The following is a 57036-nucleotide window of genomic DNA, read 5'->3' as shown; positions in this document are numbered from 1 at the left end:
GATTCTGGCGATTACGCCGTACAACTACCCCCTCGCCACGACCGCGCTGGAGGTCGCCCCGGCGCTCGCGGCGGGTAACTGCGTCATCCTCAAACCCGCCAGCAAGACGCCGGTGAGCGCGGCGATTCTCGCCGACGTAATCGCTGACGTCGGACTGCCGAAGGGCGCGTTCAACTTCACGCCGGGACGCGGAAGCGAAATCGGCGACCTGCTCGTCGGTGACAACCGCATCAACATGATCACGATGACCGGCAGCAGCGCGGCCGGGAAGCACGTCGCGCGCAAGAGCGGGATGGTCAACTTGCACATGGAACTCGGCGGCAACGCGCCCGCCGTCATCTTCCCCGACGCCGACCTCTCCGAAGTTGCCGGTGCCTGCACGAAAGGGTCGTTCAAGTACGCCGGACAGCGATGTTCCGCCGTCAGCAGGGTGCTCGCCCACGAAAGCGTCCACGACGAGGTGGTCGATCGGATAGACGCGGCGATGGACGAGTGGGTCGTCGGCGACCTCTTCGACGAGGACACCCAGATGGGACCGCTCATCAGCGAGAGCCAAGCCGAGTGGGTCGAGGAACTCGTCGAGGACGCGGTGGAGAAAGGCGCCGACCTGGTTCGCGGCGGCGACCGCGACGGGCAGTTCTTCGAACCGACGCTGCTGGCGAACGTGCCGCACGACGCGCGGATTATCCACGAGGAACAGTTCGGCCCTGTCGCGGCCGTCACGACCTTCGAAACCGAGGAGGAAGCCCTCGAAATCTCGAACGGCGGCGACCTCGCGCTCGACGCCGCCGTGTTCACGGACGATTACGACCGCGCACGCCGGATGGCCGATAAACTCGACGCCGGAGCCGTGCGCATCAACGGCGCACCCAGCCACGGACTCGGCGACATCCCGTTCGGCGGGAACAAAGGGTCCGGAATCGGTCGGCAGGGACTCCACCTGACCATCGAGGAGATGGTCCAACAGAAGAGCATCATCCTCTGAAGCGAGTCGTTCGTTTCCGTTTCGACGACGGAACAGCACGTGGGGTGTAATTCCCGTCGCTGGGGCATTGCTATGCCGTTGGCGAGGTCCACGGTCGAATTCACATCGTTCCGTGTACCGCTTGGAGTTACATCGTTCCGTGTACTCTTTCGATTCCCGTTACATCCAGTTATCCAGTCACACGTGAACACGCCAACGAACCCCATCGTTCCGCTGTGTCTGACGGGTCGAACTGACAGATCGATTTCACCGTTTCGCAATTTTTGTATAAGCGAGATATGGTTTTTTACGGCTCGATTCGCCATTTTGTACGACTTTCGATGTTCCGGCCGGTCGAAGCTCCCACGGGACGAACCCCGTCGTTCCGCTGTTTTTTAGCCCGTCGAACCCACGTCGTTACCCCCACCGCCGTTCCGCTGTTTATTCTTATTTTTTAGAAATGGGCGTAGTTTGTAATGGAACGTTAAGTTATAGAGTCGTGCACGGTCGAGAGCGGGTGATGGCCCGTGGTCGAGTCTATCGCTGTAGTCGGCGTGCTGCCAGATAGCTCGAAAGTCGGACCCTCGAACCCTCGCCGCTCGACGTTCGCCTACCGAAACGTCATAGAAGAGATGGTTCGAACGCCATCGGTCCATCGAACCCCATCGTTCCGCTGTTTTCGTCTTCTGTCGTTCCACCGTTCTCGTCTTCCGCCGTTTCACTGTTTTCCGCTATCCGTCATTCTCGGCTACGCGTCCTCCCAATTGAGAGTCATCCACTCGCCGCCCACGACTCGCGAGGGGAGGTTGCCACGGGCGGGATGGGTGGAAATCACGAGGAGTGGACACCACAAGAGTTGCTCATCACCGAAGGTTGGATACCACCGAAAGTCGTCGTTGGACACCCCACCGTTCCGCTGTTTTTTCGTGAATTCGGTCGGCAAACGAGCAAGAAGACAACTTTGCACCCGCATCAGGTTTGTTTCACCACCCCATCGTTCCGCTGTAATTATGCTCGCTGTCGATACGTCCGGTCGAACGAACCGCGGCAAAACGAATCGCCATCTTCAGTCGATAGCTCCCGACTCATCAGCCGTTCAACCGGGTGGTACTATCTCGGCTTGTTCACTATCGGTCACGGCCACTGTCTCGGTTGGTTCCCTCTCCTTCGACTCACCGTCGCTACCCCTGACCGAGATGATCGGGATAGTTCAAGTCTACGGGAGTGTTTGACACAGCTCATACACCGTCGTTCCGCTGTCTTTCGTCCGGAGCTGTTTGCTAGTTCCGGTCGTTACCCACTCGAACAGTAGTTCTCAACCACCCCATCGTTCCGTTGTTCTCTATAGTCGTGCAGAGTTCGCGGTGGAACCGCGCCGACCGCTGTTTCCGTTGTCACGTTTGGCTTATAATGACCCCCACCCCTCTATTCCGCTGTATTTGCGCTCGGAGGTGGGGCGGAGCAATCGCGGAGCGTTGGTAAGAGAGCGAAGGGGAACGAAAAGAGAATAATTCAGAGACTATTTCGACGAAATAGTCTTTTTCGTCTAGTTTGCGGATATTGTTGTGATGGTCATGACTTGAACGTTTCCGTTCTAGAAAGGCCTCCCTCACCCCCACCCACCCTTTCCGATCAACTCAGCGGAATCGAGGGGTGGGGGTGGTTTTTAAACAAACGGGACAAAAGAAACAACGGAATCATAGGAACGGCCGGTTCTACGGTCAGTTCGTCTCGTTCGAATCCACGGCTACGGCGTGAAATCCTCTGTTTCGAGCACTCTCTCCCGAAGTCGGGTGATACAGATGAAACTCAGGAATCACAGGAACGGGTGGTTCGGAAGCGTTATAGTACTCCTCCGTTTGCGAAAATACAATGGGTTCATTCGAGTTCGTTCGCGAACATTCTCCGTACAAAAATCGTGAAGCATTACTGGACGATTATACGCCCGACACGCTGGTGGGCCGTGATTCCGAGTTGGAGGAGTACCACGGGGCGCTACAACCCGCAATCTATGGCGAACAGCCGGACAACATCTTTCTCTACGGCAAGGCCGGTGTGGGGAAAACCGCCGCGACGCGATTTCTACTCGATAAGCTCGAAAACAACGCCGACGACTACGACGACCTCGACATTTTCACCGAACTGGTCAACTGCGACGGACTCAACTCCAGTTATCGCGTGGCGAGCCATCTGGTGAACACGCTTCGTGATCCCGCGAACCGAATCAGCGAAACCGGCTACTCTCGGTCACAGGTGTACGAGTTGATGTGGGACGAACTCGATACTCACGGCGGCATCATCCTGCTCGTACTGGACGAAATCGACCATCTCAAGGACGACAGTATTCTCTATCAGCTTTCTCGCGCACGCGAAAACGGAAACTTGACCGAGGCCCGAATCGGCCTCATCGGTATCAGCAACGACCTCACGTTCCGCGACGGCCTCTCGCCGAAGGTTCGCTCCTCGCTGTGTGAACGCTCCATCTCCTTTTCGACCTACGACGCAAACGAGCTTCGGGCCGTCCTCGACCAACGTCGAGAGGTCGCGTTCAAGGACGACGTGTTGACCGAGGACGTGATTCCGCTGTGTGCGGCGTTCGGCGCGCAGGAGTCGGGCGACGCGCGAAAAGCGCTCGACTTGCTGCTCAAGGCGGGCGACCTCGCGCGCGAGGAGAACGCGGAACGGGTGTCCGAGGAACACGTCCGGCGGGGCCGCGACCTGCTCGAACGCGAGCAGGTCGCTCGTGGCATCGCCGACCTGAACGACCACGAACGACTGGTCGTCTACGCCCTCGCAACGTTGGAGGCGGAAGGCGAAACGCCCGCCCGGTCGCGCGAAATCTACTCCCGGTACAAGGCGCTCTCGGTGACGGCCCAGCGCGAGGCTCTGACTGCCCGCTGGCTTCGAGAACATCTCGACGACCTCGCCATGCTCGGCATTCTTTCGGTGTCCGAAATCAACGAAGGGTCGGCCGGTGGTAAGTATCGAGAATACGCGCTCCAGCAGGACCTCGCCGTCGTGCTGGACGCGCTCGAAGAAACCCTCGAAGCGATGGGGGTTCACACGAGCGTCAAAGGGTACGTCTGACTCATCTGTCCGACCTCTTGGAGTCAACCGTCTGACCCCTCGACTTATCCGTCTGTCCCATCGGATACCCGACGGTCACGATATCAGACGCTCACGATTTTACGCCGGTCACACGATATCTTCGAGTTCCGACTCCACCGACGAGACGCCGTTCTCTATCGACTTTCGTTCGAAATAGAGCAACTCGATGACGACGACGACGACCGCGATGGTTGCGACCGTCCAGAACACCGAGTTCTCGCTCGTATAGAGGTGCCAAAGCAGCGCGGCGATGGTTGCGACCGCTCCGGCGGCACCGATTGCGGGCACGACGCTCGTTTTCAGGTCTCCGCCGCTCCGGTTTCTGAACGCGAGATAGCTCGCGGCCCCGAAGATGGTGATGAACGCGAGCGACGCAAAGGACGAAATCCCGTCCAAACTTCCGAGGGCGGTGAACGCCATCGTCAGCGTTCCCAGAATCACCAGCGCCCGTACCGGTTCCCCGTCGCCGTTGCCGCCGACTTGTGCGGGGAGGTAGTCTTGGGACACCATCTTGTTGAGAAGTCGGGAGGAACTGAACAGCGTCGCGTTGATGGCGCTCCCCGTGGAGAACAGCGCCGCAATCGAGATGAGGACGAATCCAGCTTGACCGAGGAACGGCCTCGCGGCCACCGCCAGCGCTGTCTCGGCGTTCTGTTTGATGACCTGCGGCGGGACGAGGTTCGTGGTCACGACGGCGACGACGATGTACAGGGCGGTCACGCCGACGATGGAGATGTATATCGCCTTTCGTATCGTCTCCGCCGGATTTCTGATACTGTCGCGGTCGAACAACAGGAGTTCCCAGCCTTCGAACGCGACGAACGAGAGCGCGGCCGCGATGACTGGGCCGACGCCGAACTGTGACAGGCCGGAGCTGAGCTTTCCGTTTTTGAACCCGTAGTAGACGCCGCCCAACCCGAAGAGGAGCAGTATCGTCACTTTCAATCCGACCAGCACGTCCTCGGTCCGTCCCGACGCGTGCGCGCCGAGCACGTTGAGGCCGACGAACAGGACGATGACGGCCGCGGAGACGAACGGCCGCGCTGGTAGCCCGGCAATCGTCCTGATACCCACGAGCTCGGTGAAATAGCCGCCGAACGCGTAGGCGTACATCGCCATCGTACCGATGTAGCCGACGACGAACGTCCACCCGGTCATTCCGGCCAGTTTCGTACTCCCGGTGAACCGCTCGATGTAGGTCAGCGGACCGTCGTCATCTTCCTTCGAGAGTTTCCCGAGTCGAACGAACGAGTAGCCCGCGGCCAGCGCGATAACCCCCGCGACGATGAACGCGAGCCACGCGAGCGTGCCCGCGGCTGACGCCACGACGCCGAGAACGGCGAAAATGCCGCCGCCAACCATCCCACCGACCGCCATCGAAACCGACGCGGGTAACCCGATCTTTTCGGACGCCATATATATCCAACTGTGTTCCAGTATATCAATAGTACCGACCATCTGTTAGCATAGGGTCAGAAACGATGCCGAACGAGGGAAACCGACGATGAAGGTGGAGAAGGCTTCATTGTGAGAAAAACACCGTCAGGAAACCGCGTGTCGTCGTGACGTTCAGTATCTCCCCGACGTTCAGTTCCTTCTCGCGCGAACGATGGCCACCGTTTATTGAGTTCCCCGGCGTATCTCTCGTGGCATGAGAAACGACCGACTGACACACGGCGATTCGCGACGGGGGCATTCACGACGGCGATTTCTCGCCGTCACCGGTGGGACGCTGGTCGGGGTGACCGCCCTCGGAAGTGCCCAACGGACGGACGACTCACACGCCGAGACGTTCCGATTCGGCGGGCGCGTCCAAGGATGGCAAGGGAGGGAACCGAACGCTATCGACGGGCAAACGAATCCCACACTTCGATTGCGCACCGGGGAGGTGTATCGGGTAACGTGGACGAATCTGGACGGGCAACCGCACAATTTCGCCCTCCGGAACTCGGACGGACGGAATCTGAAAGTCATCTTCCCGAACGTGCGGACGAACATGAACGGCGGGAATATGGATGACGGAACGATGGATGATGGGAACATGGGTGACGGAGGCGGTGGCAACGCGACGCCGCCGAACGACGCCATCAGACAGACGGAAATCGTCCGAACGAAGGGGGCGACGCAGACGTTCCGGTTCGTCGCCACGGCGGACATCGACCGGTACACATGCACCGTCCATCCGACGACGATGCAGGGGAGCGTGGAGACGAGCAGCGATGGAGGGTCCGGCGGCGAAAGCGGTGACCACGGTAGAAACGGCGGGCACGATGGGGATGGTGACCACATGGGAGGAAATGGTGACCACATGAACGGGAATGATGACCACGGTGGCGACCACATGGGTTCTTCCACCGAGCACGGTCGTGACGACCGAAACGGGGCCAACGGCGCCTAACGACCCGCTGTTTTCGACTCGTCGCTGGCAACTAGAACTAACCGACCGGCGGTCGATTTCGAGGTATGAACCCCGAAACCGGATTCGTCACGCAGGTCGGCATGGAGTACGAGGAGGCGTTCGAGGTCGCGGACGACCTCGGTTTCGACTACGTGGAAGTGATGATGGACGGCGCGAACGAGCGCACCCGCATTGACCCCGAGTCGGTGCGGTCGCGGGCGGACGACTGCGACGTCGGCCTCGCGGTACACCTGCCGTTCTCGTTGGACATCGGGTCCCCGTTCGAGCACGTCCGCGAGGGGGCGGTTCGGGAACTGCAAGCCGCAATCGAGACGGCACGCGAGTTCGGGGCGACGAAGGGCGTCGTCCACGCGAGTTCGAGCGCGTGGAAACCGGCGTGGGACGCGGAGGAAATCGGGTCGAACGTCGTCGAATCGGTGAACGCGCTCGACGAGTTCGCACGCGAACGCGACGTCGAACTCTGCGTCGAGAACATCCCGGACGGGTGGTTCTCCGTTCACGATTTCGACGGACTGTTCGCGGAGACGGACGCGTCGATGACGCTGGATACGGGTCACGCGAGAATGGATGGCTTGGATTCCGGCGACATCGCCGCCTTCGTCGAACGCCACGGCGACCGAATCTCGCACTTCCACCTGAACGACACGCGACGCGCGAAGGACGAACACCTCCCGTTCGGTGCAGGGACGCTCGATTTCCGCGCCATCTTCGACGCCCTCCCCGACGACTGGGAGGGGACGCTCTCGCTCGAAGTGTTCACCCTCGATTACGCCTACATCGAGACCAGCAAAGCGTATCTGGACGAACTGCTGTGAATCCGGAATCCGGAATCCAGAATCCAGAATCCAGAATCCAGAATCCAGAATCCAGAATCCAGAATCGACGTCGAAACCGCCGAAAACGGGGCTACTGGTTCACCGGTTTTTCCTACTGCATAGTCACTCCTAATACTGAATCATACATATTTAACCTATTTTATACTAAATCATACTGACTCCTACTAAAGAAACGGGTGCAGCATCCGGAATCGCGGAGGCAAATCCTTTCCCCTTCGCCCTCTCACGCAACAGCATGACGCTATCGACGCCGCGAATCCTCGTATCGGGCGAGACGCTGATCGATTTCCTGCCGGAACGTCCCGGACCGCTTTCGGAGGTGCCGACGTTCGAACGACGTCCCGGCGGCGCGCCCGCGAACGTCGCCGTGGCGCTCTCCCGGTTGGACGAGACGCCGTGGTTCTGGACGCGAATCGCCCGCGACCCGTTCGGCGACTTCCTCGCCGAGACGCTCGACGCCGAGCTGCCCGACCGGTTCGTCGAACGCGACCCGGACGCGAAGACCACGCTGGCGTTCGTGACCCACGACGAGGCGAACGACCGGGCGTTCACGTTCTACCGGGACGGGACGGCGGACACGCGACTGCAACCCGGCGGGGTCCCGGACGACGCGCTCCGCGAACTCGATTGGGTGTACGTCGGCGGCGTGATGCTGGCGAGCGACCCGGCGCGAACCGCGACGTTCGACCTCGCGGAGCGCGCTCGCGCGGCAGACTGTTCCGTCGTCTTCGACCCGAACGCGCGGCCGGAACTCTGGCCCGAAGACGGGTTCGCCGAAGCGGTGGACGAGATGCTGTCGCTCGCCGACGTGGTGAAGGCGACGCCCGAGGACCTCGACATGGCCGGGTTCGAGGCGGACGACGCGGACCGACTCGCCGCGAGCGTCTGCGAGGCCGGGCCGCACACCTGCTTGCTGACGCTCGGTGGGGAGGGCGCGTACGCGCACGCGACCGACGACGCGCCGTGGGAGTCGGGGGCGGCGACGCACGCGGGCTACGACGTGTCCGTCGTGGACACCACCGGCGCGGGTGACGCCTTCACCGCGGGCGCGTTGGCGGCGCTGGCCGACGGAAAGCCCCTCGACTCGGTTCTCGGCTTCGCCAACGCGGTGGCCGCGCTGACGACGACCGAACCGGGCGCGATGACGGCCCTCCCCGACCGCGATGCAGTCAGGGGGTTACGAGAATCGCAATCGAACTAGCGAAATTCGTAACGCCACTTTTAAGTCTCTCATCGGAAATCGAAGAACGAGTACCACTGAGAACGCATGAGTGACAGCACAGGTGACACGGACGGGGACGCGGCGCTCGAGGAGGCGTCGTTCGTGGAGTACGGTATCGAAGACAAACCACCACTGGGGGAGTCGGTTCTGTTGGGATTCCAGCACTACCTGACGATGATCGGCGCGAACATCGCGGTGCCGCTGGCGCTGGCCGGTGCGATGAAGATGCCACCGGCGCAGACGGCCGAATTCATCGGAACGTTCTTCGTCGTTTCGGGAATCGCAACGCTGGCCCAGACGACGTTCGGAAACCGCTATCCCATCGTACAGGGCGCGACGTTCTCGATGCTCGCGCCGGCGCTGGCCATCATCGGCGTCATCGGTGCGGGGTGGCGCGTGACCCTGCTCGAACTGCAAGGCGCGGTCATCGCGGCCAGCGCCGTCGAAGTGCTGGTCGGCTATCTGGGATTGATGGGCAGGCTGAAAAAACATCTCTCGCCGGTCGTCATCGCGCCGACCATCGCACTCATCGGGCTTTCGCTGTTCAGCGTTCCACAGATTACGGCCGCGAACCAGAACTGGTGGCTCGTCGGACTCACGCTCGGCCTCATCGTTCTCTTCTCGCAGTACCTCGATAATCACCGCGCGTTCCGCCTCTTTCCGGTCCTCCTCGGCGTCGTCACGGCGTGGGCCATCGCGTTCGTGCTCTCCTACACGGGATTCTACACGCCAGCGAATCCCGGTTACGTGGATTACATGAGCGTCGTCAACGCGAACCTCTTCCAACCGGTCATGCCCCTCCAGTGGGGGATGCCCCGGTTCACGCTCCCGTACATCATCGGTATGTTCGCGGGCGTCGTCGCCTCGATGATAGAGAGCTTCGGCGACTATCACGCCGTTGCGCGCCTCTCGGGCGTGGGCGCGCCGAGCAAGAAACGCATCGACCACGGCATCGGGATGGAGGGCATCTCCAGCGTCTTCGCCGGACTCATGGGCACCGGCAACGGTTCGACCTCCTACTCCGAGAACATCGGTGCCATCGGCTTGACGGGCGTCGCCTCGCGCTACGTCGTTCAAATCGGCGCGGTGGTCATGCTCGTCGTCGGGTTCGTCGGCTACTTCGGCCAGCTCGTGGCGACGATTCCGAGCCCCATCGTCGGCGGCTTGTTCATCGCCATGTTCGGACAGATATCCGCCGTCGGGCTGTCGAACCTGAAGTACGTGGATTTGGACTCCTCGCGCAACCTGTTCATCGTCGGACTCGCCACGTTTGCGGGGCTCGCCATTCCGGCGTACATCGGAAACCTCGGTGCCGGTGTGGAGCAAAGCGGTGCCGAACTGTTCCAGCAGGGAATGCACAGCGTGGCCGTCATCGGTCCCGTCCTCGGCACCGACATCGTTTCGAACACGCTGTACGTCGTCCTCGGCACCGGGATGGCGGTCGGCGGTCTCGTGGCGTTCGTTCTCGACAACACCATCGAGGGAACACGCGAGGAGCGCGGCCTCGAAGCGTGGGAGACGATTACGGAGGACGAGAGCGACTTCCAGAGCGCCTTCGAACGCTTCGGGTCGGAGAGCCGTCCGGACCCGACGAAAGCGGACTGACGAGAACTTACACGAAAAACCGCCCACAACCTTTTGTTCCCTGCCGTTGTGTAGAACGATAGCACACCGCATGTGTTGATTCCCCCATGACGACGAATGAATCGGAGTCCACGACGGAATCGTCCCCTCACGAAGCGGTCCCTCGTTCGGAAGTCGAAGCGCTCCGTGAGGAACTCGAAGCGACGAAGGAACGACTACGCATCGCCGAGAAGAATCTCAAGTGGATGGCCCAGCATCAGGCCGTCGAGACCGGAAAGAGCGTCTGTCCCACCTGCAACTCGAACGGGTCGTTGGGCGTCGAACGAACCGCGACCGGGAAGAAGAAGGTCGAGTGTACCAACTGTGGTGAGCGCCTCATTTGACGACGATTCGACGGGTTCGCGGCCCGTCGCAGTCCACGAACAGGATGGACTGCCACGTCCCGAGCGCGAGTTCGCCGTCCTCCACGGGGACGGTAACGTGTTCCCCGAGTAACACCGAACGGAGGTGCGCGTCGGCGTTGCCGTCCAGTTGGTCGTGTGCGTAGTCGTCACCGCGGGGAACGAGCCGCGACAGAAGGGTTTTGAAATCCGAACGTAACCGCCGTTCGTTCTCGTTGACGATGACACCGGCGGTCGTGTGCGGGACGAAGACGGTACACGTGTCGGCGGCCTCGGGGACGTGCTCGGCCACTCGGTCGGTGATGTCCACGATGTCTACGCGCTTCGACGTTGTGACTTCGAACTCCATATCGTCGCTTCGACGGTCACCGACAAAACCGCTCGTAAAATCGAGAGCACACTATCAGAACGCCAAGAAGACTCATTTGTTGAATTTTAATATTTACTAGCAAATTTTACTATCGGTTCTCAGATTTGGTATCTGGACCGAAAATCCTTTGCGTCTTTTGACTATCCTCCTCTATATATGAATGATTACCTATCTAGAAGGAGATATTTACGTCTAGCTGGCGGGTCCCTCTCCGCTAGCAGTGCCCTCGCTGGCTGTCTCGGTGGGAAACTCGATACGAAACCGGTCCAGGTGGGTGCCCTCCTTCCGCTCTCGGCATCTGGGTTTCTCGAAACGGTTGCGAAACACCACCGACGCGCCATCGAACAAGCCGTCACGGACATCAACGACGCCGGGGGTCCGCTCGGACGCGAACTGAAACTCACGGTCGAAGACACCGAACTCGACCCGAAAACAGCGAAGACGGCGTTTGACTCGCTCGTCGATTCGGGCGTCGTCGGACTCGTCGGACCCGTCGTCACCGATATCTCGATGGCGCTGGCCGACAGTTTCGCCGAGGAGGAGGTCATCGCGGTGAGTCCGTCGAGCACGCATCCGGCGCTCGCGTCGGCGGCGGTCACGGACGCGACCAAGTATTTCGCTCGCACCGCCGCGAACGACATTCAGCAGGCGCTCGTGATGGCGAAAATACTCAACAGCGAGCGATTCGTCGGCGCCGAAACCGTCGCTATCGTCCACGTGGACAACAGTTTCGGAGAGGGGTTGGCATCGGTCATCGACGAGAAGATAACGGGGAAAACGGTCGAAACGGTGGCGTTTCCGCCCGGCCGGGAGACGTACTCCGGTCGCGTGAGTCGGGTGGTGCGGTCCGGCGCGGACGCAGTCGCGTTCGTGGCCGAACCGGGGAACGTCACGATTCTTCAGCGGCTCGCGCGGAGTTCCTTCGACGGCGAGTTCGTGCTCAGCGAGGGCATCATTCCGGGCGACGTTCCGTCGTACATGGACGGAATGTACAGCGCGTCGGTGGCGGCCGAGCAGACGACGGGTTCCATCAAACTTCGACAGGAACTCGACGACATCACGCCGCTCGCGCCCTACACGCAACACGCCTACGACGCCACGTTCCTGTTGGGGACCGCGATACAGCAGGCCGGAACCGCGACGGGGACCGCCATCAGCAACAATCTCGTCTCCGTTTCGGGCGGCACGGGCCAGACGGTTTCCGTCGACGAGTTCGGGCGGGCGGTGACGCTCATCGACGCGGACCGCACGGTGAACTATCAGGGGGCGTCGAGTTCGGTGGACTTGAACGAGAACCTCGAACCCCTCAACGCGTACATCATCGAACGCGTCGATGGTGACGGGATGGACGAACTGGAACTGCTTCGAGCGTCCTTCTTCCAAGGGAGGACGGCGTGATGGCCGACTCATCGCTCTCGTTGCGACGACGGGCCAGTGCGCGCCTCGCTCGGTACGTCCCGAGCAGGATACGGCGGAGCTACGCCGCGAAGTTCGGCGCGGTACTGTTCGCCATCCTCGTCCTCATCGCCGCAATCGGCTTTTTCATCCACCTCGACACGAAGCAACTCGTGACGGGGCAGACGAACGACGAACTACAGAGCGCCGCGAAGATGGAGGCCGAATCCCTCCACGAATGGGTGGGCCAGAAACGCTCCACGACGCGGTACCTCTCCTCGTCGCTCGACGGAAACGAATCGAACGCCGAGCGCCAGACGTACCTCGAAGGGCAGTTGATAAACATGCCGAACGACGTGCAGGCAATCCACTACGTCGACCGGCAGAGCGGCATCGTGCTCGCCAGCACGACCGACGAGATGGTCGGGACGACGGCGGACGGCGCGGCGTGGCAGAACGACTCCCTGTCGTTCGCGGCCGACTCGGTTACCATTTCGTCGCCGTACGAAGTGAACGGCGAACCCGTCGCCGCGTTCGCCACCCCGACCGAGGACGCGAATCATCTGGTCGTCGTTACGGCGTCCCTCGCGGAGCACTCCCACGTGTTGTCGTCGCCGACGGCGACCGGTGACGTGACCGTTATCGACGAGCAGGGAACCGTCGTCCTCGACAACCGCAACGTCGGGTTGCTACGCACCTACTCGAACGGAGTGGATTCGACCATCCAGCGGGCACTGACCGGCGAGAGCGACGTGTCCCAGGTGTCCGGGACGGACGGGTCGTCGGTGATGGCCTACACCCCGATCGTCGGAACGGACTGGGTGTTGCTGTACAACGTCCCCCACGAGACCGCGTTCGCCCTGCAGACGAACGTCACGAAGAACATCGGCATTCTCGTGCTGATGGCGGTGCTCTCGCTCGCGGTCGTCGGTCTGACCATCGGTCGCGGCACCGCGAAGTCCCTCTCGTCGGTCTCCGGGACGGCCGACCAGATAGCGGCCGGGCAACTCGACACCGAACTGCCCGAGACGACTCGAGAGGACGAGATGGGCGAACTGTACGGTTCGTTCGAATCCATGCACGGCTACCTGAACACGGTCGCCGACCAAGCGGACGCCCTCGCACAGCAGAACTTCGACGCGCCGGTCTTCGACGAGACGGTTCCGGGCACGTTCGGCGAGACGCTGGAGCAGATGCGCGACGACCTTCGAACGATGGTCGCGGACATAGAGCAGGCCCGCGCCGAAGCGGAGGACGCGCAAGCGGACGCCGAGGCGGCGCAAGTCGAAGCGGAAGCGGCGCAGGCCGAGGCGGAGGAACTCAACGCGGCGCTGGAGCGGAAGGCCGCGGAGTTCAGCGTCGTGATGGAGGAAGCGGCGGACGGCGACCTCACCCAGCGGATGGCGACCGACAGTCCGACCGAGTCCATGACGGAAATCGCACACGGATTCAACGAGATGATCGCCGAACTCGAAGCCACGATACGCGACGTGAGCGAGTTCGCCGAAGATGTCGCCGCCGCGAGTCAGGAGGTCACCGCGAGCACCGCCGAAATCGAGCGGGCGAGCGAGCAGGTAACGGAATCGACGCAAGTGATGTCGTCGGGGACGGTCGAACAGTCGGAACGGCTCGAAGAGACTGCCGGAGAGATGAGCGAACTCTCGGCGACCATCGAGGAAGTCGCCGCCTCCGCGGACCAAGTGGCACAGACGGCCCAGAGCACCGAGGCGCTCGGGCAGGACGGACGGGAAGCGGCCTCGAACGCCATCGACAAGATGGACGCCATCGAGACGGGGACGGACGAAACGGTCGAGCAGATGGAGGACTTGGCCGACGAAATCGGCCGCATCGGCGATGTCGTCGAACTTATCCGCTCCATCGCGGACCAGACAAACATGCTCGCGCTGAACGCCAACATCGAGGCGGCGAGCGCGGACGGCGACACGGAAGGGTTCGAGGTGGTCGCAAACGAGGTGAAGGAACTGGCGAACGAGACGAAGGAAGCGGTCGTGGACATCGAACAGCGCATCGACACCGTGAAAGAGCAGGCGAACGTGACTGTCACGGACGTCCGGGAGACGCACGAAGCGGTCACCGACGGGGCGGAGACGGTACGCGACGCGCAGGAATCGCTCCAAGCCATCATCTCGAACGTCGAGGAGACAACCGGCGGCATCGAGGAAATAAACGACGTGACCGCCGAACAGGCATCGACGACCGAGGAGGTCGTCGCCGCGGTGGACGAGGTGACCCGCATCAGCGACGAAACGGCCGACGAAGCCGAAGACGTGGCCGCGGCGGCGGAGGAACAGACCGCTTCGGTCAGCGAGGTCGCTCGGAGCGCGGATTCGCTCGCCAAACAGGCCGAATCGCTCGCCGCCACCGTGGACGACTTCACGGTTACCTACCGGAGTGATCCGTCGGGCGGACAGTAATCCCGATTCCTTTTCCGTATTGTTACCACCACCATCACCGATTTATTCCGTCGAAGAGAGATGGGGGACATGCACGAACGAGCAGAAGAGTTCGAAACGCGCGCCGCGGAGCGGTACGATTTCGACGCGGACGTTCACGAGTTTCCCGAAGGGACGAAAACCGCCGCGGACGCTGCGGACGCCATCGGCTGTGACGTGGCCCAAATCGCCAGCAGTCTCGTCTTCCGCGCGGACGACGAACTCGTCGTGGTCGTGACCAGCGGGGCGAAGCGCGTGAGCGAGGGCCGACTGGCGGAACTGCGTGACGCCCCCGCGTCGGCGGTCGGCATGGCCGACGCCGACGCGATTCGGGAGTCGGTCGGCTGGTCCATCGGCGGCGTCCCGCCCTTCTGCCACGACAGCGACCTGCCCGTCTATCTGGACGAGACGCTGACCGAGTTCGAGACGGTCTGGGCCGCCGCCGGGACGCCGAAAGCCGTCTTTCCGATTTCACCCGACGACCTGGCGGAGTACGCCGACGCGACGGTCGCGCGCGTGAGCGAGTAATCGGGAGGGCGGAAACCGGTCGGAGGGGAAGGCTGGGGGAGGGCAGAAATCGGTCGGAGGGGAAGTCAGAGCGAGAGCGGAAATCGGTCGGGGAAAGACCGATTACGCGATGTATCTTCCGTTCCGTCATGACTCTCCTCGGAACGGCGCTGTTGGTGATTCTGGACGCGAGTCTCGGGATGTGGCTCGGCGGTATGGTGTTCTTCTCGTTCGTCGGTGCGCCGACGACGTTCGACGTGTTGGGCGACGACGCGGGGCAGGTCGTCAACGCCATCTTCCCCAAGTACTACGAGTTCGGTTCGATACTCGGATTCACCGCGGTCGGCGTGGCCGTCGTCGCGTGGAATCGGGGCGTCCTCGACCCGACGGCCACGCTGTTCATCCAACCGCTCATTCTCATCGCGCTCGCGGCGACTATCTACGCACAGGCTCGGCTCCTCCCGAAGATGGAGACGGCGGGCGACGACGGCTTCGCGCGGTACCACAAGCAGTCGGTCGTCCTGAACGGCGTGGCGATGCTCGCGGTCGCCGGTGCGCTGGTGCTTTCGCACTTCTGAGTTTCTCCCCCGTCAACCGCCGCGCAAACCCCTCTCGCCACCCAACGCTAAGACCGTTCGCGTCGAACTCATCCGAGGACTCATGACGGACAAACTCGACGTTCGCGCGTTCGCGCTCGGTGGCGGCGTGATGTGGTCGCTGTACGTGATGCTGGACGCGTGGATAGCGCGGTTCGGTTGGGGCGACGAAACGGTCGAAACGCTCTCCTCGCTGTACATCGGCTACCGGCCGACGCTCCGGGGGAGCCTCGTCGGCGCGCTCTGGGGATTCATGGACGGCGCGCTCGGAGGTGCCATCGTCGCCACGGTGTACAACGCCGTCGCGCGCGACGAAGAACAATCTTGATTGGCTAGTCGTTCCAACTGTTCGATATGACCCTTCTCGGAACGGGACTCCTCGTCGTCGCGGACGCGGCGCTCGGAATCTGGCTCGGCAGCATCGTGTTCTTCTCGTTCATCGGCGCGCCGACGACGTTCGACGTGTTGGACGACGACGCGGGACAGGTCGTCAACGCCATCTTCCCGAAGTACTACCAGTTCGGACTCGGATTGGGTGTCGTGGCGTTCGGTGCCGCGGTCGTCGGCACCGCGATGGACGCGTTCGACGGCATCGGCGTCGCCGCCCTCGCGCTGGTCGGCGTCGTCTTCACGGGATACGCCCGCTGGGTGCTCATTCCGAAGATGGAGGCGGTGGGCGACGACGCGTTCGCCCAGTATCACAAGCAATCGGTCGTCCTGAACGGTCTGACGATGCTCGCAGTGGCGGGTGGCATCGTGGCCTCGCACCTCTAAGAGATGAAGGGGACGTACACCCTCCTCGTCTCGCTCGCGGCACCCGCGGATATCGAGTTCGGGGCGAAGGGACCCAGAGCACTCGATTCCGGGTGGTACGCCTACACCGGCAGCGCGTTCGGACAGGGTGGATTCTCGCGTATCGACCGCCACGCGCGGGTCGCGTCGGGCGAGAACGGTGCCCGCCATTGGCACGTCGATTACCTGCTCGGTCATCCCGAAACGGACCTCGCGGCCGACGTTCGAACCGAGGCGTCGGACGTGGAGTGCGCCGTCGCCGACCGGCTCGCCGAGGAAATCGAGCCGGTTCCCGGCATCGGCGCGTCGGATTGCGACTGCGGGACGCACCTCCATTTCGCGCCCGAAAGGGACTCCCTCGAAGCGGCGGTTCGGCGGGCGCACGAATCGGCGGGTAATTCTCCGTCGGTGGAAACAGGGCACTAGTTTTAATCCCGCGCTCGTCCAATCTTCGAAACGATGGGTGACACCGTACTCACAGACCTTTTCGCGCCGTCTCGTGTCGCCGTCGTGGGAGCCACGGAGAACGAAGGCTCCATCGGTCGCGCCATCGTGACCAACCTCCGCGACGAGTTCGACGGCGAGACGGTGCCTGTCAATCCGAACTACGACGAGGTGTTCGGACTGGACTGCTATCCCGACCTCGCGTCCGCGCCGGACATCGACCTCGCGGTCGTCGTCGTCCCGCCGCACATCGCGGTGGACGTGGTTCGCGGGGCTGGCGAAGCCGGAATCAAAAACGTCGTCGTCATCACCGCCGGATTCGGCGAGACGGGGAGCGAAGGTGCAGAGCGGGAGCGAGAGTTGCAGGACATCGCGGCGGAGTACGACCTGAACCTCGTCGGCCCCAACAGCCTCGGGATAATGAGCACGCCGGTCGGCATGAACGCGACCTTCGGGCCGGAGAACGCCCTGCCGGGGTCCATGTCGTTCATGAGCCAATCGGGGGCGTTCATCACGGCCGTCCTCGACTGGGCGAACGACGAGGGACTCGGCTTCAAGGACGTGGTGTCGCTCGGGAACAAGGCCGTGTTGGACGAGACGGATTTCGTCCGCGCGTGGGGCGAAGACCCCGACACGGACGTCATCCTGGGCTACCTCGAAGGCGTCGAGGACGGCGGGACGTTCATCGACACGGCCCGCGAGGTAACCGACGATACGCCTATCGTGATGGTAAAATCGGGGCGCACCGACGCCGGGGCGCAGGCCGTCTCCTCGCACACCGGAACCCTCGCGGGGAGCGACCGGGCGTACGAGGCCGGACTCGAACAGGCGGGCGTGTTGCGCGTCGATTCCGTCCAAGAGCTGTTCGATTTCGCCCAGATTCTGGCGGGCCAACCCTTGCCCGAGCGGGACGACGTGGCCATCGTCACGAACGCGGGCGGACCGGGCGTGATGACCACCGACGCGGTGGGCGATTCGACCCTCTCGCTGGCGTCGTTTTCCGACGACACGCTCGCGGAACTGGGAGAGGCCCTGCCCGAGGAGGCCAACATCTACAACCCGATAGACGCCATCGGCGACGCCGACATCGGCCGGTTCCGGGACGCCATCGACATCGCGCTCGGGGACGAAAACGTCGGAACCGCGGTCGTGCTGGCCGCGCCGACGGCCGTCATCGACTACCGCGACCTCGCCGACGTCATCGTCGAACTGCAGGCGAAACACGGGAAACCGGTCGCCGCGGCGTTGATGGGCGGCGAACGAACCGAGGAGGCGGCGGAACTCCTCCGCGAGGGAGGGATTCCGAACTACTTCGACCCGGCCCGCGCGGTGCGAAGTCTGGACGCCCTCACCACGTACCGCGACATCAGCCAGCGCGAGTACGGGAAACCGACCGAATTCGACGTTGACAGGGAACGCGCCGCGGAAATCCTCTCCCGCGCGAAGGAGCGCGGGGACAACCGCCTCGGCGTGGAGGCGATGGGACTGCTCGACGCGTACGGCATTCCGACGCCCGAAGGGACCATCGCGGATTCACCGGAAGACGCGGTGAGCGCCGCACAGGACATCGAGGGGAACGTCGTCATGAAGATAGTCAGCCCCGACATCCTGCACAAATCCGACATCGGCGGCGTGAAAGTCGGCGTCGGAAACGAGGACGTGTACGACGCCTACGAGGACCTCGTGACGCGGGCGCGGAACTACCAACCCGACGCGACGATTCTCGGCGTGCAGGTCCAGGAGATGGTGGACCTCGACTCGGGTACGGAGACCATCATCGGCATGAACCGCGACCCGCAGTTCGGTCCGCTCCTCCTGTTCGGACTGGGCGGCATCTTCGTCGAAATCATCGAGGACACCACCTTCCGCGTCGCGCCGATAAGCGAGCGCGAGGCGAGCGAGATGGTGAACGACATCGAGGCGGCACCCCTGCTCCGCGGGGCGCGGGGCCGCGACCCCGCCGACATCGACGGCGTGGTCGAAAGCCTCCAGCGACTCTCACAACTCGTGACCGACTTCCCCGCGATTCTGGAACTCGACGTGAACCCACTCGTCGCCACTCCGGACGGCGTGCGAGCGATAGACATCCGACTGACCGTGGACACGGACGAACTATGAACACGATACTCGTCACCGCAACCGAAGAAAGCACAGGCAAGACCGCCGTCGCCCTCGCGCTGGCGCGACTCGCACAGCAGCGCGGGCTGTCGGTGGGCTACATGAAACCGAAGGGCACCCGACTCCAGAGCAACGTCGGCAAGACGTTGGACGAGGACCCGATGCTGGCCCGCGAACTGCTCGGCCTCGACGCCGAAATGCACGAACTCGAACCCGTCGTCTACTCGCCGACGTTCATCGAGCAAGCCATCCGAGGCCGCGAGGACCCCGACAAACTCCGCGAGCAGATTCGAACGAGCTTCGAGTCGCTGTCGTCGGGCCACGACCTGATGATAATCGAGGGCGGCGGCAATCTCACGACCGGCGGTATCGTCGACCTCACCGACCCGGAAGTCGCCGAACTGCTCGACGCGGAAGTGCTTCTCCTCTCCGGGTACGAGAAGGGGAGCGACGTGGACGACCTGCTCGCCGCCGTGGACGACATCGGCGACCGTCTGTCCGGTGTGCTGTTCAACGCCGTCTCGAACACGAACTTCGACCCGCTCGATACGGACGTGGTTCCCTTCCTCGAAGGGCGGAAAATCCCCGTTCTCGGCGTCGTCCCGCGCCAGCAGGACCTCGCGGGCGTTACGGTCGGCGACCTCGCGGCGGAACTCAACGCGGAACTGCTCACGAAGGCGGACACGGGCGAGTTCGTCGAGCGGTTCCTCGTCGGCGCGATGAGCGGCGACAAGGCGCTCCGTCACCTCCGTCGGACGCGGGATGCCGCCCTCGTCACCGGCGGCGACCGTCCCGACCTGCACACCGTCGCGCTGGAAGCTCCCGGCGTGAAGTGTCTGATCCTGACGGGCGGGTTCCGCCCGCCGGGTGCCGTCATCGGCAAGGCGGAGGAGAAGGGCGTCCCCGTCCTGCTCGTGCAGGCGGACACGCTGACGACCATCGAACGCGCCGAGGACGTGATTCGAAGCGGTCGAACCCGCGACGAGGAGACGGTCGAGCGGATGGGCGAACTCCTCCACGACCACGCCGACGTGGACGCGCTCCTCGGTGAAGGAGCGGTGGAATCGGACGCGGACGTCGATTCCGACGCCGACGCGGACGAGGAGTAGCGGGGACCAGACATGGCCGACCAGCGCGCGTCCGCGACGACCCGCGAAACGACCGTCGTGGTCGTCGGTGCCGGGCCGGGCGGCTGTGTGATGAGCTACCTCCTCGCCAGAAGCGGCGTCGATACCGTCCTGTTGGAGCGCCACGCCGATCTGGACCGGGAGTTTCGCGGCTACTTCTTCCAACCGCTCGCGGTCAAACTGTTCGCGGAGATGGACGTGCTGGACGATATTCTGGCCCTCGACCACGATGAGGTGCGGCGACCGGAAGTGACGGCGTTCGGGCGGTCCTATCACGCCGTCGATTTCTCCGAACTGCCGAAACCGTACGATTACGGTCTGTTGATGGAACAACCGCCGTTGCTCCGCCTGCTCATCGACCGCGCCGACGAGCTTTCGACCTTCGAGTTCCGTCCGGCGACGAGCGTCACCGACATCGTTCGTGAGGGGGGACGGGTCGTCGGCGTGCGAGCGAACGACCGCGAGCGGGACGAGGACCTCGAACTTCGAAGCCGACTCGTCGTCGGCGCTGACGGCCGCTTTTCGACGGTTCGGAAGGCGGCCGACCTCGACCCCGGCCTGTTCGACTCCGACATCGAACTGCTGTGGTTCAAACTCCCGGCGGACGCCGTTCGGTCGGCCGCACAGGGGCGCATCGAGCGCGACGGCATCCTGCTCTACTTCGGCCTCGGAGAGGAGGACGCACAGGCCGGGTGGTTCATCGAGAAGGGTACCTATCCCGACATCAGACAGCGCGGTATCGAGCGATTTCGGCGAGAAATCGCCGCGGTGGACCCCGCCATCGCCCGGCATCTGGAATCGTTCGACCAGTGTTCGCTCCTCCACATCGAACCCGGACTGACGGAACGATGGGTGGACGACGGCCTGCTCCTGCTCGGCGACGCGGCGCACGTCGCCTCGCCGGTCGGCGGACAGGGGAACGGCCTCGCAATTCAGGACGCCGTGGTCGCCCAAGGGACCATCACGACCGCGCTCGAAATGGGTGATGCGGGCGACACGGGAGACGAACCGATTCCGGCGGAACGCCTTCGGCGGTTCGAGTCGGTTCGCCGACCCGCCGTCGAGGAAGTGCTCCGCCTCCAACGGCGCGGCGAGCGGGTCGTCACGTGGTACGTACAAAACGGCGAGTCGGTTCCCGAGTGGGCTGTTGCTCCGCTCGTTCGGGGTCTGTTTACCGTCGCCCCGAAGCTGCCGTCCGTCCGGCGGACGTGGCGGACCTTCGCCCTCGGACCGACACCGGTGTCGGTCGATACGGCCGCGTTCGAGGAGTCGTAGCGCACGCCGAAAAACCGGCGAGTCGAAAAATCGGTTCTCTGTTTCCGTTCGATTCTCCCCCCGACTTCGGCGAAGCCGTAGGGTCGCGTTTCGTTCGAGAAGTTGCCGATTAATCGGCGTGTTGCGGTGCGCCGTGCCCGTTAGTCCGCGTTTCAGTTTCGGAGTCCGCGGGCGTAGCGAGCGGGTTCGGCGACCGAAGCGCCGCGATGAGACTCCACATGATCCCCGTGAGCAGGGAACCGGCGGCAGAGAGACTCATCCCGAGCGTGAGGAAGGCGGTTCCGTAGACGATGCCGATAACGGCCGATGGAAGGGAGGTCCCGAGCGGGACGTTCGCCATCGAGTCGCGGAGAGTCGGAACGAGAACGAGGAGGGAAAAGACGCTCCCGCAGAGAAATACGATGTCTTGCCACATTATCGCTCACCCTCCCCAGTTGTCGTTTCGTTACTCGTGTCAATCATCACTTCCCGGTAGTTGGTTGACGTTGATAAGGTTTACTCAATACCGAGTAAATATTTCGACAGAGACTAGCATGCCAATCTCTGGCTAGACATCTGTGGTGACTGCTCATTCGACAAAAAGTACCACACACGGGGCGTTTCCGTCACGAAACGGGTCGCCGTCGTTCGAATTCCGAACGCGCTCACCGCGAAACCGAAAGCATCCCTTTCACCGTCTCGGACTCCTTCGCCCGCTCGAACGCCTCGCCGACATCCGGCAGTTCCATTTCGAAATCCACGATACCCGCCACGTCGACCGCGCCGTCGGCCAGCAACTGGACGGCGGCGGGGTACGTGTTCCGGTAGCGAAACGACCCTCGGAGGTCGAGTTCGTTGTCGATGATTTCACTCGTGTCGAGCGGGATTTCCGCGTCCTGTGCGAGTCCGATGAGGACGACGGTCCCGCCCCGTCGAACCGCGTCGATAGTGGTTCGAATCGCGGGGTCCGCTCCGGACGCTTCGATGACCACATCGACGCCCTCGCCGTCTGTGAGGTCGGAGACCGATTCCCCGAGGTCGTCTTCCCGAACGTCGATGGTCGCGTCCGCGCCGCGCTCCTCGGCCAGCGCGAGTTTTTCGGGAACGACGTCGGAGACGAACACCTCCGCCGCTCCGGCGGCGTTCGCGGCTTCCATCGCCAGCAGACCGATGGGACCGCACCCCGTCACGAGGACGGAATCGCCGACGCCGACCTCGCCCCGTCGAGCGGCGTGGATGCCGACGCTCAAGGGTTCACAGAGCGCTCCTTCGCGGGTCGAGACGGAATCCGGTAGCCGATAGGTGAAGTCGGCGGGCCACGCGACGAACTCCGCGAACGCGCCGTCGTCCGGCGGCGTCGCCATGAACGTCACGTCGGGACAGAGGTTGTACTCGCCGCGCTTGCAGTGGTCACAGCGCCGACAGGGGACGCCCGGTTCGAGCGTCACGCGGTCGCCGAAGTCGAAATCGCCTTCGGCGTTTTCGCCGACCGAGACGACTTCGCCCGCGCTCTCGTGCCCGAGGACGAGCGGCGATTCGACCACGTAATCGCCGATGCGGCCGTGTTCGTAGTAGTGAACGTCGGACCCGCAGATGCCGACCTTGCCGATTTCGACGACCACCTCGTCCGGGTCGGGGGCTGGTTTGTCTCGCTCTTCGACGACGAAGGAACCGGGTTCTTCGAGGACTGCGACTCGCATACGCCACGTTCGTGCCGGGTGATGGTGAACGTTGGTGCCGATTTCGCTCGACAAGAATTATTACCTAGTAATATAACTCAGTAATTGATGTCGGAAACACAACTCCAACGCGCTCGTTCCGGCGAACTGACCGCGGCGATGAAACGGGTGGCGGAGCGGGAGAGCAGGGACCCAGAGACGGTTCGACGCGCGGTCGCCGAGGGACGGGCGGTCATCCCGAACAACCACGAACACGACGTGCTCGACCCGATGATAATCGGGCGAGAGTTCGCCACGAAGGTCAACGCGAACATCGGCAACAGCGAGACGACGAGCAACCCCGAGGAGGAACTTCGAAAGCTCCACGCGGCGGTTCACTACGGCGCGGACACCGTGATGGACTTGAGCACCGGTGCGAACCTCGATTCGATTCGTGAGACGAACGTTCAACACGCTCCGGTTCCGGTCGGAACCGTCCCGATTTACGAGGCGGTCACGCGCGTCGACGACGTTGCCGACCTCACGCCCGAGTTACTGCTCGACGTCATCGAGAAACAGGCCCGGCAGGGCGTCGATTACATGACCGTCCATGCGGGCGTGTTGCTGGAACACGTCCCGCTCACCAACGGTCGGAAGACCGGCATCGTCTCGCGCGGCGGGTCGATTCTCGCCAAGTGGATGGAGGAGAACGACGCCCAAAACCCGCTGTACACGCACTTCGAGCGAATTTGTGCGATTTTCGCCGAGTACGACGTGACGTTCAGCCTCGGCGACGGCCTTCGGCCCGGTTGCCTCGCCGACGCGTGCGACGACGCGCAGTTCGCCGAACTGGAGACGCTGGGCGAACTGACCCGAACGGCACGGGACCACGGCGTTCAGGTCATGGTTGAGGGACCGGGACACGTCCCGATGGACGACATCGAAATGAACGTCGAACGCCAGCAGGAGGTCTGCGACGGCGCTCCGTTCTACGTCCTCGGTCCGTTGGTGACCGACATCGCGCCCGGGTACGACCACATCACGAGCGCCATCGGTGCCACCGAGGCCGCTCGGGCCGGGGCGGCCATGCTGTGTTACGTGACGCCGAAAGAGCACCTCGGACTCCCCGAAGAGGAGGACGTTCGGGACGGCCTCGCGGCGTACCGAATCGCGGCCCACGCGGCCGACGTCGCAACCGGCCAACCGGGTGCCCGCGACTGGGACGACGCGCTCTCGGAGGCCCGCTACGAGTTCGACTGGTCACGACAGTTCGAACTCGCCCTCGACCCGGAACGGGCACGAGCGTACCACGACCAGTCCCTCCCCGGCGATAACTACAAGAAAGCGCGCTACTGCTCGATGTGCGGCGTGGAGTTCTGCTCGATGCGCATCGACCAGGACGCGCGGGCCGTCGACGGCGACATGGAATCGATAGACAGCGAAACGGACCTGACGGACTCGCCCGCGGCGGCGGCGAACCTGCCGCCGACGGGGACACACGACATGCGTTCGGTTCCGGACCTGCCGTCGTTCGCGGAGCACGCCAGCGAAGGCCACGGTGACGATTGAAACGAGGAGAAGCGAGAGTTATCGAGTCGGAAGCGTATCCCGACGCTCCACGTCCGACCCGCGGTGTTCCGGCGTTCCGACCGGGCTTACGGTCCGGAAGACGGTTTCGGGGTCGCGTGTCTTCCGCCAGTGCCACCGCGTCTTAGCGAGGAGCACGAGCTTTCGGACGGTCCCCAGCGACGGTTCCTTGGAGAGCACGTCGTACCTCTGCGCTCGAATCACGCGGTGGTACTCCGCGTACAGCACCGCCGCGAGCAAGACCGCGAACTGGCAGTCCTCGGGGAGGTACCGGATTCCGGCGACGCCCTCCCGGTACAGGGCTTCCGCGCGGCGAAGTTCGTCCTGCATGACCTCGGCGAACCCGACCGTGAACTCAAGGCGCTTTATCTGTTCGTCGGTCACGCCGTGCCGCGAGAGCGTCGTTCGAGGAAGGTAGATTCGATTCCGGTCTTCGATGTCCTCGCGCACGTCCCGGAGGAAGTTGGTGAGTTGGAACGCCTCGCCGAGCGACGTCGCGTGCGGTCGCGCTCGCTCGGCGTCGTCCGGGTTCATCACTGACGTCATCATTTGCCCGACGGCGGCGGCCGAACCGCGCATGTACGTCTCCAGTTCCTCGTAGGTTTCGTAGCGCGATTTGTCGATGTCCGTCGCCATCGCGTCGATGAAGACGACGACCTCCTCGTCCGCGATACCGCGTGATTCACAGAGGTCGTGGAACGCCTCCAAAATCGGGTCATCGGGTGGTTCTTTCCCGAGCGCCTGCTTTCGTAGCGACTCCAACCGTTCGGCTTGCTCCTCGGCCGGAACGTCGGCGGCGTCGTCCACCACCTCGTCGCAGATACGGAAGAACCCGTACAGCACGTACGTCGGGTGGCGCACTCGCTCGGGCAACAGCCGAGTGGCGAGATGGAACGTTTTCCCGGTCTGCTGCTGTATCGCCTTCCCCGCCTCTACGTGTGTGTCTTTCATTGGGTGTGCCCCGAGAATAGCAGTTGGTACGCTGTCATTCTGAAAAAAGACGGTGCCAAACCTGTTAGGTATGTTTTCCGTACCGACCGTCGATTCGATTACGCAGTCTATAATTAACAGCGTTCTGTTAATAATAAAATTGATAAAGGGGTAGTTGCTACGGGGCCATAGTAATGAACCGACGTACCTTTCTCGCGGCTAGTTCCGTGGCAGTCGCGGGATTGAGCGGGTGTCTCAATCGAGGCAGTGGCTCGGGGTCTTCGAGTTATCCCATGCCCGAGGACGGCAATGTCGATGGGTATCCGCCGGAGTTCGACGAGAAACCGAAGAAAAAGAGCTTCGACCCGTCCTCGTTCGACACGAAATCCGAGGGCGGCGAGGAGGTCCCTCTCGTCCCGACAGATATCGTCTACAACTGGTACAAGCGCGGGGAAGCGCGGTTCGCCGACGCTCGCGGCACGAAGCAGTACAAGACCTCGCACATCTACGGGGCCGTGTTGAGTCCCGCACCGGGCGTCCGTGGTGCCCCGGAGCGCGACCCCGTGCTGAACTGGCCGAAATCCGACCGCATCGTCTGTTACTGTGGCTGTCCGCACCACCTCTCTTCGATTCGTGCATCCGCACTCATGCAGAAGGGCTACGAGAACGTCTTCGTCATCGACGAGGGGTTCTGGGAGTGGCACGACAGGGACTACCCGATTCGCGGCTCCAACACGTCGTACAATCCGGTGGCGTACATCATCTCGGGCGTCACCGACGCCGCCTTCGCCGGAAAGACGGCGTGGGCGCGACAGCTCGAAACCGGACAGAACGAAGCGACGGACATCCTGACGGACGGGTCGTACACCCTCGAACTCAAGTTCGAGGACGTAACGGCGGACTCGATGGTCCACATCGAGACGCCGGAGTACACCGTGAAGGGAACCATCGGCGACCTCTCCTCGCGGGTCGTAAGCGGCGAATAGACCCCACCGACCGCCACCGGTCGCACCGACGTTTCTCAAGGCTTATATCCCTCGTAGCGAGTGACGACACTCAATGATTCGGTGCAGTCAAGACGAGTGCGGTTGGGTCGCCATCGCGCCGTCGGAGCGAGCCGCGTTGAAGCAGTACGAATCGCATCTCCTCGAAACGCACGTTGAAACGGTCGAAACGGAGATTCCCGACGGACACGTGCAGGTTCGAACCGACGACGGCGAGTGGGAGACGATGACGCGCGAGCAAGCGCGAGAATTCCACGACCGGTAGGCGAACGATTCCTCAGGCGGTCATCTCCCTGTCCATCGGGTCCTCCAACTCCCCGAGGACGGCTTCGAACGCGTCCGTCGCCGTCACCAACCCGATGACGTCCTGCCCGTCCAACACCAGTGCGAGTTCCTGGTTTTGCGCCTGAAACAGGTCGATGGCGTCCGCGACGCTCGTATCGCCCGCGACCGTCATCGGGTCGTGTGCGATGTCGGTCAGCGAGACCTCCCCCGAGGTGAGTTCGTCGTACCGTTCGATGACGGTCGGCGCGTAGACGATTCCCCGAAACTCGTCCAGCGACCCGTCGATGAGCGGAAAGCGGACGAGCGGGTTCTTCTCCATCCGTTCGACGTTCTCCTCGATGGGGTCGTCGGTCGAGAGGGCCACGATGTCCTCCCGCGGAATCACGATGTCACGAACCGGGACGCGCTCGATTTGAAGCGCGGCCAGAATCTCCTCTTCGCGTTCCTCCGGGAGACCCTCGACCGCGCTGAGAACGTCGCCCATCTCGCGGTGGAGGTCAGCGCGGCTGACGATTTTCCGCTCGTCGCCGTCCGATTCCTCGGCTTCCGTCCACGAGCGTTCGATTTCAACGCCGAACAGGGAGAGGAGGCTCTTGGCGGTCTTGTCAGCGAGGATGATGACCGGCGACATCAGTTTCGTCCACCAGTAGAGGATGCCCGACCCGTATCGGGCCGCGAACTTCGTTCGCTCGATGCCCAGGTACGTCGGCGCTTGCTCCCCGACGATGACGTGCAGGAGGTTGATGACGGCGAGTGCGAGAATCGCCGAGAGCGCTTCGGTGGAGCCGCCCCCGAGACCGACGGCTTCGATGACCGGATGGAACACCGCCACCACCGCTGGTTCGGCGACCACACCCAATCCGACGCTGGCGATGGTGATGCCGACTTGGCACCCGGAGAGATAGATTTCGAGGCGGTCGGTCATGTCCCACGCGCGCTGCAATCCCTTCGAATCCTCGAACTCAGACTCGTCGAACTGTCGCACCCGCGTCATGGCGAACTCGGTGACGACGAAGTAGGCGTTCATCAGCAGGAGGAATACGCCACCGAGGAGATGGAGTACGGTGAGCAAATCTACCATCGTCTCTCTCTGTCTCGGGGACGATGGTAACGTTGATGGCGAACTGACGAAAATTCCACTTGTTGTTGTAGATATATAATTCACAAAGCGACACGTCTCGGAGAACCCGTCCCATTCTCGTCCCCGCACGTACTGCCGTCGCCCGAACCGGATTTCGTCCGGCACAAACGCGCGATAGAGTGCCGTACGTGCTCTGATTGGACCGTTTCTTCGTTGTACCGGAAATGTGTTTGTGACTTTATGTCATACTAGAAACCGAAACCTCCATCTTTTTGGTGGGGCTGTCAGTAGTATTCTAACAACAGCTATGGCATTACAGCTACATAGCCGAGGAGGGCGTCCGTGACGCTTCTCGACCGGCTTTTCGAAAACGTAACCAAGCACAGTCGGGCCATCATCGCCGTGCTTCTCGTTGCGACGATTCTCGTCGGGGCGGGCGCGCCGATGATAGAGCAGTCCTCGTCGCTCGACCAGTTCCAGAGCGACAGTCCGGCCGCGAAGAAACTGAACTACATCAACTCGAACTTCACGACGGGGAACGAGAATACGACCACCGTACAGGTAATCCTCAAGGGCGATAACGTCCTGTCGAAGGAAGCGATGGTGAACTCGTTACAGTTCCAACAGCGCCTTCGGGACAATCAAACCATCAACGAGACGCTGGCGGAGGGAACCGCCTCCACCGGCGTCGCGAACGTCATCGCCATCTCCGCGATTCAACAGCAGAAGGTCGCGGAGCTCAAAGCGTCTGGTGCGAAACTCCAACAGCGCAGCCAGCAACTCAACCGGACGGCCGCCGGACTGAGCGACGCACTGAATCAGACGCGCGCGCTGCAGGGAAAATACGACCAGTTGAACGCGTCCCATCAGTCGGGCGATGTGGACAACGAATCGTATCGCCAGCAGTCGGCGAAAATCGAAGCTCAACTCTCACAGGTGCGGGCGACAGCCACCGCGAACCTCTCAGCCGAGCAGTCGGCGACGTTCAACAAGTCCGCACAGCAGGCGCGCGGCTTGCAGGCCAAACTCGACGGCTTGAACGCCTCCTACCGGTCGGGCGACATCAACGAATCGACCTACAAGCAGCAGGCAGGCGAAATCCAGTCGCAGTTCGGCAAGGTGTACAAACTCGGCACCCAAGGCGTGCTGGCGGACGAGTATGAGAAACTCGGCGAGCAGAGCGAGAAACTGCAGCAAAAGCGGAGCGCGCTCGAAAACGGCTCGATGCCGACGCTCGCCGAGCAACTCGACCAGTTGCAGTCGATGAACCAGTCGCAGATCGATTCGCTGACGAAGGCCGTGCTCTCCGACGACGGCGGCAGTTCGGGCGGCATGGCGAGCCAAGCGTTGGCGTTCATGCCGACGTCCTACGACACCGGGTCGACGGAGGCGAACGCGACGATGTTGGTCATCTTCCAGAAACAGGAGAGCCAGTCGTCGATGGAGGGACAGGCCTCCGACGTGCTCGTCTCCACCCAGCAGGGGATGAAGACCATCGCGGACGAGGAGTTCGACCACGAGGCGCTCGTCTTCGGGAGCGGCATCATCAGCGAGGAGATCAACCAGTCGATGGCAGATAGCCTCGCCATCGTCGGGCCGCTGGCGCTGTTGTTCGTCATCCTGACGCTCATCATCGCCTACCGTGACGTCCTCGACATCCTGCTCGGCATCCTCGGCATCGCCTTCGTCCTCGTCTGGACGTTCGGCTTCATGGGCTGGGCAGGCATCACGTTCAACCAGATGTTCATCGCGGTGCCCGTCCTCCTCATCGGACTGGCAATCGACTACGCGATTCACGTCTTCATGCGCCACCGCGAGGAGCGGGAGACGAACCCCGACGAGGACGTTCGCGGGTCGATGCGCGTCGCGCTCGTCAGCGTCGGCGCGGCCCTGACGTGGGTGACCGCGACGACGGTCATCGGCTTCCTCTCGAATCTGGTCAGCCCGCTGCCGCCGATTCAGGACTTCGGTATCGTGAGTTCGGTCGGTATCGTCGCGGCGCTGATTATCTTCGGCGGCTTGATTCCCGCCCTCAAACTGGAACTCGACGGGTTCCTCGAATCGCGCGGCTTCAACCGCAAAAAGCGCGCGTTCGGTACCGGCGGCGGCGCGCTCGGAAGCATCCTGACCGTGGGCGCGACCGCGGCGCGGAAAGCGCCGCTCGTGGTCATCGTCCTCACGCTGCTCGTCAGCGCGGCGGGCGGCTACGGGGCGACGAAAGTGGACACGAGTTTCTCGCAGGAGGACTTCCTCGCCAGTAGCCCGCCACACTGGACGAAACAGCTCCCGGAACCGTTCAAGCCCGGGAACTACTCCGCCAAGCAGAACCTGGACTTCGTGAACGACAACTTCGTCAGGGAGGATTCTCAGGCTCAACTACTCGTCGAGGGCGATATCACCCGTGATGACGCGCTCGAACAAGTCAAGCGGGCGGAGGAGCAGGCGGCGAAGAAGGACGTCACGCTCACCCTCTCGAACGGTGAGCCACAGGTTCAGAGCCCGCTGTCGGTGATGAAGCAAGTCGCCGCACAGAACGAGACGTTCAATCAGACGTTCACCGCGGCGGATACGGACGGTGACGGCGTGCCCGACGAGAACCTGGAGACGGTTTACGACGGGCTATTCGCCGCCGCGCCCGACGACGCCGCTGGCGTCATCTACCGCGAGGACGGCAACTACGAGGCGCTTCGCGTCACCATCTCGCTGAAGGGTGGCGCATCGAGTTCGGCGGTCACGACCCAGATGCGTGAGGTCGCCGACAACTTCGACGGCCTCACCGCAACCGCGACGGGCCAGTCCATCGTCTTCGAAATCGTGCAGGACGACCTGCTCAACACGGTCATCGAGAGCCTCATCATCACGATGGTCGCCGTGTTCGCGTTCCTGATGCTCATCTACCGCATCACGGAAGGTAGCGCGACCCTCGGAGCGGTCACCCTGCTCCCCGTCGTGTTCAGCGTCGCGTGGATTCTGGGGACGATGTACCTCCTCGGAATGCCGTTCAACGTCCTGACGGGCATGATTACGAGCCTCACCGTCGGGTTGGGTGTCGCCTACAGCATCCACCTCTCCGAACGCTACAACGTCGAACTCGAACGACAGGGCTCGGTGTGGGAGGCGATGCACGTCAGCCTCACCGGAACCGGCGGCGCGCTGTTGGGAAGCGCGGCGACGACCGTGGGTGGTTTCGGCGTGCTCGCCTTCGCCATCCTGCCCGCGCTCCAGCAGTTCGGCATCATCACGGGACTGACCATCATCTACGCGTTCATCGCCAGCGTGTTGGTTCTCCCGAGTCTGCTCGTCGTCTGGACGCGCTACTTCGGACCGGGCGCTCGCGGCAGCATCGACCTGAAGTCCGAAGGTGCTCCAACCCCGAGTGAGGACTGACATGGACGAAGTTGACGCCATCGACGCGCTGACCGACCTCGGCCTCTCGAACTACGAGGCCAAGGTGTTCGTCGCGCTACAGAAGCTGGGGACCGGGACCGCGCGGGACATCCACGGCGTCACCGACGTACCGCGGTCGCAGGTGTACGGCGCGGCCGAAGACCTCCAGGAGCGCGGCTTGGCGGAGGTAAAACAGTCCAAGCCGATTCAGTATCGACCGGTGAGTTTGGAGGCGGCGAAGTCGCTCCTCCGCGACCAGTTCGAGCGGACGCAAGAACGCGCGTTCGATTACCTCGAATCGGCGAAAAACGAGTTCGTCGATAGCGACGAGGAGCGCGAAGACGTGTGGTCGGTCGACGGCAAGGATGCCGTCAGCAGCCGAATCTGCCAGTTGGTGGCGGAAGCCGAATCGAGAACCGTCTTCGGCCTTCACGACGAATCGCTGGTCACGGAGAAACTCACGGAGATACTTCGGGAACGGGCGACTGCGGGCGTTGACGTTCTCGTCGTCTCGCAGGACCCGTCGCTGCGGGACCGATTCGATGGGCTACGGTTCGTCGTTCGTCACGACAAGCCGGAGGGGGCCCCTGCAGGGCGCATCCTCATCGTGGACGACGATACCGTGCTCATCAGCATCCTCGGCGAGCGCGAAAGCGCCATCTGGAGTTCCCAAACCGGTTTCGCGGAACTCCTCTGTCAGACGGTCAGTTCGCATATCGACGACATAATCGTCGAATAGCCCACTACGCATTTCTTTCAGCCGGTTCAATGTCGGGTATGAACCCGAGACGCCGACTTGCCAGAAACCTGCTCTCGGAAGTACGGGCGTACGGCTACACGCTTTCTATCTGGGGCGGCGGTGCGCTCCTTCTGACTCGCTTCGGCACGCCGACCGCATCGGAGGTGTTCGCCTACGTCGGCGGTGCCGTCGTGGCGTTCGCCTTCCTCGCTTTCCTCACGTTCGGCGAGTTCACGGTCGAACCCAACGTGACGACGGAGATACGAGCGACCTCGTTCTTCCACGTCGTCGCCACCGTCGGCAACCTCCTGGTCAGCTATCTTCTGACGTTCGTGCTTCACGGACTCGTCGCGTTTCTGGTCGTGGGGGTGCAGACCACGTTCACGTACAACGTCCTCCTGCTTCCCGAGGAGTACGTCGCTCACGTTATGAGTCGGTCTGTCCGATAGTTTAACTATCAAGACGCACAACAGCTACGCATGTCATGGTACGCCGTCGAGGCGCTGGACGACGCCATCGAGGGAACGCGGGAGTTCCTCTTCCCGTTCGACGCGGGAACGTGGCTTCGACTCGCCATCGTGGTGTTCTTCCTCGGAGGGGCCAGTTCGTCCTCCCCGTTTCAGGGGGGCATGCAGTTCTCCTCCGGGTCGAACGACCCGGTTCCGACGCCCCCGAGTCCGCCGGGCGGCGGTGACGTCTCGATACCCACCGACACGATTCTGCTAGTGGTCGCGGCGGTCATCATCGTCGCCGTCCTTCTGGGGCTGTTGTTCACCCTCATCGGGTCGATGATGGAGTTCGCATTCGTGGAGTCGCTTCGCTCACGGGAGGTTCACGTTCGGCGATACATGAGTCGATACTTCGGACAGGGGCTTCGCCTGTTCGTGTTTCGACTCGTCCTCTTTCTCGTCGTCGTGCTGCCCATCGGCGTCCTCATCCTCGTCACCGTCCCGGTGTTTTCGGCTGGTTCGCCGTCCATCGCGGCCGGGACGGTGCTGGTGTTCATCCCCGTGTTCATACTGCTCGCCCTGTTCGTCGCGCTCGTGGACGGGCTGACGACGAACTTCGTCGTTCCCGTGATGATACTTCAGGAGCGAGGCGTGATAGCGGGTTGGCAGGCCTTCTGGCCGACGCTTCGCCGCGAGTGGAAACAGTACGGGGTCTACCTCGTGCTCAAGTTCTTCCTCGCCATCGCGGTAGGCTTCCTCGTCTCCATCGCGGGCGGTATCATCGCGGTATTCCTGTTGATTCCGTTCGCCATCTTCGCTGTCCTGTTGGTAGTCGCGTTCGGCGGATTCGCCGCCATCAGTGCGACGCTCTCGAATCCGGTGGCGCTGGTCCTGTTCGGCGCGCTCGTTCTCGGATACGTCGCCTGCCTTCTCTTCGCGCTCGCGCTGGTTCGCGTGCCGATTCAGACGTATCTCGGCTACTTTTCGCTACTCGTGCTGGGCGATACGAACAGTGAGTTCGACCTCATCCCGGAGCTTCGGGAGGAAATCCGCTGACGTCTCAGAGTTTCGAGTCGAGCTGACGGCCAACGGCGTCGTCACCGACCGGTCCACAGTCACGCGCGAGGTGAACGAGCGGCGCGTTTTCCATCCGTAGCCACGCGCCTTCGCGGTCGCTGGTGACGGTGACGGACCGCTGTGTTTGCGGGAGTCCGTTGGCGCGAACGCCGTCGGTCCGCTCGCGGACGCCGACCATCTGGAGGTGTTCGGTCGAGAGTTCTGTGACGACGAAGCGGTACGTCGGCAGGTCCGGGTCGTGGTCGCGGAGGGCGTTTCGATACTCGCGTGCGAGGTCCGCGGCACGTGCGGCGTCGTCGTGAGTTTCGAAGCGCGTGCCGGTAATCGGGGTCGGACACTCGCCGGTTTCGGCGGCGGCGACGGAGAACGGACCGGATTCGACGGATAGCTCCTCGATTTCGCGTCGGGTTCGCCGGAGGATGTCGTCCATATTTAGGCTAACCTAATTTAGGTTTAGGACAGCCTAAAAGCGTTGCGACTCAGACCGTGAGGTCGGCGAGGAGGTGTTCGGCGAGTCGTTTGTCGAGCGGGTCGTTCGCGTTCCCGCACTGGGGCGACTGTACGCAGGACGGGCACCCCGACTCGCAGTCGCACGCGCGAAGCATTTCGCGCGTGTTCGTCATGAGCGATTCGACGGTTTCGTACCCTTCTCGGGTGAGTCCGACGCCACCGGGGTAGCCGTCGTAGATGAAAATCGTGCTCGTGCCGGTGTGCGGGTGAAGCGGCGTGGAGAGGCCGCCGATGTCCCCGCGGTCACAGAGGAGTTCGAGCGGAAAGAGCGAAATCATCCCGTGCTCGGCGGCGTGAATCGCGCCGTTGAAGTCGCCGTCCATCGCCCGCAGTTCACGCTCCAGGTCGTCGGGGATCGTGAAGTAGAGCGCCTTGGTTCGGAGCGTGAGTTCCGGCAGGGAGAGCGACTCGCGTCCCAGCGTCTCGCCGCGCTTTGCATCCCGGCGCTCGAACCCGGTGATTCGCTTTCGCATCGTCACGTCGGCGAACCGGACGGTGCAGTCCTCGCGGGTCGGGAGCGACTTTTCCGCCAAATCCTCCTCGACGGTTATCTCCTTGTCCGTCAGCGTCTTCGTGTGGTAGTCCGCCCACGTCGGCGAGAGTTCGGCGACGTCCCGCGACAGGTCGAGGTCGACCACCTCGTAGGACTGGCCCTGCTGGTGGTATATCGCGCCGGGGTGGGCGTCGTTGAGCGCGTCGCTGAACGGGAGGGAGGCGATGACGTCACCCCGCGAACGGTCGAGCAGGTCGATTTCGCGGTCGTCGATGGTTCGGAGACTCATCTCGTGCTGGGGGCTTCCGTCGCCGCCGTACACCCAGCGGACCCCGCCGCTCGTTTGCCGCCGTTCGAGTTCGCCGCGCGCTTCGAGGTCGGCGACGAGTTCAGGAAAGTCCGTGCCGAAATAGGTCTCGTCCTCCGGCGAGAGCCACGTCTCGCGGGCCGCGGAGGCGACGTGGGAGGGGAGCAGTTCCGCGTTTTCGGGGTTGACGACCGCCCGCTCGGGGTCGCCGGAGAAGAACTCGTCCGGGTTCGCCATCAGGTACTGGTCCAGTTGGTCCTCGCCCGCGACGAGCGCGACGAGGCTGGGGTCGGTCCCCCGCCCCGCCCGTCCGGCCTGCTGGAACGTCGCCATGCGCGTGCCGGGATACCCGTCGAGCAGCACCGCGTCCAGTCCCCCGATATCGACGCCGAGTTCCAGCGCGTTCGTGCTCCATGCACCCCGGACTGTCCCGGAATGGAGGCCGTCCTCAAGTTCCCGACGGCGGTCGTTCCGCAGGGCCGCCTGATACGCCGCGATGTCGTTGGCGAGGTCGCCGTCCCCTCGCCGTCGGAGTTCGTCGGCGCTCTCCATCGCGTACCGTTCCGCGGCCTGTCGAGCGCGGGTGAAGACCAACGTCTGGCAGTCCCGTCCCACGAGGTCGGCGAAGATGCGCTTCGTCTCGCCGTGGTTCGATTTCCGCCGCTTCGTGCCGCCGTACCGGTCGTCCTCGTACTCCGGCGGGTTCCAGAGGAGCCAGTGCGTCGGTCCGGTCCGACTCGTGTTCTCGTCCACGAGGTCGAACGAGGGTTCGGGCTGGCCGGTCACGGCGCTCGCGTGTTCGACCGGATTACCGATGGTCGCGGAACAGCAGACGAACTGCGGGTCGGCGTCGAACCGCTCACAGACGCGGGCGAGTCGGCGGAGGACGAGCGCGACGTGACTGCCGAAGACCCCGCGATACTCGTGAACTTCGTCGATGACGACCGTCTCCAACCCCTTGAAAAACCAGTCCCACAGGCGATGCGCGTACGGAAGCAGGGCGTAGTGGAGCATGTCGGGCGTCGTGAGCACGACGGTCGGCATTCGGTCGCGTACGGCCCGCTTTTCGTTCTTGTCGAGTCGGCCGGTGTACTGGGCTACCGAGACGCGACTCCCGAAGCCCAAGTCGCGGGCGAGTTCGGACAGCGTTTCCTCTTGGTCGTTGATGAGAGCGTTCTGCGGCGCGATGTAGAGGGTTCGACCGCCGTGATCCATCGCCCGCTCGAACGCCGGAATCGTGTAGGCGAGGCTCTTGCCGCTCGCGGTTTGCGTGGCGATGACGGCGTTTTTCCCGTCGCGGACCGACTCCACCGCCTCGGCTTGGTGGCGGTAGAGTCGGTCGATGCCGCGCTTTTCGAGGGCCGACTCCAACCGCGATTCGAGCGGGAGGTCCCGAAACTCGCCGTCGTTCCCCGAAACGGTTTCGTGGCGAGCGATTTGCCCCTCGTAGTAGGGTCGCCCGCGAAGCCAGTCGATGGTGTCCTGCACTGCGAGGGGGTTGGCAGTGGACGCTCTAACCGGTTTCGTCCATCGCGCATGTCACGACGGGACCCGACCGAGCTTTGGCGGGCCGAACCACGGAACGCTACTCTTCGTCCGAGCTCAACAGCGACGGAATCGGGTCCACGACGTCCTCCCCGTACGACCACGAGATGATTCCGTAGTCCCCGAGACGTGGCAGGTGCTCCTGTTCGAGTCGAACGCGCACTCGCTCCTGCTCGGACGGCGTTACGTTCGACACGGGCGTGTCGTTACACCGACTCGCTACGTCCGCCGCCACCCGCGAAATCGGTGTCGGGGTTTCCTGTTCGCTGAGATAGAGGACGAGGTATCTCCGTTGTTCGTCTTTGAGCAGTTCGAAAACCCAGTCCTCCGTGGAAGTGAGCGACTCGGCACCGACCGCCTCCAAGAAGCGTAGTAACTCCATGAGTCTCCCCTCCTCACGGTCCGATGTATCGCCCATACCAGTTCTACTACAGTAATACGCATGAATCACCCGATGGTGGAACTATCCTCCGGCAGTTGCTCGTTCTTCATCGGGTTCGCAATAGATGTCAGTTGGGTTGTTTCTATGGTTCGATATACGGTCGTATGGAGGATACCCGTACGGAATCCGGTTTCTCGTCGAGTTGGATTTCGATACCGTTAGTTGATATAACGCAAAACCAGCACAAGCGCTTTTAGCCGTTCAGCTACTACCGATACCAGATTATGGGTTCGATGGAGGATGATGCTGCCCTGCCGTTCATGTGCGGCGTCGAGGAACCGGCGAGGCTGCAGTACGATTGGGGGAGCAGGGTGCCGCTGGGAACGTATATCGTCCAGCAGATGGCGGACCGTGCTCGGGTTAGTGCGACCGACGTCCCAGAATCGCTGTACGGACGTATCGACCCGGACGCGCTGGAGGACTTGTTTCGACCCCTCGTCGACGGAACGCCGCGCGCGAACGGCGAAGTGACGTTCACGTTCGCGGGTCACTACGTCACGGTCAGCAGCGACGGAACGATAGAAATCGAGTCGGAACTCGGGCGATTGAAACGGTCCGGGGGGAACGTACTGCTCACGGGCGACGTTCCGGCCGACGTTTTCGACGAGTTGAGCGCGCAGTTCTTGGGCGAGCCGGAGTACGGCAGAACGCATCTGTTCGCGCTCTACGGACGAGATACGGACACGGCCCGGGGGCGTCTCGAACGCGCGACCGCCGACACCGACCACGCTCACATCCTCACCTACGAAGCGGCGGTACGTTCCGCGACGGAAGTACGACCGCAGAACCGACAGAACAGACCGTCCGTGACGCCGGTCGTCGGGTCGCTCGACGAGTTCGAAACCGCGATTGTGGACGACATCTTCGAACTCCAATATCGGCAAAAAGGGTTCGAACCGGGTCAGCTTCGATTCTGTTTCGATTCATTACAGTTCCTCTCGGAGGAGAAGTCGGCGTCCTCGGTGGAGGAGTTCGTGCGAGACGTTACGAAGACCGTCGAAGACGTGTCCGGCTTGGGTCAGTATCTCTTCCCGGGCGCATACGACTCCGCACCCGTTCGAGCCGTCGAACCGCTGTTCGACGGAACAATCGAACTGAAGGTCGGTGCGCGAGGTCCGATGCAACGGTGGCATCTACACGACACGGACTATACGACCACGTGGTTCCCCCTCTAACGGTTCCCGCCCGTCGGTCCCTGTCAGAATATGAGATGTCTGCGAAGTACCGCATAGCGAGCCAACCTACAGAACAGTAATGAAGCCGATATTTCGCCGAAGTTCGGACTTCCCGGGAGTAACCGTCGTCGACCCGATTCATCGGAGACAGTTCCCCATTCGAACGTCAGCCACCGTCGCCCCGCGACCGACGGATACCGACCAATTTCACTTCCCGGTGGACAGTGCGGTCGAAGTCACGACGGACAGCCTCATGCTGCCGTACGTCGTCATCACGCACGTCCGTAGTATCGACGGGGCCTTCCTGCGGGAAGCCGAGGATTTTTCGTACGAACAGTTTCCCGACGGGGAGTACCTCGTCGAACTGAACGCACCCATCCGAATTTACCTGCGCGTCTCCGGCGAGATGACCCTCGCGTCGTCGGCGGAGCACATGGCGTTCGACTTCGGCACGGAGACGCGGGTTCGAATCGGCGCGCGGTCCTATCACGAACAGCCCGAAGCGACGGTGACGACGACGACGGACCCACGGGACGTGATGACCGCTGTTTCGACGTTCGGGTCGGCGTTGAAGACGCTGAGCTGCGAGCGGTCGCTCCCGTCGCTCAGGGGCCATCCCCCTCGAATCGAACTCGGGGACGAACTGCACGTCCCTGACGAACTCTCGCCGCCGGAGACGGGGGTCCGAATCGAGCTTCCTCCCGAACTACCGATGATATATTCGGCGAGCACCCTCGCGTATTATCTCGGTGCGACCGTGGTTCCGGGCGACGAACCGAGGCTCGTGACGGACCGCGGCTTCGTTCACCCCCTCGACCACCACGAACGGGGATACGAGGGAGAAATCGAACGGGTTCTCGCGCAGTCGCTGTTTTTCGACTGTGTGACGCGGACCGAGGGATTGTATCGGATACCGCTTCACGAGCGACGCGTGATAGAACCGCTTCTCGACCTCTCGTTCGACGAGTTGTACGAACTGGACCTCGCCGAGCAACTCGAAACGTATCTCGATATTCCGTTCGACGTCGTTCGGGAGCACGTCCCGACGTGGTTGTTGTCGACGACGGTTACGGACGATATCGCCAACGTCCGGTCGATTCCGTATCTGGTGAACAACCTTTCGTTCATCTCGTCGCCGAGAGAGGACGAGCGCCACGAACCGGCACCGGAGATTCCCGACCCGATCGACAGTTTTCTGCGCGGCGGAGGATCACGACGGGAGGACCGTCCCGCCGACCCCGGCCGGTACGTCGCGCCGACCTCGACGAATTCGTTGGAACGCGCGTGGCTCGGCGAGGGGATGCCCATCGGCGCGAACAAGCTGATAGAACGCGCGTTCGAGAACAGATTGGAGCGCTCGTCCTCGACCGACGGTATCGACATCACGGTGGTGTGTAACGAACCGGAGATGAGCGCGGAGTACGACGCGGGGGACGCACTCTACGGGAAACGGGACGAACTTGCGTTCGACATCGACGTTCATCGGAACCTCTCGGTGGACGAACTGGCGTCGGTACTCGCCACCCCAACCGACTTCCTCCACTACATCGGTCACGTAGAGGACGGCCATTTCATTTGTCGGGACGGAAAACTCGACGTCGGATCGGTCGACGGCGTTGCGGTCGATACCTTCTTGTTGAACGGGTGTCGGTCGTACGAACAGGGGCTCGAACTCATCGATTCCGGGAGTATCGGCGGCGTCGTCACCTACAGCGAAATCACGAACAAGAGCGCGATAGCGGTCGGTCGAACCATCGCACGACTCCTGAACCGGGGCTTCTCTCTTCGGTCCGCGCTCACCATCGTTCGGGACCAGCGGATGGTCGGTAATCAGTACATCGTCGTCGGTGACGGGAGCATCGAAATCGCCCAGAGCGAAAGCGGGACACCGTTCGTCTGCCATCTGGACGCGGACGGAAACGACGGGCGCTACGAACTGCGGATACTGACGTATCCGACGGTCGAGTCTGGGATGGGTGCCCTCTTCACTCCGTTCATCAACGACATCGACACCTACTTTTTGAGCGGCGGGGAGGTGAGCACGTTCTCGGTGGACAAGGAGACGCTGGTTCAGTTTCTCCGCCTCGAACAGATACCGGTGATCGTCGATGGCGACATCACGTGGTCGACCGAATTAAATCTGGGACTGCTATAATAACGGTGATTATCGAATCGTTCCGCCCGCCGCCGCCGCCACGCTACCGGTCTGCGTGAGCAGCAGGCAGATGGCGAACAGCACGCCGATCATTCGTGGGTTCTCCTCGAGGTACGTCGTTAACGTGTCATTACTTTCGGACATCGCATCAGTCCGGAGGAACCGCCCGACGATAGCTTTTTCTAAATGATAATTATAGGAAATAAATTGGAATTTCCCGCATCACCCCAAGAGAAAGCAGACGGTATGGGGGCGTTGCTCCCGGAAGTGGGGGGTTATTCACGTCGGCCAGTCGCCCACCGGGAAGTGTATGGTTCAATGCGAACTTCCCTCTTGAGTAATTACCGATTACGGGTAAATTCGTCGCCGTCCGTAATCGTGGTGGAGACCGCTCAACGCGTACATTTCTCCGTTCCACCTCCCACTACCGGTCGGTAACGTTCCGAGGTGGGAAACTCCGCCGAAACGAATAATATGCAAATTGTTTTTGCTTACTTGAAAATTTTGGCCAGTATTCAGAAGAAAATCTTAAGGAAATTGGAATCCTGTGCTATGAGGAGGTCAGAAACTATGTCAGACGACAAGAAACACGGTTCCGGAAGCGTATCGCCGGGCGACACGAGCGACCGAGTCGGTATGCAGGTCATTCGGGAGCGGGGTGGGGACCCGGAAGAAATTCGTGAGACGCTCATCGACGCTATCGGGGCTGAGTTCTCCACGTACTACTACTACACCAATCTCCGCACCCACCTCGCGGGTCACGAGGACTACAAGGAAATAACCGAGGACGCGCGTCTCGAAGACCGCGCTCACTTCGAACTCGTGATGCCGCGGGTGTACGAACTCGGCGGCCACATCCCCGTGAACATCGGCGACTTCATGGACCGCGCGAGCTGTCCGCACGCCGAACTGCCGGACGACCCGACGGCCGAGAACATCCTCGAAGTCCTTCTCGAAGCCGAACGGTGTGCGATTCGAACGTGGTCCGAAGTCTGTGACATGACCCAAGGTTGTGACCCGCGGACGTACGACATGGCCAGCCGAATTCTACAGGAAGAAATCGACCACGAGGCGTGGTTCATCGAACTGCTCTCGATGGAACGCGACGACGAAGTTAACCCGGCCGGTCACTTCGTCCGGGACCAACCCGGCGACGCGCCGTACTCCAAGAACCACAGTTTCAACGAGTCGGCGTAGGGAACCACGAAGGCCGACACCCACATTTTTCTTCGATCGTAAGTACTCCCGTGAGCTCCTACACCGTCGAAATCGAGGTCCCCGAGGAGTGCGACGTGGAGCAGGCGGGCGAAACGGTGGAAATAGACGTGCCCGAGGACGAATACCTCCTCGCCGCCGCGCGGGAGAGCGGCGTGTGGCTCCCCGCCGACTGTCAACAGGGTTGGTGTACGACCTGTGCCGCCGAACTGCTCTCCGGCGACGTGGACCAGTCGGACGCCCGGCGCTACTACGAGGAGGACCGTGAGGAAGACATGATTCTGCCGTGCACCGCGAAACCGCGTTCGGACCTCGCGTTCGAAGCCTGCCAGTACGAGGAGATGCTCGACGTTCGGGCCGAACACGACCAACCGCCCGGACGTTCGAAGCGGTGAGGGACGAACGCGCTCGCGGCTCTCCTCGTTCGCTCGGCTTTCCTTCGATTCCGTCTTTCCCGGTGCGAGAACGCTTTTCCGCGAAAATCACGTACGCCGAATCGCATGACCGACTATCACGCTGTGCTCGTCTTCGACGGCGACTGTCCGTTCTGCTCGGCCGCCGCGTCCGCGCTCCGACGGGTTCGCGGCGTGGGCGCGGTTCCGTGGGACGACGACGCCGCCCAGTCGTTCCTCGAAGCTCAGTTCGACGAGACGCCGTTCGCGTTGGTGCTCGCGGAACGCGAGGAGGAACGGGTGTACGTGGGGCGGGACGCGGCCCGCGAACTCTGTGAGCGGGCGGGCGTGCCGACGCTGGTCGGCGATATCGTCGGCGACAACTACGAGTCCATCGCGGACGCCATCCGAACGGTTTCCGGGGTGGACGACGACCCCGACCCTTACCACGGGGTCTATCCGATGGCCGAAGACGCCCGCGACCGGTTCGACTCGCTCGCGGCGGACGCGAGGTCGATGCCACACGCGATACGAACCGACTGATTCCTTCGACGACGCGCTTTGCACCCTTCCCGAACGTTAAGACCCTCGTACTCGTAGCCCCCGCCATGTTCCCGCATATCGACTATCTCGAGTGGATTACCGGTCGTCCCGAGGCCGCGACCCACGACCTCGGGTCGAGCGACCTTCGGCGGGCGGTCCCGGAACCGGACGGCATCGTCCCGCCCGAACTCGAAGCCCTCCCGTCTCCGCCGGACGACCTCGACCTCGAAACCATCATTGCCGACGCCTACGACGTGGGGACGGAGAACGTCCTCGTCACGGCCGGGGCGACCCACGCCAACTTCGTCGCCATGGCGGCGGCAATCGACGACGCGAACGCGGACGAGGAGACAGACGAGGCGGACGACGAGCATCGGGACCCCCGAGTGATGGTGGAAAAACCGGGCTACGAACCGCTGGTGGCGACGCCCGACGGCCTCGGTGCCACGGTGGACCGGTTCCGACGGCCGGAAGAGGACGGATACGAACTCGACCCCGGACGAATCGAAGCGGCGATGGACGAGGAGACGTGCTGTGTCGTCGTCACGAACCGCCACAACCCGAGCGGACGCGGGGCGAGTCGGGAGACGCTCGCCGAGGCGAGCCGCATTACCGCCGACAACGACGCGACCCTCCTCGTCGACGAGGTGTACGCACCCTTCTGTGCGAACGGCGAGGCCAGCGTGTTCGGCGGCCCGACCGCCGCCGACCTCCCGAACACGGTCGTCACGAACTCGATGACCAAGTTCCTCGGGTTCGGGCCGGTTCGAGTCGGGTGGCTCGTCGCCGACGCCGAGTTCGTCTCGCGTGCGCGGTCGGTCATGTTCCACGTTCCGGCGATTTCGGCACCCGGGATGGCCCTCACCCGCCGTGCGCTGTACGCCGAGTCCGACCTCGCGGACGGTTCGCGCGAGCGAATCGAGGCCAACCGGGAACTCCTCGCGTCGTTCGTCGCCGAGCGCGACGACCTCTCCGGGGACGTTCCATCGGGCTGTACCTACGGTTTCTTCGCCCACGAGTCGGCCGACGGCGACGAGGTTTCGGCGGCCGCGTGGGAGGAGGACATCCTCGTCGTTCCGGGCCGCTTTTTCGACGATAGCGACCGTTTCCGCTTGAGTCTCGGCCTCGATACGGCGACGGTGAAGGAGGGATTGGACGCGTTCGAAGATGTCCTCGATACGGTATCTGCCAAGAGTTAAGGCCCGCGCATACCATCCACGTTCATATGGACGGAACCCCAGAGGAAATCACCACGCTCGTCGGCCGCGAGGTGTACTCCAACAACGGCGTCTTCGTTGGAGAGGTCGACGACGTTCGACTCGACCTGAACGAAATCGCCGTGACCGGCCTCGCGCTCGGCGGCATCAACGACGAACTATTCGGCAAGCGGATTCAGGGCGGACGCGGCGTCATCATCCCGTATCGGTGGGTACGCGCGGTCGGCGACGTCATCCTCGTCAACGACGTCGTGGAACGACTGAAGCAATCCGAAGACGGCGAAGAAGAAGCGGTCGTCTAATTTCCGTTCGTTTCTCCATCCACGCCCATCGCGTCGAACAGTTTCTTTTTGACGGCTTCCTCGGTGAGCGAGAGGAGCGTATCGCGGTTGTCCTCGTTCGTCTCGATGCCGGTGAAGATGCCGAGCGGAATCTCCGCGCTGGCCTGCGTGGAGTGACCGGCGGCTTCGCCGATGTTGTCGAAGGCGTCCTGCAGGACGTTGCCGATGTTCATCCGAATGTCCTTCGACCGCGCGGCGAGGTAGATGGTGTCGTCGGCGATACCGAAGACGGCGGACGTCGTGATGCCTTCGAGGTTGAGGAGGTGCTGTGCGGCCTGCGTCAGCGCGTCGCGGTCGCGGATGAAGCCCGCGTTGCTGACGAGATGACTGCCCTGTACTTCGCGGTTCGTGATGGCCTCCGCGAGTACGTCGAGCGTCTCGGGCGACATCGACGGCGACTCTACCTGTTCGAGCGTGTCGTGGTTGGCGAAGGGATACAGGTAGGCCGCCGCGGTGAGGTCGGCGGGCGTGGTGTCGCGCTTGAAGTCGAGCGTTTCCGCCCGGATGCCGTACAGGAGCGCCGTGGCGACTTCCTCGCTCAGGTTGATGTCGAACTCCTGCACGTACTTCGTCATGATGGTCGAGGTGGAACTGACGTTCGGGCGAACGTCGGAGAACTCCGCCTCGTACTCCGAATCGGGTTCGTAGTGGTCGATGAGGATATCGACCGGGTGGTCGAGTTCGGGTTGCGTCGCCCGCATGTGGTCCACGAGGGCGAACGTGTCGTAGCTCTCGACGTCAACCTCGTCCCGTTGAAGGAGTTCGATACCGAGTAGGTTGACGAACGCGCGGTTCTCCTGATGCCCGATTTCGCCGTGATAGAGGATGTCCGCCTCGACGCCGAGGCTTTCGGCGATGGTCTGGAGCGCGGCGGCGCTGGCGATGGAGTCGGGGTCCGGGTTGTCGTGCGTGAGCACCGCGAGTTTTTTCGACGTGTCCTCGATGACGCCGGACAGCTGTCGCGCCTTGTACTCCAACTCGCCCGCTTCGAGCGACCGAAGCGCGGAGTTGGCGATGACCGACGAGGGGTTGATAACCACGTCGGCACCCATCTCGGTGAGTTCGTCGGCCGACACCGGGTCGCTCGCTCGGACGACGGTAAACCGCTCGCCGCCACGTGCCTGCAGGTTCGAGACGGCTTCCTTGTTCGCGGCGACGTCCGAGGAGAGAATGAGCACGACGTCGCGGTCGCCGACCTCTTCGGCGACCGATTCCTCGCGGATGTCTCCCCCCTGTGCGTTCAAATCCTGGTCACGGAGCGCCTCAACGCGGTCGGTGTCCCTGTCGACGATGAGAACCTCCTTCCCCTGTGCAACGAGTTCCTCGGCGACGGCGTAGCCGACGCTCCCACAACCGAGAATGGCGTACGTAGACATCGAGGAGATAGTTATCCCGGCGCTCATTACTATTGGGCCGTAGCCCCGGCCGGTACTTAATCCTCCCGGAGCGCCGCTGAAACCAGCCCGATGCACTGTTTTAATCACTCGGTGGGAGAATCGTATTCACCATCGAAACTTTCAAAAGTAACGTCACTAAACCTCTTTGGTACTAATGGGCACGCTCGAAATGGACACGGACCACACTCCTTCGCCGTCCGATTCGGCCACGGACGAAATCGCCGTGAGTGTGGAACATCTGACAAAGGAGTATTCGACGCGGGATGGAGACGCCATCACCGCCGTCGATGACGTCTCGTTCGACATCGAGTCCGGCACCATCGTGGGACTTCTCGGACCGAACGGGGCGGGGAAGACGACGACCATCAAGTCCACGCTCGGACTGCTGATTCCGACGGACGGGTCGGTTCACATCAACGGCGTCGACGTTCACGACGATTACCGAGGCGCGTACGAGAACGTCAGCGCGGTCCTCGAAGGCAATCGAAACGCGTACTGGCGGTTGACGGTGCGGGAAAACCTCGACTACTTCGCCAGTTTGCAGGGTATCCACCCGAAGACGGTTCGAGACCAACACGACGAGTTGTTGGAGCAGTTGCGGCTCACCGACAAGGCGAACGAGGTCGTCAAGGACCTCTCGCGGGGGATGAAACAGAAGGTTTCGCTCGCCATCTCCTTGGCGCGCGATACGCCGGTCGTCTTCATGGACGAACCGACGCTCGGACTCGACGTGGAGGCGGCCCGCGACCTCCAACGCGACTTGCGGACGCTCGTCGACGAACACGACCGAACCATCGTCGTCAGCAGTCACAACATGGACGTCGTACAGAGCTTGTGCGACCGCGTTATCATCATGAACGAGGGGTCAATCGTCGTCGATCGTCCCGTGGACGCGCTCTCGGACCTGTTCGATACGCGGACCTATCGGGTCGTGCTCGAAGGTCGTCTGCCGGATTCCCACCGGGAAACCGTCGAGGGGACCTACGAAACCAGCCGGTGGAAGACGTCCGACAACCGCACCGAGTTCACCGTCGCCGTCGAAACGCCACGACGACTGTACGACGTCGTGGATATCCTCCGCGACGGCGGCGTCGCCATCGAATCCGTCTCGTCGAACGAATCCGACCTCGAAGAGGTGTTCCTCACGATAACCGGGGATGACGGAGAGAACATGCTGGAGGGAAGCGGATGAGCAACTACGTCCTCTTTCGCGGCAACTTCATCAAGTCGTACATCCTGCTCAAACGCTACATCGTCAACACGGTCGCACAAATCGGCACCATCTACATCCTCTTCTTGCTCATCTTCTTCGGCGGGCAGGCGGTCGCCGGTCGGTCCCTGAACGACTCGCTCGGCGGCATCATCGTCGGCTTTTTCCTGTTCACCATGACGCAGATAGCGTTCTCCAGTCTGGCACAGACGATGACGCAGGAAGCGCAGTGGGGGACGCTCGAACAGCTGTACATGACGCCGTTCGGCATCGGGCGCGTCATCACGATTCAGACCGTGGTCAACCTGCTGTGGAGTTTCGTGTGGGGTAGTCTCATCCTCGTGTTGATGTTGGTGACGACGGGCGAGACGCTCATCATCGACTTCGTGACCGTCGTCCCGCTGGGGATTCTGACCATCGCGTCGGCCATCGGACTCGGGTTCGCGTTAGGCGGCCTCGCGTTGCTCTACAAACGAATCAGCGCGGCCTTCCAGTTGATGCAGTTCGTCTTCATCGGCCTGCTCTCGGCACCCGTGACGGACGTGCCGCTGGCGAAGTTCCTCCCCCTCTCGCTCGGGAGCTATCTGCTCCGCCAGTCGATGCAGAACGGAACGTCCCTCTGGAACATCGACCCGACCGACCTCGGTATTCTGGTCGGCGTCGCCGTGGTGTACACCGTCGTCGGTTACGTGGCGTTCACCCTCTGTCAGCGCCGCGCGCGGAAACTCGGCGTTCTCGGTGATTACTGACCCCATCGGGTCACTCGCGGTCGTTCGTTTCTCGGCCAAACCCGAAGACCGCAGTCCGAAAGGAAACGTATTTACGTCCCACCCGACTTTTTCCGAATGCGTTGGGCCGGTAGCTCAGTTAGGCAGAGCGTCTGACTCTTAATCAGACGGTCGCGTGTTCAAATCGCGCCCGGCCCGTTTTTGCCACGAACTACTTCGTGAGTTGTGGCTGTCGCGGTGATTTGGGGGACGACGAAATGGAACTGCGGTAGACCGCGTTGATTTTGATTGTTTTGTGATTGCAGCCACCGAGACGACTACTTCGAAAGCCCGACCAAAATAGTGGCCCGCGCAAGCGACCACGCAAGCGCGAACGGACGGCCCCTTTCATCCCCGCGAGGCATGAGCGGGGAGTTGAAAGGCGAAGCCTTTCAGAAGTCCCACCCGTGACCGCACTGCCTCCGCACCACACCCTCCCCAACCGACTCCCTCACTCCGTTCAGTCGTTCCGAACCCAGCAAAGGGGTCGAGAACGGTGTCACCGTCTTTCGAAAACTCCGTGACGAACTCCTCCACGAACGATTCGGGTGTTCGAATGTCGTGCCCGAATTCGGACGGGAGTTCGTCGGGTTTCTCGTACTGTAATCGGAGAAACGTCTGCATAGCTGCTATTTTCGAACAGATGCGACAAAAATTGACGTGTGTGAACGACTCTCTTATTCGCCGGGGCTGTAGTTCGGCGCTTCGTCGGTAATCATCACGTCGTGGGCGTGGCTCTCCTGCTGACCGGCGGGCGAGATGCGGACGAACTCGGAGCGTTCCTTGAACGCCGGAATCGTCTCCGCGCCGACGTAGCCCATGTACCGGACTTCATGCCGCCGACGAGCTGGTGGAGTTCGCTTTCGAGGGTTCCCTTGTACGGTTTGGCCGCCTCGACGCCCTCGGGGACGTACTCGTCTTCGTCCTGCGGGTCGTCTTTCAGGTAGCGGCTGCCGTCGCCGCTCTTCATCGCGCCGACGCTTCCCATGCCGCGGTACTGTTTGTACTTCTTGCCTTCGATGGTGATGACGCGGCCGGGGGCCTCGTCGGTTCCCGCGAAGTACGACCCGAGCATCACCGCGTCCGCGCCCGCCGCGATGGATTTGATGGCGTCGCCGGAGTATCGGATGCCGCCGTCGGCGATGACGGGAACGTCGTGTTGGGTCGCCACGTCGGCCACTTGCGAGATGGCGGTGATTTGGGGCATGCCGGACCCGCTCACGACGCGGGTCGTGCAGATGCTTCCGGGGCCGATACCGACCTTGAGGCCGTCGGCGAAGTCAACGATGTCTTCCGCCGCTTCGCGCGTGCCGATGTTGCCGACGACGACGTCGGCGTCCACGGATTCCTTGATTTCTCGCGCGCCGTCGATGACGTTCAGGTTGTGAGCGTGGGCGCAGTCGATGAAGAGCACGTCGGCCCCCGCTTCGTCGGCGGCGACCGCGCGGTCGGTTTCGAACGGGCCGACGGCGACGCCCACGCGGAGGTGACCGTCTTCGTCGCGGACCGCCTCGCCGTACTCGCGGCGCTGGAGGACGCCCTGCATCGTGACGAGGCCGGTGAGGTGGTTTTCTTCGTCCACGATGGGGACGCGCTCGATTTTGTGCTCGTACATCAGTTCGAGGGCTTCTCGGGCGGTCACGGTTTCCGTCGCGGTGATGACTTCATCGGTCATCGCTTCGCGTACTTCGTCCTTGTCACCGACTTCGAGGTAGGGTCGGATGTCGGTGCCCGAAATGATGCCGAGCACTTCGTCGTCGTCGTCGACGACGGGTGCGCCGCTGACTCCTTGCCGCGCCATCATGCCGTCCACTTCTCGGACGGTCTGTTCGGGATTCGCGGTCACGACGTCGCGGATGATGAGTTCGTCCGCGCGTTTGACCCGTTCGATTTCGTCGACCATCGTATCGACCTCCATGTTTCGATGGAGGACGCCGAGACCACCCTGTCGGGCCATCTCGATGGCCATCTCGCTTTCCGTAACGGTGTCCATCGCGGCGGAGAGGACCGGTACGTTGAGTTCGACGTTCTTCGAAACGCGCGATTTCACGTCGGCGTCGTCCGGTTCGACGCGGCTCTCCTTCGGGCGCAAAAGTACGTCGTCGAAGGTGAGCGCCTCCGGTACGCGGAGTTTCTCGGAAAACGGCCCGTCGTGGTGAGAATCTTTCGCCATGTAATCCGAACGAAGCGGTTACTGAAAAACGTTGCGAGATTGTGCTTGACTGACGTGGTAAGCGTTGGATTTTATACACACATGTGTCCATTTGCGCGTCATCGGCCGAAAGTGGCATATATTGCCACTTAGGAACAGTTGGCGAATGAGTGTATTTGACAAAAAAGGAAAGGCGTGTCGGCAGTTTTCGTGTCCATTTCGCGTTGCATGGGGGCATCTATCACACAACACTTAAGCAACAAACGACAATATTCGTAAATATGGACTCTACCAGTCTCATGGCACAGCGTATTGCAGGTCGGACGAGCAGCGACTCTTTCGCTCCGATTGCAATCTTTGCAAAACTGTGCACAACACTGGTAGGAAAACCGCTTGCGGGGAATCTTCGACCGAATTCGCATCACCGGTCGCACCGCAGGTACCATCACCCTTCGCCCACGGGTCAGGGTTATAGTCACTAGTCGATGAGCAGCTCCCAACACCCAGTCGCCTATCGCCTCGAGCGGCAAGTAGGCGGCGCGACGAAGCTGCTGGCAACCGTCATGGGGCTTCCCCTCGTGGACGGCATCTTCCCCGCGATGGTTCTCGCCGGAGCGCTGAGTTCGCCGGTCGGCATCATCCAGGTCGGCCTGCTCGTCTTCGGCGGCAGCGCGACCGTCGCGGTCATCCTCGCCGAGATGGACGGCAGCCCGCGTGAGCAGGCCACGTCCGTTCTCGCGGTCGGCGTCGTCCTCATCGCCATCGCTGGCATCGAGGCCGCGTTCGCGCCGACCATCGCGAGCGCGTTGAAGATGGAGACCTTCGAGCGCTTCGCCGCGCTGGTCATCGCCGCAATCGCGGCGAAGACCGCGAGTGCGCGCATCGGCGAGGTTCTGCCGAGCCCCGGAATCATCATCGGTTTCGGCCTGCTCGCCAGCCTGCAACCCTCGGGCTTCGAGGTGAAGGCCATCGAAGCGACCCAAATCCTCCCCGCCGTCGCGGCGGCCGGTACGGGCGTCGCGTTCGCGCTCGCCATCGCGCTCACCTCGCCGTGGCTCCGCGGCATCGTGGACATCGACCGCTTCCGCTTCGGCAGCGCGGTCGCGCTGGGCGTCCTGCCCCTGTCGATACTCGGCTTCGCGCCGGGTCGCGCCCCACTGGCCGTCCTCGCGGTCACCAGCATGCTGGCGCTCGACCCCGGCGAACACGTCCCGGACGACCTCGACGACGCGCACGCGGACGCATCGGCGGACGCCCCGGCAGAACCGGCACCCGCCGACGGCACCGCGGTGACGGACGGCGGCGAGAACGCCGAACTCACCGAGGGCGAGGACTCCTCGGCGGCCTACGGCTACCCCGGCGAAGAGGACGGCGACGAACGCCGTCCGTGGCTGTAAGCCGAGCTTCGAATTCTCTGTTTCTCGGTTCGCGGCTGTAACGTTTTTCCCGCTCCGTCGCCGTGGTTCTGACATGCCGGACAATCGCGTCGTGCAAGGGCGGATGGTCACGCCGAAGCGGCTGGCCGAACTGATAGAAGACGACACCGTGATGGAAGCCGACAGCATTCGGGATGCAGAGCGCGAGTGCCCCGAGTGCGGCGGCGACGTGCTCTCGGTCGGATACATGCCGAGCGTGACGGCGTTCGTTACGGGGTATAAATGCCAGGACTGCGATTGGGGGACGCGAGAGGAGTAGAAATCGAAACCCCTTTAGGTCGTTTCGACCAATCACCGTTCGCGGGGTCGTGGCCAAGCCAGGGATGGCGACTGACTCCAGAGGCTACGCGCCCGGGACGAAACTCCAGCTGATATACCGAGCGGGTGACTGATCATCGCCCGCGTTGACGACCCTCTGGAGTTCCGAGGCGCACCGGAGATATCAGTCGATCGGGGGTTCAAATCCCTCCGACCCCATTTTACCGCGAACCACACGATGAGCACCGCGAAGGTTCCAATCATAATAAATAGTCGATAGCGGATAGCGAATTCGCTCAAACGCGAACTGGGATTCTAGCATCGCTTTCAGACGGCGCATAACAAATAGCGAGTCGGTCGTTTGTTCATCCATACGTGAGTCACTCACGATGAAACCCCTACGCGATACACGAACTCGCCGTCGGGTACTTCGCCGTTCTGGCGCTGTCCTCGTAGGATCGGCCCTCGCCGGGTGTTCGACGATAAAAGATGTAATCCAGAAACGACAACGGGGGAAGAACACGTCGGATGGCGGTGACGAAGCGACCGACGTCAGTCGGCTCTCGTTGCGGAAACGAGGACAGGCACACCTTTCGGCGGGGTCCTCCCCGAGCGGTGGCTATTCTGAAGTGTCGGTTCGGAAGGACGGGAAATACGCCGTCGTCGGAACCAAATGGGGGACAACCGGGACAGTTCTGGTCGATGTCAGCGATTCGTCATCGCTGAAACAAGTTCACTATCTCGGCAACTCGAACGATGCACCGAATATAGACGTCAAGTTTGACTCCCGAAACGGGCTGTATCATCGAGCGATAGAGAAAACGTGGTCCGGGAACTTCGAAATTGTTGACTACGGTTTCTCCGCCGGAACACCGACAAATCCCACCGTCGTCGGGTCCGTTTCGGACGGCAAGTCGCACAACGTCCGACCGCACCCGACGAAGCCGGTGCTCTATACGATGAACTACGGATTGGAAAGTAACGGGTTCGACGTATACGACGTTTCGGACCCGACCTCCCCGCGAAAGCTCGGGGAGTACGGTCCACAGGGGGCGGGTCACGACATCAACGTGGACCCGGAGCGAGACTTGCTCTGCTGTGCGTACCAGTCGGGACAGTTCATCGGTTTCATCATCTACGATGTGAGCGACCCGAGAAATCCGACCGAGATCGGACGGTTCGACTATACGAAGCGGAAATCGTACGACGAAGCCAACGTCGGCGAGGAAGCGTTTGGAGCGGCACATCACGGTCACTTCGACCCGCGACGCGATCTGCTCGTTTTGGGAGACGAGCGCCCGCAGGGAGTCCCGGGCGGAAAACACGTCTTCGATATCGGGTGGAAAAACGGGTCGCTGAAGAATCCGGTCCCAGTCGGATTTACCGTCTCACCGAACGCTCGACGGATGGAAGACGAGTACGCCGAACGCTTCGATTGGACGGGCCACCACTTCGATATCGTCCCGAAGGGTGAGGCCACGCTCGTTGCCAGCGCCGACTGGCACGAGGGAGTGGTGGTGTACGATATCACCGACCCGACGACTCCGACTCCCGTCGATCGATATCGGACCGACGACGGTGTGAGCGATATCAGGGTGAACGACGAAGTCTCGCAACTCGGCAAGGCACCCATGGCGTGGAAAACGGAATACAACGAAGAGCGGGACTTCATCGTCGCCAGCGACACGTTTACTGGGCTATACACGTTCGAACTAACATCTTGAACGCGTCGTCCACCGTCGAAAAGCGAGAAGGAGGAACCGTTCCGACTGCCTTCACCGCCCGACGACGGCGCGTTTGAGTTCCGCAACGACCGGCGCGCCGTCCACTACCCAGAGGAGGAATACGAGGAAGTACGGCGCGAGGTAGATGCCGAGTATCAGCAGCTGTTTTTCGGTGGAGAGCGAGTGGAAGAACGTGCCGATGATGTGGAAGGCGCGGTCCAACAGGGACACTTCGTGGCCGTACGGCGGGAGGGTCACGACGGGCCACAGCACGCGGTCGAACGGCGACCGCTGGTGTTCCATCATGGCCATGAGGATGTCGCCGACGAGGTGCGACCAGTAGCCGACCACGAAGGCGGCACCGAGGGTGGCGCGGTTTTTGTACACTCCGAGGGCGAGCACCAGCAGGCCGACCGGAATCGCCACGAAGACCGAGTGGGCGACGGAGTAGCCTTGCGGGAACAGGTGGAGTCCCCACGAGAGGGGTTTGTCCACGAGGTCGGGCAACTGGGTCCCGAAGAGGAGGGCGAGCACTGCCTGTGCGGACGGCGGCGCGCGCGTCCACACGCGGTGGCCGAGCGAGTACAGGGTGTACCCGAAGGCGGCGTGACCCCACGGCATCATGGGATTTTCACCGCCGGAAGAGCACGGACGCGACGGAACGGCCGAAACGGTTCGGTCGTTCGTATCGTGCCCCTGTCTGAATATCTCATCACCCCGTGGATAGTAAGTCGAGGGTTAAAAAGTTCGGAGAACTACCCGCACGTTCATCGAATCTCCGATATATCACGAAGAAAGCAGTCGCTCCGTGAACGGCTCGGGTTCGGTCGGTACGAATCGGTATGGGGAGACGAGGATGGTCTCGGCGGCGGACGTCCGCCGCGGGAACTCGGTCTACTCCTTGACGACGACTTTTCCGTTCGCGTTGACGGTCACTTCGTAGACGTCGTAGTGGAACGTGATGGAAACGTTGTCCCGTGCGTCGCCGTAGCGGCGGGTTCGGAACAGCGCGTCGATGGCGTCGCAGTTGACGGCGGCATGGAGCGGTTGCATTCGGTTCGGCTCCGTGTCCATGACGCTCGCGAGGGAGCGGACGAGCCCGGCGCAGGTGTGTCCGTTTGCCATCTCGCGCTCGATATCGAAGACGTACGTCGAAGACGTTTCCGCTGGATTGTCGTCACTAAGGTTCTCTATCTCAATTTCCATACTATCATCACTGGGTGAATCGACCACTGGTATACTACTACTCTCTCAGAGGCGAGGCAGTAATATAGCTATCGGCGATTTCGGGAACCGAGAGAGGCGGCGGGGGTCGTCCGGTGTCAGAAGCGATAGCGAACGGTTTCGGGCGCAGGCAGTGGCGATATCGATATCGGCTGGAGGTCGCGTACCCGAACGATGGTCGTCGTTAGTTGTCTCCCGATGCGGTCTCGGTGGTCGATGAAGGCGAGTCGGCGTCTCGAACGCGCTCGATGTCGATTCGACCGTCGCTGTGCACCGTCACTTCGTGGGGGCCGTACCGAAATTCGACGCTGCCGCTCGCTCGGGTGTCGCCCTCGTGCGTCGCGGAAAAGAGCGAATCGAGCGCGTCGGGGTCGATGATATCGTAGAGAACGGGCCTGATTTCCGTGGGGGTCGTTCCCTCGTGTTCGGCGATTGCGCTGATTACCCGGATACTGAGTCGATCATCCGCATTCGAACGTCCTTCGTCGGGGGCGACCATTGTATTCACGGCTACCACATATCCGTCCATAAACATAGCGGAATCGACCGTAGAAGCCCGGAGATCAGTATTTATTGCTTGTGGGCGTTGGAGATGTAAACTATATTTCCGCTTCGGTTTCCACTTTCGGCGTGGTTTGCACAGCTTCATTCCGTTGGCTCGCTAACGGACTGTCAATGTCGGACCGCGGCGGTTCACGCTTGCCCGGTGTCGGAGACGAACGCGAGGAGCGAATCGTCCTCCACGTCGATATGGACTGTTTCTACGCGGCCTGTGAGCGACTCCGCGAACCGGACCTTCGCGGCGAACCGGTCGTCGTCGGGATGGGGTACGAGGAGGGAGAGAACCACGGAGCCGTCGCCACCGCGAGCTACGAGGCCCGCGAATACGGCGTCGAAAGCGCCCAAGCAATCGGGAGCGCCCTCGAACGACTGCCCCGGAAGGCGGAGGGCGATTCGACCGATTCTAGCGGTGCTGACAGCGAAGATGGTGCTGACGGTGAGGACGAAGCGGACGTGGCTGGCTACTACCGACCCGTCGATATCGAGTTCTACAAATCGGTCAGCACGGACGTTCGTGCCATCCTCCACGACTGTGCGGATACGGTGCGCGAGGTGAGCATCGACGAGGCGTACCTCGACGTCACGGAACGGACCGCGTGGGAGGTCGCGGAGGGATTCGCCCGGCACGTCAAGAACCGAATCGAGCGCGAAGTCGGCGTCACGGCGAGCGTCGGCGTCGCGCCGAACATGAGCGCGGCGAAGATAGCGAGCGACCACGACAAACCGGACGGATTGGTCGTCGTCGAACCGGGAACGACGCGGGACTTCCTCGCCCCGCTCGACGTGGCCGAGATTCACGGAATCGGCCCCGTGACGGCCCGCACGCTCCGCGAGATGGGAATCGAGACGGCGGGAGACCTGGCCGATGCCGACCCGCGCACGCTCGTCGACCGGTTCGGCGAGCGCGGCCGCGAACTGTACCACCGCGCCCGCGGCGACGACGAAAGGCGGGTGACGCCGACGGGACGGCCCAAGAGCCTCTCGCGCGAATCGGCGTTCACCGACCCGACGACCGACCCCGAGGAGAAGTGCGCGCGGGTCAGCACGCTCGCGGCGGCCGTCGCCGAACGCGCCCGCGACCGGGACGCCATGTACCGGACCATCGGCGTGAAGGTCGTGACGCCGCCGTTCGACGTGCACACTCGCGAGCAGTCGCTTCCGGGACCGGTGGACGACCCCGAACTGGTCGAGGAAGTCGCCCTCGACCTGCTCGCCGAGTTCGACGACGACCGGGTTCGAAAGGTCGGCGTGCGCGTCTCGAACCTCCAGTTCACCGAGAGCGACCAGACGAGCCTCGACGGGTTCGACGCGCCGAGCGGGACGGGAGAGTCGAGAACGGCGGATAGCTCCGACTCGGCGGACGACCCGAAATCGTCGGCGGAGGCGGCGGATGATGGTGAGAAGACGGACGAGGGGGTCCATCGAACGTCACGCAAACGCGACGGGCAGGTGTCGCTCTCCGACTTCTAACATCCGTTTCGTTCTTCGGACCGCTGATTACCCCGCCCCGTGTAGTTCCGGTATGAACAAGCTGGCGGCGGTGGGCGACGAGGAGGGTCGCTGGCACCTTCCCCAACACGCCCACGTCATCGTCTACGAGGCCGAGCGGGGCGACCAACTGCTCACCATCTACGACTGCGGTGCGGCACAGAAACCGCCCTCGGCGCAGGTCATCGGCAACCTCGTCCGCATCCGAGCGCCCCACGAACTGGAGCGGACGGTCACGGGCTACATCGTGAGCATGCGGGAGGAATCGGTGCTGGAGCGACAGGAAAAGGACCACTTCGTCATCGTTTCCGACGAATAGTTCGAATCGATTACAGCGGTTCGACGAGGTTCTCCAGCGCGGCCTTCGGGTCGTCGGCCTTTGCGACGCCGCTCGCCAGGAGGACGCCTTCCGCGCCGAGGTTCCGCGCCGCAACGAGGTCTTCGCCGGTGCTGATGCCAGCGCCGCAGTAGACGCTCACGTCCTCATCGACCGCTTCCGCGGCGGCCACCGCGTCGGTCACGATGTCCGGGTCGGCCTTGCTGACGGGCGTGCCGGTGCCGATGAGTTCCGGGGGTTCGACGGCCACGGCGTCGGGGGAGAGGGCGGCGACCGCGCCGACCTGCTCGGGGTTGTTCGCACAGACCGTGGTGTCGAGGCCGACGCGCTCGGCGGCGTCGAGTCCGGCGTCGATGTCGG

General features: G+C 62.5%; 54 protein-coding genes, 2 tRNA genes and 1 pseudogene (2 of these 57 running past the window's edge). 40 read left to right on the top strand and 17 right to left on the bottom strand.

Annotated features, from left to right (window positions below; all coding sequences use genetic code 11):
- Together B208_RS0102505 and B208_RS0102500 are read left to right on the top strand one after the other, a co-directional pair.
- A protein-coding gene (locus B208_RS0102505) for an aldehyde dehydrogenase family protein (protein ID WP_007979038.1) crosses the window boundary here: on the top strand, nucleotides 1-985 show its 3' portion. 446 nt of this gene lie to the left of the window's left edge; the window shows 985 of its 1431 coding nt (coding positions 447-1431); the start codon falls outside the window, past its left edge; its stop codon occupies nucleotides 983-985.
- A gap of 1851 nt (nucleotides 986-2836) precedes the next feature.
- Entirely contained in the window at nucleotides 2837-4051 is a 1215-nt protein-coding gene (locus B208_RS0102500; RefSeq protein ID WP_007979040.1) for a Cdc6/Cdc18 family protein, read from the top strand.
- A gap of 108 nt (nucleotides 4052-4159) precedes the next feature.
- Here B208_RS0102500 and B208_RS0102495 read toward each other — a convergent pair whose 3' ends face one another.
- Entirely contained in the window at nucleotides 4160-5488 is a 1329-nt protein-coding gene (locus B208_RS0102495; protein ID WP_007979041.1) for an APC family permease, read from the bottom strand.
- Nucleotides 5489-5723: 235 nt separating this feature from the next.
- Between B208_RS0102495 and B208_RS0102490 the strand changes: the two genes are divergently transcribed.
- The 5 genes from B208_RS0102490 to B208_RS0102470 all read left to right on the top strand — a co-directional run bounded on the left by B208_RS0102490 (nucleotide 5724) and on the right by B208_RS0102470 (nucleotide 10516).
- Entirely contained in the window at nucleotides 5724-6470 is a 747-nt protein-coding gene (locus B208_RS0102490) for a cupredoxin domain-containing protein (protein ID WP_007979042.1), read from the top strand.
- 65 nt (nucleotides 6471-6535) lie between these two features.
- On the top strand, nucleotides 6536-7306 hold the full coding sequence (locus tag B208_RS0102485; protein ID WP_007979043.1) for a sugar phosphate isomerase/epimerase family protein: 771 nt from the start codon (nucleotides 6536-6538) through the stop codon (nucleotides 7304-7306).
- A 256-nt stretch (nucleotides 7307-7562) separates the two neighbouring features.
- Nucleotides 7563-8528: a carbohydrate kinase family protein gene (locus B208_RS0102480; protein ID WP_007979044.1), complete on the top strand. Its 966-nt coding sequence runs from the start codon at nucleotides 7563-7565 to the stop codon at nucleotides 8526-8528.
- A gap of 66 nt (nucleotides 8529-8594) precedes the next feature.
- Complete coding sequence (locus tag B208_RS0102475; protein WP_007979045.1) at nucleotides 8595-10154, top strand: uracil-xanthine permease family protein; 1560 nt, start codon at nucleotides 8595-8597, stop codon at nucleotides 10152-10154.
- Between the two features lie 86 nt (nucleotides 10155-10240).
- On the top strand, nucleotides 10241-10516 hold the full coding sequence (locus B208_RS0102470; protein WP_007979046.1) for a hypothetical protein: 276 nt from the start codon (nucleotides 10241-10243) through the stop codon (nucleotides 10514-10516).
- On the opposite strand, the gene B208_RS0102465 is transcribed toward B208_RS0102470, so the two are convergent.
- Nucleotides 10509-10883 carry a secondary thiamine-phosphate synthase enzyme YjbQ gene (locus B208_RS0102465; RefSeq protein WP_007979047.1) on the bottom strand — a complete coding sequence of 125 codons (375 nt, stop codon included), beginning with the start codon at nucleotides 10881-10883 and terminating at the stop codon, nucleotides 10509-10511. The genes B208_RS0102470 and B208_RS0102465 overlap by 8 nt on opposite strands.
- A gap of 291 nt (nucleotides 10884-11174) precedes the next feature.
- On the opposite strand from B208_RS0102465, the gene B208_RS0102460 reads away from it, so the two are divergent.
- From B208_RS0102460 to B208_RS0102415, 10 genes are all read left to right on the top strand, one after another.
- On the top strand, nucleotides 11175-12302 hold the full coding sequence (locus tag B208_RS0102460; RefSeq protein ID WP_007979048.1) for an ABC transporter substrate-binding protein: 1128 nt from the start codon (nucleotides 11175-11177) through the stop codon (nucleotides 12300-12302).
- A complete protein-coding gene (locus B208_RS0102455) occupies nucleotides 12302-14734 on the top strand; it encodes a methyl-accepting chemotaxis protein (RefSeq protein WP_007979049.1) in 2433 nt (810 codons plus the stop codon). Before B208_RS0102460 ends, B208_RS0102455 begins: the two co-directional genes overlap by 1 nt.
- A 69-nt stretch (nucleotides 14735-14803) precedes the next feature.
- The gene (locus B208_RS0102450) at nucleotides 14804-15280 is read left to right on the top strand and encodes a YbaK/EbsC family protein (protein ID WP_026177704.1); all 477 of its coding nucleotides are present in this window, start codon (nucleotides 14804-14806) and stop codon (nucleotides 15278-15280) included.
- Nucleotides 15281-15408: 128 nt separating this feature from the next.
- Nucleotides 15409-15837 carry a DUF4149 domain-containing protein gene (locus B208_RS0102445; RefSeq protein WP_007979052.1) on the top strand — a complete coding sequence of 143 codons (429 nt, stop codon included), beginning with the start codon at nucleotides 15409-15411 and terminating at the stop codon, nucleotides 15835-15837.
- Nucleotides 15838-15919: 82 nt separating this feature from the next.
- Nucleotides 15920-16183 (top strand): bacteriophage holin, encoded by a 264-nt coding sequence (locus B208_RS0102440; protein WP_007979053.1) that lies wholly within the window; start codon nucleotides 15920-15922, stop codon nucleotides 16181-16183.
- 26 nt (nucleotides 16184-16209) lie between these two features.
- Nucleotides 16210-16629, top strand: a complete 420-nt coding sequence (locus tag B208_RS0102435; RefSeq protein ID WP_007979055.1) for a DUF4149 domain-containing protein — start codon at nucleotides 16210-16212, stop codon at nucleotides 16627-16629.
- 3 nt (nucleotides 16630-16632) lie between these two features.
- A complete protein-coding gene (locus tag B208_RS0102430; RefSeq protein WP_007979057.1) occupies nucleotides 16633-17073 on the top strand; it encodes a GIY-YIG nuclease family protein in 441 nt (146 codons plus the stop codon).
- Between the two features lie 33 nt (nucleotides 17074-17106).
- Complete coding sequence (locus B208_RS0102425; protein ID WP_007979059.1) at nucleotides 17107-19209, top strand: acetate--CoA ligase family protein; 2103 nt, start codon at nucleotides 17107-17109, stop codon at nucleotides 19207-19209.
- The gene (locus B208_RS0102420; RefSeq protein WP_007979061.1) at nucleotides 19206-20318 is read left to right on the top strand and encodes a phosphotransacetylase family protein; all 1113 of its coding nucleotides are present in this window, start codon (nucleotides 19206-19208) and stop codon (nucleotides 20316-20318) included. Before B208_RS0102425 ends, B208_RS0102420 begins: the two co-directional genes overlap by 4 nt.
- 12 nt (nucleotides 20319-20330) lie before the next feature.
- A complete protein-coding gene (locus B208_RS0102415) occupies nucleotides 20331-21611 on the top strand; it encodes an FAD-dependent monooxygenase (protein ID WP_007979064.1) in 1281 nt (426 codons plus the stop codon).
- A 109-nt stretch (nucleotides 21612-21720) separates the two neighbouring features.
- On the opposite strand, the gene B208_RS0102410 is transcribed toward B208_RS0102415, so the two are convergent.
- Nucleotides 21721-22026, bottom strand: a complete 306-nt coding sequence (locus B208_RS0102410) for a hypothetical protein (RefSeq protein WP_007979066.1) — start codon at nucleotides 22024-22026, stop codon at nucleotides 21721-21723.
- 229 nt (nucleotides 22027-22255) lie between these two features.
- A complete protein-coding gene (locus tag B208_RS0102405) occupies nucleotides 22256-23290 on the bottom strand; it encodes an NAD(P)-dependent alcohol dehydrogenase (protein ID WP_007979067.1) in 1035 nt (344 codons plus the stop codon).
- Between the two features lie 87 nt (nucleotides 23291-23377).
- On the opposite strand from B208_RS0102405, the gene thiC reads away from it, so the two are divergent.
- A complete protein-coding gene (gene thiC, locus B208_RS0102400) occupies nucleotides 23378-24817 on the top strand; it encodes a phosphomethylpyrimidine synthase ThiC (protein WP_007979068.1) in 1440 nt (479 codons plus the stop codon).
- Between the two features lie 18 nt (nucleotides 24818-24835).
- On the opposite strand, the gene B208_RS0102395 is transcribed toward thiC, so the two are convergent.
- The gene (locus tag B208_RS0102395) at nucleotides 24836-25786 is read right to left on the bottom strand and encodes a phytoene/squalene synthase family protein (RefSeq protein WP_007979069.1); all 951 of its coding nucleotides are present in this window, start codon (nucleotides 25784-25786) and stop codon (nucleotides 24836-24838) included.
- Between the two features lie 272 nt (nucleotides 25787-26058).
- Here B208_RS0102395 and B208_RS0102390 point away from each other — a divergent pair, with 272 nt between their 5' ends.
- Both B208_RS0102390 and B208_RS0102385 read left to right on the top strand, forming a co-directional pair.
- Nucleotides 26059-26751 carry a rhodanese-like domain-containing protein gene (locus B208_RS0102390; protein WP_007979070.1) on the top strand — a complete coding sequence of 231 codons (693 nt, stop codon included), beginning with the start codon at nucleotides 26059-26061 and terminating at the stop codon, nucleotides 26749-26751.
- 73 nt (nucleotides 26752-26824) lie between these two features.
- Nucleotides 26825-27034 (top strand): hypothetical protein, encoded by a 210-nt coding sequence (locus tag B208_RS0102385; protein WP_007979071.1) that lies wholly within the window; start codon nucleotides 26825-26827, stop codon nucleotides 27032-27034.
- 12 nt (nucleotides 27035-27046) lie between these two features.
- Here the strand turns inward: B208_RS0102385 and B208_RS0102380 are convergent, their stop codons facing one another.
- The gene (locus tag B208_RS0102380; protein WP_007979072.1) at nucleotides 27047-28135 is read right to left on the bottom strand and encodes a CNNM domain-containing protein; all 1089 of its coding nucleotides are present in this window, start codon (nucleotides 28133-28135) and stop codon (nucleotides 27047-27049) included.
- Between the two features lie 342 nt (nucleotides 28136-28477).
- Here B208_RS0102380 and B208_RS0102375 point away from each other — a divergent pair, with 342 nt between their 5' ends.
- Genes B208_RS0102375 through B208_RS0102360 form a run of 4 tightly spaced genes read left to right on the top strand, consistent with a single transcriptional unit; the run spans nucleotide 28478 to nucleotide 33766 of the window.
- Nucleotides 28478-31522 (top strand): MMPL family transporter, encoded by a 3045-nt coding sequence (locus tag B208_RS0102375; protein WP_007979073.1) that lies wholly within the window; start codon nucleotides 28478-28480, stop codon nucleotides 31520-31522.
- A 1-nt stretch (nucleotide 31523) separates the two neighbouring features.
- Nucleotides 31524-32261: a TrmB family transcriptional regulator gene (locus B208_RS0102370; RefSeq protein ID WP_007979074.1), complete on the top strand. Its 738-nt coding sequence runs from the start codon at nucleotides 31524-31526 to the stop codon at nucleotides 32259-32261.
- Between the two features lie 38 nt (nucleotides 32262-32299).
- On the top strand, nucleotides 32300-32710 hold the full coding sequence (locus B208_RS0102365) for a hypothetical protein (protein ID WP_007979075.1): 411 nt from the start codon (nucleotides 32300-32302) through the stop codon (nucleotides 32708-32710).
- Between the two features lie 30 nt (nucleotides 32711-32740).
- The gene (locus B208_RS0102360; RefSeq protein ID WP_007979076.1) at nucleotides 32741-33766 is read left to right on the top strand and encodes a DUF7544 domain-containing protein; all 1026 of its coding nucleotides are present in this window, start codon (nucleotides 32741-32743) and stop codon (nucleotides 33764-33766) included.
- A 4-nt stretch (nucleotides 33767-33770) separates the two neighbouring features.
- Here B208_RS0102360 and B208_RS0102355 read toward each other — a convergent pair whose 3' ends face one another.
- The 3 genes from B208_RS0102355 to B208_RS0102345 form a co-directional block, all read right to left on the bottom strand.
- On the bottom strand, nucleotides 33771-34217 hold the full coding sequence (locus tag B208_RS0102355; protein ID WP_007979077.1) for a DUF7552 domain-containing protein: 447 nt from the start codon (nucleotides 34215-34217) through the stop codon (nucleotides 33771-33773).
- Nucleotides 34218-34266: 49 nt separating this feature from the next.
- Nucleotides 34267-36585 carry a DEAD/DEAH box helicase gene (locus tag B208_RS0102350; protein WP_007979078.1) on the bottom strand — a complete coding sequence of 773 codons (2319 nt, stop codon included), beginning with the start codon at nucleotides 36583-36585 and terminating at the stop codon, nucleotides 34267-34269.
- 97 nt (nucleotides 36586-36682) lie between these two features.
- A complete protein-coding gene (locus B208_RS0102345) occupies nucleotides 36683-37060 on the bottom strand; it encodes a DUF7344 domain-containing protein (protein ID WP_232423705.1) in 378 nt (125 codons plus the stop codon).
- A gap of 248 nt (nucleotides 37061-37308) precedes the next feature.
- On the opposite strand from B208_RS0102345, the gene B208_RS0102340 reads away from it, so the two are divergent.
- Both B208_RS0102340 and B208_RS0102335 read left to right on the top strand, forming a co-directional pair.
- Nucleotides 37309-38259, top strand: a complete 951-nt coding sequence (locus B208_RS0102340; protein ID WP_007979081.1) for a DUF7504 family protein — start codon at nucleotides 37309-37311, stop codon at nucleotides 38257-38259.
- A 217-nt stretch (nucleotides 38260-38476) separates the two neighbouring features.
- Nucleotides 38477-40414 carry a hypothetical protein gene (locus B208_RS0102335; RefSeq protein ID WP_232423704.1) on the top strand — a complete coding sequence of 646 codons (1938 nt, stop codon included), beginning with the start codon at nucleotides 38477-38479 and terminating at the stop codon, nucleotides 40412-40414.
- 9 nt (nucleotides 40415-40423) lie between these two features.
- Here B208_RS0102335 and B208_RS24875 read toward each other — a convergent pair whose 3' ends face one another.
- The gene (locus tag B208_RS24875; protein ID WP_007979083.1) at nucleotides 40424-40558 is read right to left on the bottom strand and encodes a DUF7503 family protein; all 135 of its coding nucleotides are present in this window, start codon (nucleotides 40556-40558) and stop codon (nucleotides 40424-40426) included.
- Between the two features lie 426 nt (nucleotides 40559-40984).
- Between B208_RS24875 and dps the strand changes: the two genes are divergently transcribed.
- From dps to B208_RS0102305, 5 genes are all read left to right on the top strand, one after another.
- A complete protein-coding gene (gene dps / locus B208_RS0102325) occupies nucleotides 40985-41611 on the top strand; it encodes a DNA protection during starvation protein (RefSeq protein WP_007979084.1) in 627 nt (208 codons plus the stop codon).
- Nucleotides 41612-41661: 50 nt separating this feature from the next.
- A complete protein-coding gene (locus tag B208_RS0102320; protein WP_007979085.1) occupies nucleotides 41662-42024 on the top strand; it encodes a 2Fe-2S iron-sulfur cluster-binding protein in 363 nt (120 codons plus the stop codon).
- Between the two features lie 105 nt (nucleotides 42025-42129).
- Entirely contained in the window at nucleotides 42130-42564 is a 435-nt protein-coding gene (locus B208_RS0102315) for a DCC1-like thiol-disulfide oxidoreductase family protein (RefSeq protein WP_007979086.1), read from the top strand.
- Between the two features lie 65 nt (nucleotides 42565-42629).
- Complete coding sequence (locus tag B208_RS0102310) at nucleotides 42630-43763, top strand: pyridoxal phosphate-dependent aminotransferase (protein ID WP_007979087.1); 1134 nt, start codon at nucleotides 42630-42632, stop codon at nucleotides 43761-43763.
- 26 nt (nucleotides 43764-43789) lie between these two features.
- A complete protein-coding gene (locus B208_RS0102305; protein ID WP_007979088.1) occupies nucleotides 43790-44083 on the top strand; it encodes a PRC-barrel domain-containing protein in 294 nt (97 codons plus the stop codon).
- Here the strand turns inward: B208_RS0102305 and B208_RS0102300 are convergent.
- Entirely contained in the window at nucleotides 44080-45525 is a 1446-nt protein-coding gene (locus B208_RS0102300; protein WP_007979089.1) for a DHH family phosphoesterase, read from the bottom strand. The two genes, B208_RS0102305 and B208_RS0102300, sit on opposite strands and share 4 nt — an antisense overlap.
- 148 nt (nucleotides 45526-45673) lie before the next feature.
- Here B208_RS0102300 and B208_RS0102295 point away from each other — a divergent pair, with 148 nt between their 5' ends.
- The 3 genes from B208_RS0102295 (at nucleotide 45674) to B208_RS0102285 (ending at nucleotide 47655) form a co-directional block, all read left to right on the top strand.
- Nucleotides 45674-46711, top strand: coding sequence for an ABC transporter ATP-binding protein (locus B208_RS0102295; protein WP_007979090.1), 1038 nt, complete (start codon nucleotides 45674-45676; stop codon nucleotides 46709-46711).
- Nucleotides 46708-47478: a hypothetical protein gene (locus B208_RS0102290; RefSeq protein ID WP_007979091.1), complete on the top strand. Its 771-nt coding sequence runs from the start codon at nucleotides 46708-46710 to the stop codon at nucleotides 47476-47478. The genes B208_RS0102295 and B208_RS0102290 overlap by 4 nt, the downstream gene beginning before the upstream one ends.
- A gap of 103 nt (nucleotides 47479-47581) precedes the next feature.
- Nucleotides 47582-47655 (top strand) — tRNA-Lys (locus tag B208_RS0102285).
- Between the two features lie 189 nt (nucleotides 47656-47844).
- Here B208_RS0102285 and B208_RS0102280 read toward each other — a convergent pair.
- Together B208_RS0102280 and guaB are read right to left on the bottom strand one after the other, a co-directional pair.
- Nucleotides 47845-48120 carry a DNA methyltransferase gene (locus tag B208_RS0102280; protein WP_007979092.1) on the bottom strand — a complete coding sequence of 92 codons (276 nt, stop codon included), beginning with the start codon at nucleotides 48118-48120 and terminating at the stop codon, nucleotides 47845-47847.
- A gap of 53 nt (nucleotides 48121-48173) precedes the next feature.
- Nucleotides 48174-49669, bottom strand: a pseudogene (guaB, locus tag B208_RS0102275) (IMP dehydrogenase).
- Between the two features lie 464 nt (nucleotides 49670-50133).
- Here guaB and B208_RS0102270 point away from each other — a divergent pair.
- From B208_RS0102270 to B208_RS0102260, 4 genes are all read left to right on the top strand, one after another.
- A complete protein-coding gene (locus B208_RS0102270; RefSeq protein ID WP_026177701.1) occupies nucleotides 50134-51045 on the top strand; it encodes a DUF5794 domain-containing protein in 912 nt (303 codons plus the stop codon).
- A 73-nt stretch (nucleotides 51046-51118) separates the two neighbouring features.
- Nucleotides 51119-51343, top strand: a complete 225-nt coding sequence (locus B208_RS0102265) for a DUF5795 family protein (protein WP_018128679.1) — start codon at nucleotides 51119-51121, stop codon at nucleotides 51341-51343.
- Nucleotides 51344-51386: 43 nt separating this feature from the next.
- A tRNA-Trp gene (locus tag B208_RS23700) sits at nucleotides 51387-51561 on the top strand.
- A gap of 740 nt (nucleotides 51562-52301) precedes the next feature.
- Nucleotides 52302-53066: an LVIVD repeat-containing protein gene (locus B208_RS0102260; protein ID WP_232423703.1), complete on the top strand. Its 765-nt coding sequence runs from the start codon at nucleotides 52302-52304 to the stop codon at nucleotides 53064-53066.
- 51 nt (nucleotides 53067-53117) lie between these two features.
- On the opposite strand, the gene B208_RS0102255 is transcribed toward B208_RS0102260, so the two are convergent.
- From B208_RS0102255 to B208_RS0102245, 3 genes are all read right to left on the bottom strand, one after another.
- Nucleotides 53118-53690: a metal-dependent hydrolase gene (locus tag B208_RS0102255; RefSeq protein WP_007979104.1), complete on the bottom strand. Its 573-nt coding sequence runs from the start codon at nucleotides 53688-53690 to the stop codon at nucleotides 53118-53120.
- Nucleotides 53691-53960: 270 nt separating this feature from the next.
- The gene (locus tag B208_RS0102250) at nucleotides 53961-54272 is read right to left on the bottom strand and encodes a HalOD1 output domain-containing protein (RefSeq protein WP_007979105.1); all 312 of its coding nucleotides are present in this window, start codon (nucleotides 54270-54272) and stop codon (nucleotides 53961-53963) included.
- 202 nt (nucleotides 54273-54474) lie between these two features.
- Complete coding sequence (locus tag B208_RS0102245; RefSeq protein WP_007979106.1) at nucleotides 54475-54789, bottom strand: HalOD1 output domain-containing protein; 315 nt, start codon at nucleotides 54787-54789, stop codon at nucleotides 54475-54477.
- 176 nt (nucleotides 54790-54965) lie between these two features.
- Between B208_RS0102245 and B208_RS0102240 the strand changes: the two genes are divergently transcribed.
- Nucleotides 54966-56321, top strand: coding sequence for a DNA polymerase Y family protein (locus tag B208_RS0102240; protein ID WP_007979107.1), 1356 nt, complete (start codon nucleotides 54966-54968; stop codon nucleotides 56319-56321).
- A 52-nt stretch (nucleotides 56322-56373) separates the two neighbouring features.
- Nucleotides 56374-56658: a hypothetical protein gene (locus tag B208_RS0102235; protein ID WP_007979108.1), complete on the top strand. Its 285-nt coding sequence runs from the start codon at nucleotides 56374-56376 to the stop codon at nucleotides 56656-56658.
- A 10-nt stretch (nucleotides 56659-56668) separates the two neighbouring features.
- On the opposite strand, the gene tpiA is transcribed toward B208_RS0102235, so the two are convergent.
- Nucleotides 56669-57036 carry the 3' portion of a triose-phosphate isomerase gene (gene tpiA, locus B208_RS0102230; protein ID WP_007979109.1) on the bottom strand. Its footprint extends 277 nt past the window's final position, so only the last 368 of its 645 coding nucleotides appear in the window; the start codon falls outside the window, past its right edge; the stop codon is at nucleotides 56669-56671.

This window comes from Haladaptatus paucihalophilus DX253 (assembly GCF_000376445.1).
GTDB classification, from domain to species: domain Archaea; phylum Halobacteriota; class Halobacteria; order Halobacteriales; family Haladaptataceae; genus Haladaptatus; species Haladaptatus paucihalophilus.
This window is presented reverse-complemented; position numbering and strand designations above follow the sequence as displayed.

Excerpts from the sequence above, each read along its gene's own strand:
- B208_RS0102455 (WP_007979049.1), top strand. The coding sequence starts at position 12,302 with ATGGCCGACTCATCGCTCTCGTTGCGACGACGGGCCAGTGCGCGCCTC.
- B208_RS0102300 (WP_007979089.1), bottom strand. The coding sequence starts at position 45,525 with ATGAGCGCCGGGATAACTATCTCCTCGATGTCTACGTACGCCATTCTC.
- B208_RS0102370 (WP_007979074.1), top strand. The coding sequence starts at position 31,524 with ATGGACGAAGTTGACGCCATCGACGCGCTGACCGACCTCGGCCTCTCG.
- B208_RS0102465 (WP_007979047.1), bottom strand. The coding sequence starts at position 10,883 with ATGGAGTTCGAAGTCACAACGTCGAAGCGCGTAGACATCGTGGACATC.
- B208_RS0102280 (WP_007979092.1), bottom strand. The coding sequence starts at position 48,120 with ATGCAGACGTTTCTCCGATTACAGTACGAGAAACCCGACGAACTCCCG.
- B208_RS0102405 (WP_007979067.1), bottom strand. The coding sequence starts at position 23,290 with ATGCGAGTCGCAGTCCTCGAAGAACCCGGTTCCTTCGTCGTCGAAGAG.
- B208_RS0102470 (WP_007979046.1), top strand. The coding sequence starts at position 10,241 with ATGACGACGAATGAATCGGAGTCCACGACGGAATCGTCCCCTCACGAA.
- B208_RS0102235 (WP_007979108.1), top strand. The coding sequence starts at position 56,374 with ATGAACAAGCTGGCGGCGGTGGGCGACGAGGAGGGTCGCTGGCACCTT.
- B208_RS0102395 (WP_007979069.1), bottom strand. The coding sequence starts at position 25,786 with ATGAAAGACACACACGTAGAGGCGGGGAAGGCGATACAGCAGCAGACC.
- B208_RS0102310 (WP_007979087.1), top strand. The coding sequence starts at position 42,630 with ATGTTCCCGCATATCGACTATCTCGAGTGGATTACCGGTCGTCCCGAG.
- B208_RS0102390 (WP_007979070.1), top strand. The coding sequence starts at position 26,059 with ATGCCCGAGGACGGCAATGTCGATGGGTATCCGCCGGAGTTCGACGAG.
- B208_RS0102425 (WP_007979059.1), top strand. The coding sequence starts at position 17,107 with ATGGGTGACACCGTACTCACAGACCTTTTCGCGCCGTCTCGTGTCGCC.
- B208_RS0102245 (WP_007979106.1), bottom strand. The coding sequence starts at position 54,789 with ATGGTCGCCCCCGACGAAGGACGTTCGAATGCGGATGATCGACTCAGT.
- B208_RS0102270 (WP_026177701.1), top strand. The coding sequence starts at position 50,134 with ATGAGCAGCTCCCAACACCCAGTCGCCTATCGCCTCGAGCGGCAAGTA.
- B208_RS0102385 (WP_007979071.1), top strand. The coding sequence starts at position 26,825 with ATGATTCGGTGCAGTCAAGACGAGTGCGGTTGGGTCGCCATCGCGCCG.
- B208_RS0102240 (WP_007979107.1), top strand. The coding sequence starts at position 54,966 with ATGTCGGACCGCGGCGGTTCACGCTTGCCCGGTGTCGGAGACGAACGC.
- B208_RS0102345 (WP_232423705.1), bottom strand. The coding sequence starts at position 37,060 with ATGGGCGATACATCGGACCGTGAGGAGGGGAGACTCATGGAGTTACTA.
- dps (WP_007979084.1), top strand. The coding sequence starts at position 40,985 with ATGTCAGACGACAAGAAACACGGTTCCGGAAGCGTATCGCCGGGCGAC.
- B208_RS0102410 (WP_007979066.1), bottom strand. The coding sequence starts at position 22,026 with ATGTGGCAAGACATCGTATTTCTCTGCGGGAGCGTCTTTTCCCTCCTC.
- B208_RS0102495 (WP_007979041.1), bottom strand. The coding sequence starts at position 5,488 with ATGGCGTCCGAAAAGATCGGGTTACCCGCGTCGGTTTCGATGGCGGTC.
- B208_RS0102500 (WP_007979040.1), top strand. The coding sequence starts at position 2,837 with ATGGGTTCATTCGAGTTCGTTCGCGAACATTCTCCGTACAAAAATCGT.
- B208_RS0102295 (WP_007979090.1), top strand. The coding sequence starts at position 45,674 with ATGGGCACGCTCGAAATGGACACGGACCACACTCCTTCGCCGTCCGAT.
- B208_RS0102430 (WP_007979057.1), top strand. The coding sequence starts at position 16,633 with ATGAAGGGGACGTACACCCTCCTCGTCTCGCTCGCGGCACCCGCGGAT.
- B208_RS0102490 (WP_007979042.1), top strand. The coding sequence starts at position 5,724 with ATGAGAAACGACCGACTGACACACGGCGATTCGCGACGGGGGCATTCA.
- B208_RS0102480 (WP_007979044.1), top strand. The coding sequence starts at position 7,563 with ATGACGCTATCGACGCCGCGAATCCTCGTATCGGGCGAGACGCTGATC.
- thiC (WP_007979068.1), top strand. The coding sequence starts at position 23,378 with ATGTCGGAAACACAACTCCAACGCGCTCGTTCCGGCGAACTGACCGCG.
- B208_RS0102475 (WP_007979045.1), top strand. The coding sequence starts at position 8,595 with ATGAGTGACAGCACAGGTGACACGGACGGGGACGCGGCGCTCGAGGAG.
- B208_RS0102255 (WP_007979104.1), bottom strand. The coding sequence starts at position 53,690 with ATGATGCCGTGGGGTCACGCCGCCTTCGGGTACACCCTGTACTCGCTC.
- B208_RS0102305 (WP_007979088.1), top strand. The coding sequence starts at position 43,790 with ATGGACGGAACCCCAGAGGAAATCACCACGCTCGTCGGCCGCGAGGTG.
- B208_RS0102365 (WP_007979075.1), top strand. The coding sequence starts at position 32,300 with ATGAACCCGAGACGCCGACTTGCCAGAAACCTGCTCTCGGAAGTACGG.
- B208_RS0102355 (WP_007979077.1), bottom strand. The coding sequence starts at position 34,217 with ATGGACGACATCCTCCGGCGAACCCGACGCGAAATCGAGGAGCTATCC.
- B208_RS0102445 (WP_007979052.1), top strand. The coding sequence starts at position 15,409 with ATGACTCTCCTCGGAACGGCGCTGTTGGTGATTCTGGACGCGAGTCTC.
- B208_RS0102380 (WP_007979072.1), bottom strand. The coding sequence starts at position 28,135 with ATGGTAGATTTGCTCACCGTACTCCATCTCCTCGGTGGCGTATTCCTC.
- B208_RS0102450 (WP_026177704.1), top strand. The coding sequence starts at position 14,804 with ATGCACGAACGAGCAGAAGAGTTCGAAACGCGCGCCGCGGAGCGGTAC.
- B208_RS0102340 (WP_007979081.1), top strand. The coding sequence starts at position 37,309 with ATGGGTTCGATGGAGGATGATGCTGCCCTGCCGTTCATGTGCGGCGTC.
- B208_RS0102260 (WP_232423703.1), top strand. The coding sequence starts at position 52,302 with ATGAACTACGGATTGGAAAGTAACGGGTTCGACGTATACGACGTTTCG.
- B208_RS0102290 (WP_007979091.1), top strand. The coding sequence starts at position 46,708 with ATGAGCAACTACGTCCTCTTTCGCGGCAACTTCATCAAGTCGTACATC.
- B208_RS0102315 (WP_007979086.1), top strand. The coding sequence starts at position 42,130 with ATGACCGACTATCACGCTGTGCTCGTCTTCGACGGCGACTGTCCGTTC.
- B208_RS0102360 (WP_007979076.1), top strand. The coding sequence starts at position 32,741 with ATGTCATGGTACGCCGTCGAGGCGCTGGACGACGCCATCGAGGGAACG.
- B208_RS0102250 (WP_007979105.1), bottom strand. The coding sequence starts at position 54,272 with ATGGAAATTGAGATAGAGAACCTTAGTGACGACAATCCAGCGGAAACG.
- B208_RS0102415 (WP_007979064.1), top strand. The coding sequence starts at position 20,331 with ATGGCCGACCAGCGCGCGTCCGCGACGACCCGCGAAACGACCGTCGTG.
- B208_RS0102435 (WP_007979055.1), top strand. The coding sequence starts at position 16,210 with ATGACCCTTCTCGGAACGGGACTCCTCGTCGTCGCGGACGCGGCGCTC.
- B208_RS0102265 (WP_018128679.1), top strand. The coding sequence starts at position 51,119 with ATGCCGGACAATCGCGTCGTGCAAGGGCGGATGGTCACGCCGAAGCGG.
- B208_RS0102420 (WP_007979061.1), top strand. The coding sequence starts at position 19,206 with ATGAACACGATACTCGTCACCGCAACCGAAGAAAGCACAGGCAAGACC.
- B208_RS24875 (WP_007979083.1), bottom strand. The coding sequence starts at position 40,558 with ATGTCCGAAAGTAATGACACGTTAACGACGTACCTCGAGGAGAACCCA.
- B208_RS0102485 (WP_007979043.1), top strand. The coding sequence starts at position 6,536 with ATGAACCCCGAAACCGGATTCGTCACGCAGGTCGGCATGGAGTACGAG.
- B208_RS0102440 (WP_007979053.1), top strand. The coding sequence starts at position 15,920 with ATGACGGACAAACTCGACGTTCGCGCGTTCGCGCTCGGTGGCGGCGTG.